This window comes from Candidatus Poriferisodalis sp. (genome assembly GCF_965237655.1).
Taxonomy (GTDB): Bacteria; Actinomycetota; Acidimicrobiia; order Acidimicrobiales; family Poriferisodalaceae; genus Poriferisodalis.
This window is the reverse complement of record NZ_CBDEGB010000002.1, coordinates 1,256,375-1,314,045: the sequence shown is the minus strand read 5'-3', so window position 1 is coordinate 1,314,045 and position 57,671 is coordinate 1,256,375. Positions and strand designations below refer to the sequence as shown.

53 protein-coding genes and 2 pseudogenes (2 of these 55 running past the window's edge) are annotated in these 57,671 nt (G+C 66.4%); 23 read left to right on the top strand and 32 right to left on the bottom strand.

All coding sequences use genetic code 11. From position 1 onward, the window contains the following. Positions 1–286: the start of a M20/M25/M40 family metallo-hydrolase gene (locus ACPXYO_RS14165; RefSeq protein WP_420624077.1), read on the bottom strand. The gene continues 1,079 nt to the left of window position 1, outside the view; the window shows 286 of its 1,365 coding nt (coding positions 1–286); its start codon is at positions 284–286; its stop codon lies beyond the left edge, outside the window. 49 nt (positions 287–335) lie between these two features. On the opposite strand from ACPXYO_RS14165, the gene ACPXYO_RS14160 reads away from it, so the two are divergent. From ACPXYO_RS14160 to ACPXYO_RS14150, 3 genes are read left to right on the top strand one after another with little or no spacing between them, the layout of a single operon-like run. Then, complete coding sequence (locus ACPXYO_RS14160) at positions 336–1,475, top strand: acyl-CoA dehydrogenase family protein (protein ID WP_423921727.1); 1,140 nt, start codon at positions 336–338, stop codon at positions 1,473–1,475. A 56-nt stretch (positions 1,476–1,531) separates the two neighbouring features. Next, on the top strand, positions 1,532–2,815 hold the full coding sequence (locus tag ACPXYO_RS14155) for an LLM class flavin-dependent oxidoreductase (protein ID WP_423921724.1): 1,284 nt from the start codon (positions 1,532–1,534) through the stop codon (positions 2,813–2,815). Further along, positions 2,812–3,687 (top strand): alpha/beta fold hydrolase, encoded by an 876-nt coding sequence (locus ACPXYO_RS14150; protein ID WP_423921721.1) that lies wholly within the window; start codon positions 2,812–2,814, stop codon positions 3,685–3,687. Before ACPXYO_RS14155 ends, ACPXYO_RS14150 begins: the two co-directional genes overlap by 4 nt. 25 nt (positions 3,688–3,712) lie before the next feature. Here the strand turns inward: ACPXYO_RS14150 and ACPXYO_RS14145 are convergent, their stop codons facing one another. The 5 genes from ACPXYO_RS14145 to ACPXYO_RS14125 all read right to left on the bottom strand — a co-directional run bounded on the left by ACPXYO_RS14145 (position 3,713) and on the right by ACPXYO_RS14125 (position 10,895). Continuing rightward, positions 3,713–4,846 (bottom strand): HNH endonuclease, encoded by a 1,134-nt coding sequence (locus tag ACPXYO_RS14145; protein ID WP_423921718.1) that lies wholly within the window; start codon positions 4,844–4,846, stop codon positions 3,713–3,715. A gap of 998 nt (positions 4,847–5,844) precedes the next feature. Next, positions 5,845–6,756 (bottom strand): alpha/beta hydrolase fold domain-containing protein, encoded by a 912-nt coding sequence (locus tag ACPXYO_RS14140; RefSeq protein ID WP_423921716.1) that lies wholly within the window; start codon positions 6,754–6,756, stop codon positions 5,845–5,847. A gap of 48 nt (positions 6,757–6,804) precedes the next feature. Continuing rightward, positions 6,805–9,078: a penicillin acylase family protein gene (locus ACPXYO_RS14135; RefSeq protein ID WP_423921713.1), complete on the bottom strand. Its 2,274-nt coding sequence runs from the start codon at positions 9,076–9,078 to the stop codon at positions 6,805–6,807. Positions 9,079–9,128: 50 nt separating this feature from the next. Then, complete coding sequence (locus ACPXYO_RS14130) at positions 9,129–10,043, bottom strand: TIGR01777 family oxidoreductase (protein WP_423921711.1); 915 nt, start codon at positions 10,041–10,043, stop codon at positions 9,129–9,131. Between the two features lie 69 nt (positions 10,044–10,112). Then, entirely contained in the window at positions 10,113–10,895 is a 783-nt protein-coding gene (locus ACPXYO_RS14125) for an enoyl-CoA hydratase/isomerase family protein (protein ID WP_423921708.1), read from the bottom strand. 182 nt (positions 10,896–11,077) lie between these two features. On the opposite strand from ACPXYO_RS14125, the gene ACPXYO_RS14120 reads away from it, so the two are divergent. The 5 genes from ACPXYO_RS14120 to ACPXYO_RS14100 all read left to right on the top strand — a co-directional run bounded on the left by ACPXYO_RS14120 (position 11,078) and on the right by ACPXYO_RS14100 (position 13,682). Next, positions 11,078–11,308, top strand: coding sequence for a ribbon-helix-helix protein, CopG family (locus ACPXYO_RS14120; protein WP_423921705.1), 231 nt, complete (start codon positions 11,078–11,080; stop codon positions 11,306–11,308). Between the two features lie 6 nt (positions 11,309–11,314). Further along, on the top strand, positions 11,315–11,746 hold the full coding sequence (locus ACPXYO_RS14115; RefSeq protein ID WP_423921702.1) for a TA system VapC family ribonuclease toxin: 432 nt from the start codon (positions 11,315–11,317) through the stop codon (positions 11,744–11,746). Positions 11,747–11,937: 191 nt separating this feature from the next. Next, positions 11,938–12,705, top strand: coding sequence for a DUF169 domain-containing protein (locus ACPXYO_RS14110; RefSeq protein WP_419554880.1), 768 nt, complete (start codon positions 11,938–11,940; stop codon positions 12,703–12,705). 74 nt (positions 12,706–12,779) lie between these two features. Beyond that, on the top strand, positions 12,780–13,187 hold the full coding sequence (locus ACPXYO_RS14105; RefSeq protein WP_423921699.1) for a VOC family protein: 408 nt from the start codon (positions 12,780–12,782) through the stop codon (positions 13,185–13,187). A gap of 51 nt (positions 13,188–13,238) precedes the next feature. Continuing rightward, the gene (locus ACPXYO_RS14100) at positions 13,239–13,682 is read left to right on the top strand and encodes a rhodanese-like domain-containing protein (RefSeq protein WP_423921696.1); all 444 of its coding nucleotides are present in this window, start codon (positions 13,239–13,241) and stop codon (positions 13,680–13,682) included. A 42-nt stretch (positions 13,683–13,724) separates the two neighbouring features. Here the strand turns inward: ACPXYO_RS14100 and ACPXYO_RS14095 are convergent, their stop codons facing one another. After that, positions 13,725–14,273: a DsbA family oxidoreductase gene (locus ACPXYO_RS14095; RefSeq protein WP_423923868.1), complete on the bottom strand. Its 549-nt coding sequence runs from the start codon at positions 14,271–14,273 to the stop codon at positions 13,725–13,727. A gap of 135 nt (positions 14,274–14,408) precedes the next feature. Between ACPXYO_RS14095 and ACPXYO_RS14090 the strand changes: the two genes are divergently transcribed. Then, the gene (locus ACPXYO_RS14090; protein ID WP_423921693.1) at positions 14,409–15,665 is read left to right on the top strand and encodes an acyl-CoA dehydrogenase family protein; all 1,257 of its coding nucleotides are present in this window, start codon (positions 14,409–14,411) and stop codon (positions 15,663–15,665) included. A gap of 21 nt (positions 15,666–15,686) precedes the next feature. Here ACPXYO_RS14090 and ACPXYO_RS14085 read toward each other — a convergent pair whose 3' ends face one another. The 8 genes from ACPXYO_RS14085 to ACPXYO_RS14050 form a co-directional block, all read right to left on the bottom strand. Continuing rightward, complete coding sequence (locus ACPXYO_RS14085; RefSeq protein WP_423921691.1) at positions 15,687–16,079, bottom strand: type II toxin-antitoxin system VapC family toxin; 393 nt, start codon at positions 16,077–16,079, stop codon at positions 15,687–15,689. A gap of 4 nt (positions 16,080–16,083) precedes the next feature. Beyond that, positions 16,084–16,347, bottom strand: coding sequence for a type II toxin-antitoxin system Phd/YefM family antitoxin (locus ACPXYO_RS14080; RefSeq protein WP_423921688.1), 264 nt, complete (start codon positions 16,345–16,347; stop codon positions 16,084–16,086). 55 nt (positions 16,348–16,402) lie between these two features. After that, a complete protein-coding gene (locus ACPXYO_RS14075) occupies positions 16,403–16,825 on the bottom strand; it encodes a MaoC/PaaZ C-terminal domain-containing protein (RefSeq protein ID WP_423921686.1) in 423 nt (140 codons plus the stop codon). A gap of 82 nt (positions 16,826–16,907) precedes the next feature. Continuing rightward, on the bottom strand, positions 16,908–17,447 hold the full coding sequence (locus ACPXYO_RS14070) for an FAS1-like dehydratase domain-containing protein (RefSeq protein WP_423921683.1): 540 nt from the start codon (positions 17,445–17,447) through the stop codon (positions 16,908–16,910). A 135-nt stretch (positions 17,448–17,582) separates the two neighbouring features. Continuing rightward, the gene (locus tag ACPXYO_RS14065) at positions 17,583–18,413 is read right to left on the bottom strand and encodes an alpha/beta fold hydrolase (RefSeq protein ID WP_423921680.1); all 831 of its coding nucleotides are present in this window, start codon (positions 18,411–18,413) and stop codon (positions 17,583–17,585) included. Between the two features lie 4 nt (positions 18,414–18,417). Continuing rightward, entirely contained in the window at positions 18,418–19,713 is a 1,296-nt protein-coding gene (locus tag ACPXYO_RS14060) for an O-acetylhomoserine aminocarboxypropyltransferase (protein WP_423921677.1), read from the bottom strand. Between the two features lie 125 nt (positions 19,714–19,838). Beyond that, entirely contained in the window at positions 19,839–22,211 is a 2,373-nt protein-coding gene (locus ACPXYO_RS14055; protein WP_423921674.1) for a xanthine dehydrogenase family protein molybdopterin-binding subunit, read from the bottom strand. Positions 22,212–22,261: 50 nt separating this feature from the next. Continuing rightward, positions 22,262–24,496 carry a CoA transferase gene (locus tag ACPXYO_RS14050; protein WP_423921671.1) on the bottom strand — a complete coding sequence of 745 codons (2,235 nt, stop codon included), beginning with the start codon at positions 24,494–24,496 and terminating at the stop codon, positions 22,262–22,264. 109 nt (positions 24,497–24,605) lie between these two features. Between ACPXYO_RS14050 and ACPXYO_RS14045 the strand changes: the two are divergent. After that, positions 24,606–24,752, top strand: a pseudogene (locus ACPXYO_RS14045) (class II aldolase/adducin family protein); the annotation flags it as partial. A 40-nt stretch (positions 24,753–24,792) separates the two neighbouring features. On the opposite strand, the gene ACPXYO_RS14040 reads toward ACPXYO_RS14045, so the two are convergent. The 3 genes from ACPXYO_RS14040 to ACPXYO_RS14030 form a co-directional block, all read right to left on the bottom strand. Next, positions 24,793–26,220, bottom strand: coding sequence for an NAD-dependent succinate-semialdehyde dehydrogenase (locus tag ACPXYO_RS14040; protein WP_423921669.1), 1,428 nt, complete (start codon positions 26,218–26,220; stop codon positions 24,793–24,795). A 108-nt stretch (positions 26,221–26,328) separates the two neighbouring features. Next, positions 26,329–27,318: a hypothetical protein gene (locus ACPXYO_RS14035; RefSeq protein ID WP_423921666.1), complete on the bottom strand. Its 990-nt coding sequence runs from the start codon at positions 27,316–27,318 to the stop codon at positions 26,329–26,331. 69 nt (positions 27,319–27,387) lie between these two features. Continuing rightward, positions 27,388–27,858 (bottom strand): HIT family protein, encoded by a 471-nt coding sequence (locus ACPXYO_RS14030; protein ID WP_423921664.1) that lies wholly within the window; start codon positions 27,856–27,858, stop codon positions 27,388–27,390. 78 nt (positions 27,859–27,936) lie between these two features. Here ACPXYO_RS14030 and ACPXYO_RS14025 point away from each other — a divergent pair, with 78 nt between their 5' ends. Both ACPXYO_RS14025 and ACPXYO_RS14020 read left to right on the top strand, forming a co-directional pair. Beyond that, complete coding sequence (locus ACPXYO_RS14025) at positions 27,937–28,203, top strand: hypothetical protein (RefSeq protein ID WP_423921661.1); 267 nt, start codon at positions 27,937–27,939, stop codon at positions 28,201–28,203. Further along, the gene (locus tag ACPXYO_RS14020; RefSeq protein WP_423921658.1) at positions 28,187–28,501 is read left to right on the top strand and encodes a hypothetical protein; all 315 of its coding nucleotides are present in this window, start codon (positions 28,187–28,189) and stop codon (positions 28,499–28,501) included. Before ACPXYO_RS14025 ends, ACPXYO_RS14020 begins: the two co-directional genes overlap by 17 nt. Before the next feature lie 178 nt (positions 28,502–28,679). On the opposite strand, the gene ACPXYO_RS14015 is transcribed toward ACPXYO_RS14020, so the two are convergent. The 5 genes from ACPXYO_RS14015 to ACPXYO_RS13995 all read right to left on the bottom strand — a co-directional run bounded on the left by ACPXYO_RS14015 (position 28,680) and on the right by ACPXYO_RS13995 (position 33,509). After that, complete coding sequence (locus ACPXYO_RS14015; RefSeq protein ID WP_423921655.1) at positions 28,680–29,924, bottom strand: hypothetical protein; 1,245 nt, start codon at positions 29,922–29,924, stop codon at positions 28,680–28,682. 232 nt (positions 29,925–30,156) lie between these two features. Continuing rightward, positions 30,157–31,260 carry a hypothetical protein gene (locus ACPXYO_RS14010; protein ID WP_423921652.1) on the bottom strand — a complete coding sequence of 368 codons (1,104 nt, stop codon included), beginning with the start codon at positions 31,258–31,260 and terminating at the stop codon, positions 30,157–30,159. Positions 31,261–31,325: 65 nt separating this feature from the next. After that, positions 31,326–31,547: a hypothetical protein gene (locus ACPXYO_RS14005; RefSeq protein ID WP_423921649.1), complete on the bottom strand. Its 222-nt coding sequence runs from the start codon at positions 31,545–31,547 to the stop codon at positions 31,326–31,328. A gap of 259 nt (positions 31,548–31,806) precedes the next feature. Then, positions 31,807–31,953 (bottom strand): hypothetical protein, encoded by a 147-nt coding sequence (locus tag ACPXYO_RS14000; RefSeq protein WP_423921647.1) that lies wholly within the window; start codon positions 31,951–31,953, stop codon positions 31,807–31,809. Positions 31,954–32,336: 383 nt separating this feature from the next. Then, entirely contained in the window at positions 32,337–33,509 is a 1,173-nt protein-coding gene (locus tag ACPXYO_RS13995; protein WP_423921644.1) for a macro domain-containing protein, read from the bottom strand. Positions 33,510–33,713: 204 nt separating this feature from the next. Between ACPXYO_RS13995 and ACPXYO_RS13990 the strand changes: the two genes are divergently transcribed. From ACPXYO_RS13990 to ACPXYO_RS13980, 3 genes are all read left to right on the top strand, one after another. Continuing rightward, positions 33,714–34,313 (top strand): HhH-GPD-type base excision DNA repair protein, encoded by a 600-nt coding sequence (locus ACPXYO_RS13990; protein WP_423921642.1) that lies wholly within the window; start codon positions 33,714–33,716, stop codon positions 34,311–34,313. A 349-nt stretch (positions 34,314–34,662) separates the two neighbouring features. Beyond that, positions 34,663–35,391, top strand: a complete 729-nt coding sequence (locus tag ACPXYO_RS13985; RefSeq protein WP_423921639.1) for a VWA domain-containing protein — start codon at positions 34,663–34,665, stop codon at positions 35,389–35,391. A gap of 99 nt (positions 35,392–35,490) precedes the next feature. Further along, positions 35,491–36,429, top strand: a complete 939-nt coding sequence (locus tag ACPXYO_RS13980) for a YfbK domain-containing protein (RefSeq protein WP_423921637.1) — start codon at positions 35,491–35,493, stop codon at positions 36,427–36,429. Positions 36,430–36,610: 181 nt separating this feature from the next. Here the strand turns inward: ACPXYO_RS13980 and ACPXYO_RS13975 are convergent, their stop codons facing one another. Then, positions 36,611–38,209, bottom strand: coding sequence for an AMP-binding protein (locus ACPXYO_RS13975; protein WP_423921635.1), 1,599 nt, complete (start codon positions 38,207–38,209; stop codon positions 36,611–36,613). A gap of 87 nt (positions 38,210–38,296) precedes the next feature. Between ACPXYO_RS13975 and ACPXYO_RS13970 the strand changes: the two genes are divergently transcribed. Next, entirely contained in the window at positions 38,297–39,208 is a 912-nt protein-coding gene (locus tag ACPXYO_RS13970) for a PfkB family carbohydrate kinase (protein WP_423921632.1), read from the top strand. A 31-nt stretch (positions 39,209–39,239) separates the two neighbouring features. Here the strand turns inward: ACPXYO_RS13970 and ACPXYO_RS13965 are convergent, their stop codons facing one another. Further along, on the bottom strand, positions 39,240–40,049 hold the full coding sequence (locus ACPXYO_RS13965) for a methyltransferase domain-containing protein (protein ID WP_423921629.1): 810 nt from the start codon (positions 40,047–40,049) through the stop codon (positions 39,240–39,242). A gap of 65 nt (positions 40,050–40,114) precedes the next feature. Between ACPXYO_RS13965 and ACPXYO_RS13960 the strand changes: the two genes are divergently transcribed. Further along, positions 40,115–42,553 (top strand): xanthine dehydrogenase family protein molybdopterin-binding subunit, encoded by a 2,439-nt coding sequence (locus ACPXYO_RS13960; RefSeq protein WP_423921626.1) that lies wholly within the window; start codon positions 40,115–40,117, stop codon positions 42,551–42,553. Between the two features lie 62 nt (positions 42,554–42,615). Next, positions 42,616–43,503 (top strand): 3-keto-5-aminohexanoate cleavage protein, encoded by an 888-nt coding sequence (locus tag ACPXYO_RS13955; RefSeq protein WP_423921623.1) that lies wholly within the window; start codon positions 42,616–42,618, stop codon positions 43,501–43,503. Positions 43,504–43,569: 66 nt separating this feature from the next. Here ACPXYO_RS13955 and ACPXYO_RS13950 read toward each other — a convergent pair whose 3' ends face one another. Continuing rightward, the gene (locus ACPXYO_RS13950) at positions 43,570–43,764 is read right to left on the bottom strand and encodes a ferredoxin (RefSeq protein WP_423921620.1); all 195 of its coding nucleotides are present in this window, start codon (positions 43,762–43,764) and stop codon (positions 43,570–43,572) included. 189 nt (positions 43,765–43,953) lie between these two features. Between ACPXYO_RS13950 and ACPXYO_RS13945 the strand changes: the two genes are divergently transcribed. Then, positions 43,954–46,317, top strand: coding sequence for a molybdopterin-dependent oxidoreductase (locus ACPXYO_RS13945; RefSeq protein WP_423921617.1), 2,364 nt, complete (start codon positions 43,954–43,956; stop codon positions 46,315–46,317). Positions 46,318–46,355: 38 nt separating this feature from the next. Here the strand turns inward: ACPXYO_RS13945 and ACPXYO_RS13940 are convergent, their stop codons facing one another. The 6 genes from ACPXYO_RS13940 to ilvD form a co-directional block, all read right to left on the bottom strand. Further along, positions 46,356–46,946 (bottom strand): hypothetical protein, encoded by a 591-nt coding sequence (locus tag ACPXYO_RS13940; RefSeq protein ID WP_423921615.1) that lies wholly within the window; start codon positions 46,944–46,946, stop codon positions 46,356–46,358. Between the two features lie 70 nt (positions 46,947–47,016). Continuing rightward, complete coding sequence (locus tag ACPXYO_RS13935) at positions 47,017–48,552, bottom strand: HNH endonuclease (protein ID WP_423921612.1); 1,536 nt, start codon at positions 48,550–48,552, stop codon at positions 47,017–47,019. A 135-nt stretch (positions 48,553–48,687) separates the two neighbouring features. Then, a complete protein-coding gene (locus ACPXYO_RS13930; RefSeq protein ID WP_423921610.1) occupies positions 48,688–49,440 on the bottom strand; it encodes a dihydropteroate synthase in 753 nt (250 codons plus the stop codon). 78 nt (positions 49,441–49,518) lie between these two features. Continuing rightward, positions 49,519–50,067 carry a thioesterase family protein gene (locus tag ACPXYO_RS13925; protein ID WP_423921607.1) on the bottom strand — a complete coding sequence of 183 codons (549 nt, stop codon included), beginning with the start codon at positions 50,065–50,067 and terminating at the stop codon, positions 49,519–49,521. A gap of 88 nt (positions 50,068–50,155) precedes the next feature. Then, positions 50,156–51,655 (bottom strand): MFS transporter, encoded by a 1,500-nt coding sequence (locus ACPXYO_RS13920; protein WP_423921604.1) that lies wholly within the window; start codon positions 51,653–51,655, stop codon positions 50,156–50,158. 88 nt (positions 51,656–51,743) lie between these two features. Further along, positions 51,744–53,579, bottom strand: a complete 1,836-nt coding sequence (gene ilvD / locus ACPXYO_RS13915; RefSeq protein ID WP_423921601.1) for a dihydroxy-acid dehydratase — start codon at positions 53,577–53,579, stop codon at positions 51,744–51,746. Positions 53,580–53,636: 57 nt separating this feature from the next. Between ilvD and ACPXYO_RS13910 the strand changes: the two genes are divergently transcribed. The 4 genes and pseudogenes from ACPXYO_RS13910 to gcvP form a co-directional block, all read left to right on the top strand. Further along, positions 53,637–54,017 carry a haloacid dehalogenase-like hydrolase gene (locus tag ACPXYO_RS13910; protein ID WP_423921598.1) on the top strand — a complete coding sequence of 127 codons (381 nt, stop codon included), beginning with the start codon at positions 53,637–53,639 and terminating at the stop codon, positions 54,015–54,017. 171 nt (positions 54,018–54,188) lie between these two features. Then, positions 54,189–54,497, top strand: a pseudogene (locus ACPXYO_RS13905) (arsenate reductase family protein); the annotation flags it as partial. Between the two features lie 12 nt (positions 54,498–54,509). Continuing rightward, complete coding sequence (gene gcvT / locus ACPXYO_RS13900; RefSeq protein ID WP_423921595.1) at positions 54,510–55,688, top strand: glycine cleavage system aminomethyltransferase GcvT; 1,179 nt, start codon at positions 54,510–54,512, stop codon at positions 55,686–55,688. 46 nt (positions 55,689–55,734) lie between these two features. After that, positions 55,735–57,671: the 5' portion of an aminomethyl-transferring glycine dehydrogenase gene (gene gcvP / locus ACPXYO_RS13895; protein WP_423921592.1), read on the top strand. The gene runs 973 nt beyond the window's last position; the window shows 1,937 of its 2,910 coding nt (coding positions 1–1,937); the start codon lies at positions 55,735–55,737; the stop codon falls past the right edge of the window.

The following is a 57,671-nucleotide window of genomic DNA, read 5'->3' as shown; positions in this document are numbered from 1 at the left end:
CGGGGTTGACGGGCACCACGTCGGTGTGTCCCATCAGGCAGAGCTTCGGTGCTGCCGGGTCGGTGCCCTCGATGCGAGCGACCATCGAGCGACGCCCCGGCTCCGACTCGAAGCGCTCGACCTGGACACCCGGGCCTTCGAGGTAGGTCTGCAAGAGGTCGCTGTTGCGCACTTCGGAACCGGAAGCGACGGTGCCGTCGTTGACGCAAGCGTTGCGGATCATCTGCTGGAGCAGATCAACCGTCTGGTTCGTCAATGCGGGGTCAGTGTGGCTCAGGTCACCCATGGGGGCGATGTTAGGACCGCGGTGGCACCTCACGGCTACCGTGACGTCAATGGAGACCGGATCTGAGGAAATGGGGACCGAGACGAGTCTCGACGCGTTCCGCGCTGAGGCCGTGCAGTTCCTGAGCGAGGCCGTTGACGCCGGTGAAGCCTGCCCTGCCTACGGAGCAATCCTCGTGCCAGCGCTGCACGAACGCGCACGCCGCTGGCAGAGGTATTGCTATGACAGCGGCTGGGCCGGGCTGCATTGGCCCACTGCCTGTGGCGGCCGCGGGCTGGGCCGAGACCACACCGGCGTATGGATGGAGGAATGCGAGCGTGCGGCCGTCGCGCCGTACCTGAATCTGCAAGGAATCGTGCTGGCCGGCGAGGCCATCATGCGCACCGGTACCGACCGCCAACGCGAGCAGTTCCTGCGTCCCACCTTGACCGGCGAGATGCTGTGGTGCCAGCTGTTCAGCGAGCCCGGCGCTGGGTCTGACCTGGGCGGGCTCGGGACCTCCGCTGTGCCCGACGGCAACCGGTTCGTGCTGAATGGGCAGAAGGTGTGGTCTTCGAACGCGCAATTCGCCGAGTACGGCATCCTGATGGCGCGCACTGAGCCAGATGCCCCCAAGCACCGCGGCATCAGCTTCTTCCTGCTCGACATGAAATTGCCCGGCGTCGAGGTGCGACCGATCCAGCAGATGACCGGTGACCGCGAGTTCTGCGAGGTCTTCTTCGACGAGGTCTCGATGCCAGCCGACGCATTGCTCGGCGAACGCGGCGGCGGCTGGGGCGTCGCGATGGCGGTGCTCGAAGACGAGCGGGGCGGTGCGGGCGCCTCGGGTGTCATCAGCCTCCGCAAGCGCCTCTCGAAGATGATCGAAGCTGCTGGCGACACCGGACCACTGGGGAGGCAGTCGCTTGCCGATCTGCTCGCCCGCGGGAGCGCCTTGGCCGCGCTCATGGAACTGCACGGCGCTGATCCGCGCATGGCTCCAGTGGCAAAGCTGGCGAACAGCGAACTCGGCTACGACGAAGTGGAGATAGGTGCTGGCCTGCGCGGTGCCGACGCCATGCTCGCTGGGACCGAGACCGAAGCATTCTTGTACGCGCCGGGGATGCGCATCGCGGGTGGCACCAGCGAGATCCAGCGGAACATCATCGGTGAGCGGGTGCTCGGCCTGCCGCGCGAACCTTCCCCGTAACGTTTGCGAATTGTGCCAGCGCGGTGAGCTATCGCCGCGAACGGAGGTAACCCCACATGACCGTGAAGTTCTGCTGGTTCAACCTGATGCCCTGGCCCGACCTGCCCGACGACTTCAAGACCGAGCACCGGTCTGTGTGGGTGGACATCGACGGGTCGCTGTTCGATCCTGAGCGGGCCAACGGCGTCTATCACGAGTACATGGACCAGCTCGAGTTCGCCGACGAGCTCGGCTTCGACGGCATCGGCGTCAACGAGCATCACCAGAACGCCTACGGCATCATGCCGAGCCCCAACATCATCGCTGCAGGCTTGGCCCGACGGACGTCGCAGGCCGCCATCTGCGTGATCGGCAACTCCATCGCGCTGTACAACCCGGCGCACCGTGTCGCCGAAGAGTTCGCAATGCTCGACTGCCTGAGCGGCGGCCGGCTCGTTGCCGGCTTCCCCGTCGGCACCCCGATGGACACCAACTTCACGTACGGGCAGATCCCTGCGCTGACCCGCGAGAAGTACTACGAAGCCCACGACCTGATCATGGAGGCGTGGACCAACCCTGACGTCTTCGCGTTCGACGGCAAGTACAACCAGCTGCGCTACGTGAACTGCTGGCCGAAACCGATCCAGAAGCCGCACCCGCCGATCTACATCCCAGGCGGCGGCTCGATCGAGACGTGGGACTTCTGCCTCGAGCACGAATACAACTACTCGTACCTGAGTTTCAACGGCTACCTGGCGGGCCAGACCCTGATGGACGGCTACTGGAACCGGGTCGCCGAGATGGACAAGAGTTCCTCGCCGGGCCGGGCGGGCTTCGCCCAGATCGTCTGCACCGCGGCCACCGACGCCGAGGCGGAGGAGCTCTACAGCGAGCACATGCTGTATTTCTTCAACCGCTGCCTGCACGTGTTCCCGGGCTTTGCCGACCCGCCCGGCTACCGGACGGTCAAGACCATCCAGGCCGGCAAGCTCGACCAATTCCGCAAGGAAAACCAGGCACTGTTCAAGCGGCTGACCTGGAAGGACCTGGTCGAGGGTGGCTACGTGATTGCAGGCTCGCCCGACACGGTTCGCGAGCGCATGGAGGACATGATCAAGCGGCTGCGTGTCGGCACGGTGTTCTGCCTGCTGCACATGGGGAACATGCCGGACTGGAAGACCCGCTACTCGAGCCAGCTGTTCGCCGAGAAGGTGATGGGTGGGCTGCGGGACATCTGGGGCGACGAGTTCGCCGATGCCGAGGACTGGTGGTGCAAGCCCATGGCCGAGCGGGTCCGTCCCGAGGACACCATGGCCGACGCCCGGCGCTACCCCGAGATGCCCAACGGCCCCGTGGCATGAGCACCACCGTGACAGCAACTGCGTCGACCTTTGACGAGGTCGTGGTGACGACACGGCGTTCGGTGACCGCACCAGTGCGCATCTACGAACCGGCCGGTGACGACGCTGCGAACGGAAGCACGTCTGCGGCGGCGACCGTGCTGGCGCTGCACGGCGCGGGGGGCTGGCTGCCGACCGAACCGGTGCTCGACGGTCTGGCCGCAGCTGGTCTGCGGGTGGTGGCGCCGGTGTGGCCCGCGTGGAGCGAGCACGGCGACGAGGACCGCCTGTCCGACATGCTGGACTTCGCCCTGCACGGCTGGGACGTGGCCACCGAGATGGGTCTGCTCTCGAGGGGCGGAGCCGGCGGCCTGCACCTGATGGGCCACTCGATGGGCGGCATGATCGCTGCAGAAATGGCAGCGCTGGCTCCGCAGTCGATGGGGCGCATGGCCTTGCTGTGCCCCGCGGGGATGTGGCTGGGCGATCACCCGATCCCCGACATCTTCGCGATGCTCCCCTACCAACTCGCCGAAGTGCTCTTCGCCGACCCCAATGTCGGCGAGGAAGTGCTGACCGGCGGCGCCGACTTCTCCGACAACGAGACGCTGACCCGGTTCATGGTGGCCCGGGCCCGCCAGCAGGGCATGGCCGGCAAGATCCTGTTCCCCATTCCCAACCGCAGGTTTTCAGAACGGGCCTACCGGGTGACGGTCCCGACCTTGCTGGTGTGGGGACGTCTGGACCGGCTGATCCCGTCGCCGTACGCCGACGCGTGGCAGTCGGCGCTGCCCGACGCAAGCGTCGAGCTCGTTGACGGTGCCGGACACATGCTCCCCTACGAGCAGCCGGCCGCAGTCGTGGCGGCTGTCACAAAGCACTTGGCCAGCTAAAGCGTTCGCTTCCCCACCGCTGTACTCAGGCAGCGGGTTGCGTCGGCTTCGGCGTGGCAGCGGACAGTGGCTGGTGCCGCGCGGTTGGAGGCGGTGGCATCTGCGGCGTGACCGGCAGTGGTAGCTGGTGCGGCGCGATTGAAGGCGGTGGCTCGTGTGACATGACCGCGGGCTGTGGCTTGTGCGGCGCGCGGCGCTTGGGTTTGCGTGAGGGAGCGGGGTTCGGTGGCCGTGACGGATCGGGAGGGATGAGCCGGAAACGACCGTCCCGGACGATGACCTGCCAGTTGTGGTCATGGATGCGGTCGTGGCAGGACCAGCACACCAGCACGAGATTGTCGACGCGGGTCTTGCCGCCGCATTTCCAGGGGATGACGTGGTGTGCTTCGCATTCGCCCGGCGCTGTGCCGCAGCCGATGCATGCGCCGTCGCGTGCGATCAGGGCGCGGCGCTGCGCTGAGGTGGGCGCCCGGTGCGCGACGGTCTCGTACAGCGGGGTGAGCTTGTCGCCGAAGATCTCCAGCCACACGTCGGAGTTGCACGCGAGTCGTGCGAGGGTGCTGGGCGGGATGGGGCCGGTGCCGCAGATGTCGGCGACACTGCCGGGTTCACCCGCTAGTGCCGGCAAGTCGGCGCGCACGATGATCTCCGCAGCGACCGTCTTGCGTCCGTTATGGGCCGGCGCAACTGTGTCCGTGCCAGCTGTGTTCATGCCGGCCGTGTCCGTGCCGGCTGTTGTGCTGTTGGCCAGGAGCGTGTCGAGCGCGTCGGCCATGCGCTGATCTCGGGTGCGAACAGCGGCATCGGAGGCGTCGGCGGTGCCTTCGCTGGGAGTTTGGGGCGAGTCTTGGCGGCGGCGGTCTGCTTGGCGGATCTGCTCGGCTTGGCGTCGCAGCCGCTCTTGGATGCGTGCGCCCATCTCGGCGTCGAAGCTGCCGCGCATCTGCACCGAGCCGTCGTCGCCGTTCCAGAAGCGCACGTTGCGATTGCGTCGATTGCGGCGATGCTGCGCCGCCAGATCCGCAGTGTCTTGGTTGCGGGCTGTCCAGCGCTGAGCAGCCGAAGCGAATTCGTCGGCAGGCAGCGTCTTGGCGAGCCCGATCAATTCGGGGTCGTCCTGGACCGCGTCGGGGCCTGGTCTTGCGCGCTGCCTGCGCAAGTTTGGCGGCGTTTGCGAGGCTGATGTGCCCGTCTGTGACCGCGGCCTGCGCATCAGGAATCGAAGCCAGCTCGGTGTCGGTGCGCACGTTGCGCGCAGCGTCCGAGCGGGACAGGCCGCTGTGCTCACGCAGCAGCCCAGCGCCGCCGTCGCCGTGGCGTTCCTGTTGCGCAACAAGCGCAGCGGTTCTGGTCTCGAGGAGCTCCACACGGCTGCGCAACTGCTTGGAGAGACGCAGGGTACGTCGCAGCAGGTCGCACGGCGCTGTGTCGATGCCGTCGAGCGCTGTGTTGAGGTGCTCCAGCGCTTGCTCCACATGAGAGAACATGTGTTCACTCTAGCGTGCCGCTGCCACAAACAAGCGTTTTCATATTAATCTGTTCTTTACAGATATATGACAATTATTATCACGGCTTTTCAGTATCGAACACTCTCGCCGGATCGCCAGCCGGGACGACGCCGCCCAGCGCTGCCGACACCGACACCCGCCACGTCGAGCCGACCGGAGCGACAGTCATCAGCCCTTTCGCCGAGTCGTAGGCATCTCGACAGCCAGCGAGGACGAACGACAAAACGGGACGACCATGAGAGACACAGCGTGGGAAGTTGGGGATGTGAGGAGCAAGGACTTGGCATCCGGACCACAAACATCCTCTACCCATCCCGAAGGCGCTGATCGAGCGCGAATCGCCGCGTGGGCTGAAGCTGCCTGAATCACCCCGGGTTCAGTAGAGACTCGGGTTGTTGAGTCACGGCCGGGGTGGCTGTGACGGTTTGACGGTAGTAGGCGGTTTCGTGTTCGGCGGGGGTGGTGTAGCTGCCGCGGCCGGGCAGGTCGGATCGAATGCTGGGCGACTTGGCGAATCGGGACGTCTAAACCTGAGCGCTGATCGTTCGCAGGATGCTCCGCATGCGACGCTCGTGTGCGCGAAGCGAGAGCAGACGGTGCTGCGACCTGCTGGAGAGCGAGCGAGAACCGTAAGAAAGTTGTGATGCCATTACGTCGTTCCCGGCTGGCCGACGGCTGTGTGAATGAACTCGGCGGCCTCGGCAAGCGCCTGGTCGGCCTCTGGCAGCGCGTGGTAGTGCCAGGTGTGCCACATGCCTTCCCAGAGGTCGAGGGTGGCGTCGACACCGGCCGACGTGGCCCGGCGCTGGAACTCGCGGGCTTGTGACGCGAGTGGCTCATCGGCCGCCGCTTGGATGAGCACACGTGGCAGCCCGCGGAGCTGGGCGCGCAGCGGCGAGAGGCGGGGGTCGGCAGGGTCGGCATCGCCGGTGTAGCAGTCGATGAGGCTGCGTTCGTCGTCGCCGGAGGACGGTCGACCGGGCCCGGCAACATGATCCAGCAGCGGGCTGAACAGGACGATCGCAATGGGCGGCACGCTCTCGGCCGCTGCGATAATCGCAGCGCTGAGGGCGAGTGTCCCACCCGCCGAGTCGCCCGCGAGCGCCAATAAGGTCCCGCTAGCCGCCAGCGCCCGGTACACCGCCAGCACGTCGTCGAGTGCAGCGGGGAACGCGTGCTCGGGTGGTTGGCGGTAGTCCACCGAGACAAGATGCGCAGTGCGGGCCAGGCGTGCCGTAATCGGGATGGCCACCGCAGCGCTGCCCAAGACGTAGCCGCCGCCATGTGCGTAGACCACGGTAGGAACGCTGGCATCGGGCGGCGGGCCGGCAACCAGGCACTCCACGCCGCCGATCACCTCATGGCCGTGCGTTACCTGCGGATCGTCTTCTTCGCCCCACAGCGCGTTGGTCTCGCCGCGCCAGCGGGCCACCTCGGCATGGTCAGACAGATCGGGCATCTGGATCGGCACTGAAGGCGCGCGTCGGGCCTGATACGCAGCCGCTTCAGGTGACAGCTGGTGCTGGCGGAGGAAGGGCGCGATGGCTGGGTCCACACTCACGGCGAACCCACGACGGTCCGGGCACCGCGTCGGTGCGGCAACGCCGGGCTAGATCTCGTGCTCATGCACGGTGGCTGAGGCCACTGCTGCAGGGCTGTAGGACATCGGGACGAGCTCGCAGTCCAACCACGCTTGGCGCTGGTCGAGGTCGTGGCCGCTGCCGCGCACGCCCGACACGCCATGGGGGACCACCCAACCAGAGTTGTCCCAGTCATCGAGATCGAATGCATACCGTGCGACCGAGCCATGAATGGCCCGCTCCCCTGTCTCGGGTGCCGTCCCGCCCTGACGCACGGTGTCGCCGTCACCCGCACAGCCGTCGATCGGCGGGTGCAGATCCCGCGCAGCAGCGAGTGCTGATGCGAGCGGGTGCGGCGAGGCCATGCGGTGAACCCGTTCCCATGTCCACGACTGCGGGTCGTCGCCGAGCCGCTGCTCCAACTCGGCGGCGGTCTCGTCCACACAAGCGCTGAACGCCATCCGCAACGAGATGGGGTTGTCGAGCCCGGGCACCACGTCGAGGTTCCGCTCGCAGAGCATGCGAATCGCGGCGCCCGCGGCCATGCGACTGGCCTCGGCGGCAGGAGGCCACCCGCCGGCACCCAGCTCGGCCCCGGCGATGCCGAGCCGCTCGGCGATGGCTTCGATCAGCCGGCGCTTGACGACCGCATAGATGGTTGCGGGAGCCGAGTCAGCAGTCACGCGCTGATCCCACTCGGCCAGCATGTCGAGCAGCGTGTGTGAGAGCTCGTGGCCGCACTCGACCGCGTACTCGGTGATCAGGCCGAGCACTTTAGGGGCCACAAGCGACGTCACATCGGCGTGGATGGCGCTCATGTCAGCGACGGTGGCGCCGGTCATGGGCGCCAGCAGTTCGCAGATGCGGTCGTGCCGGCTCGGGCCGGCGAAGTCCAGCGAGATGTACGGGCTGCCATCGGCCGTCCGGTTGTTGGCGGTCACCAGGTAGCCCCGCTCAGGATCGATCCACTGCGGCAGGTCCTCAAATGGCACCGGTGCCAGGCCGTCCCACGCGAACTCGTCGGTGCCGGGTACGGGCGTCCAGCGGCTCGCCGGCGGGCGCTCGATGACACGACCTCGGATCTTGAAAGCGACCGCGCCACAGCGGTCGGCCGCCAGCAGGTTGTTGACGGGCAGCACCCACAGCCGGACGGCCTCGATCAGCTCAGCCGTCGAGCCTGCAACGAGCATCGGCCACAGGGCATCCAGCGTCGTGTCAGGGCCGAACATGCCGGTCCACTGCAATGACAGCGCGATGCCATCGGCGGGGTCGCCGAGCACCACCGGCCCCCTGGGCGTGGAACCGCAGAGAACCTCGACGGTGCCCTCGCCACGGATGTGGAGCTCCTCGGTGCGCCACGGCTCCCCCAGCGAGGAGCCTGCGGCAAAGCGCTCCACGAACACATCGGTGTCGTCGCACATGCCATGCGTGATGCCCCAGGCCACCTCCGCGTTGTGCCCAAAGTGCGGGAAGCCGGGTACGCCTGGGAAGCCCATGCCAATCGCATCAAACTCGTCGCAGCGCAGGTGACACTGGTGGTACACGTTCGGGAATTCGATGCCGCGGTGCGGATCGCCGGCGAGCAGCGGCTTGCCGCTCGCAGTGCGCTCGCCGCTGAGCGCCCACGAATTGGACGCCCCGTCCGAATCCATGGCCGTCGCAAGCGCCGCCATCTCGGCTGCGCTCGCGTCGAGCACCCTCGCTGCATCCTCAAGCAGATCGGGACGAAGCCCGTCGCCGGGAACCATTGCCGAGTCAGCCTCGATGTCCCCCACCGTGGCGATCACGGCCTCAGGGCCCGCCTGAGCCATGATCCGCCCCCGCCATAGCTTGCGGGTCAGCGTTCCCATGAAGATGTGGCGCAGCTTGTACACCGCTACGCAATGCCACGGTTCCCACGGCTCTGGCGGCGCTGGGTGGTGCTCGAACTCGGCTGGAAGCGCATCTGCATGGTCGACGAGCCAGCGGTTCACGCCCTCGGTGTAGGCCTCGCACATCGCTCGGGTGCGGGATTCAAGCGCGGCGTAGTCGGATTGCGCGATCGCGGCGAGCCCGAGCCGGCGGAAGAAGGCGTCCTCGCGCGCTCCGGCCATGCCGACGACCTCGGACCAGCGCCCCATCGCCCGGCGCCGGTCCCATTCCATCTGCCAGATCCGGTCGTCGGCCGCCACCCAGCCCTGTGCCGCGAATGCCCCATCGGCTGTCGGGGCCTCGACGTGAGCGATGCCCCACCTGTCACGACGGACCGTCACGCCAAGCACGCCCGCTGAGACACCGCCGTCCGAGCCACTGCCTTGGGTCATGGCAGCCACGCTAGGACGCCAGAGTCGGCTCGACAGCTTGTTTGTCGCGGCTACAGCGCCTCCGCGAGTGCACCAGCCAGCTCGGGATGCTCGAAGCGAAATCCGTCCGCGGTGAGCGCGTCGGGAAGCACCCGGGTCGAGTCGAGCAGCAGTGCTTGACCCATCTCCCCCAGCGCAGCCCGGATGGCAAACGGCGGCGCGGGCATGAACGAAGGGCGGCGCAGGGCCGAGCTCAGCGCCCGCTGGAAGCCCTGCTGGCGGACCGGGTTGGGTGCTGTCAGGTTGAATGCACCGCTCACGTCGCTGTCGATGAGATGCCGGATGGCGCGGACCTCGTCGTCGAGGCTGATCCAGCTCCACCACTGGCGACCGGTGCCCAGCGGCCCTCCGGCACCGAGTCGGGTGATGCGCGCCATGCGTTCAATCGCCGGCGCTCCGCGCCCCACGACGAGACCTGTGCGAATGCGAACGAGTCGCACCCCGGCGTCACCGATCGGCACCGCGGCGCGTTCCCAGCGCTTGCAGACTTCGGCCAGGAAGCCCTTACCGGGCAGCGACCACTCGGTCAGCTCCTCGTCGTCCCGGTTGCCGTAGAACCCGACAGCAGAGCCGCAGACGAACACCGACGGCTTGGCATCGAGCTTGCCGACGGTGTCTGTCAGCAGCTTGGTGGACTCGACGCGGCTCGACATGATGGCGGCCTTGCGTTTGTCGGTCCACCGCCCGCCGATGCTCTCCCCCGCCAGGTGGACAATGGCGTCGAGCCCTTCGAGCGCGGCCGCGTCGATGGTTTCTTCGGCCACGTTCCAGACGACCGTTTGCCCGGCGGCTTCGTTCTCGCTGCCTTCGACGGGCGCTGGACCGGGACTTCGGGACACCCCGACGACCTCGTGGCCGTCAGCCCGCAGGCTCGCTGCAAGCGCTCCGCCGATCAGCCCACGAATGCCCGTGATCGCGACTCGCATGTCTCTCATTATGTCGCGCCCGGCAACCCCCGCTGGGTCGCAAGGCGCGATGAGGCGCCGTCGGGAGCTCTAGCGGCCCTGGAAGTTGCCGGGGCGGCGCTCGGAGACGGCCGCCATGCCTTCGCGGGCGTCTTCGCTGCCCGAGAGGCGCAGTTGCTCGGCGGCCTCGCGCTGCGTGATCTCGCGGACGCGGTCGCCGAGGCCGAGTCGCAGCGTGGCCTTGATGGCCCGTACGGCCAGCGGGGCGTTCGCAGCAATCTCACCAGCGATTTCGATGGCGCGGTCGCGTACCTGATCAGCAGGCACGCACTCGTCGGCGAGACCCAGCTCGACTGCCTCATCGCCCTTGTACCGCTTGGCGCCCAGCAGCACCTTGGCAGCGCGTTCAGGGCCCAGCAGGGCCGGCATCGTCACGCTCATGCCGAAGCCCTGGTGGATGCCGAGCGATGCAAAGTTGGCGCAAAACCGGGCCTCGGGGCAGGTGACGCGGATGTCGGGCACCATCGCCAGTCCCAGACCGCCTCCGATGGCGGGACCGTGGATCGCCCCCACGATAGGCAGCGTCACGTCGAACAGTCGCCCCGAGCCTTGGTACAGCTGCAGTGTGGCGTTGCCGCCGACTTTCTCCTTGGCACCGCCGCCGACGCCCTCGCCGCCCAGGTCGGCACCTGCGCAGAACGAGCGACCCTCGGCGGCCAGCACCGCGCAGCCGATGCTCATGTCTTCTTCCAGCTCGACCAGCGCGTCGGCGATGCCATGCACTTGGCGGTAGCTCAGGAAGTTGTGGGGCGGGCGATCCATGATCACCAGTCCGACGCGCCCGTCCCGTTCGACCCTCAATCCCTCTGCCATGTCGCGAATGCTCCTTCGCATCGACGGGTAGTCGCCCGCTCCGATCCGGCCCGCCAGCGGTGAGCCGGCGCGCCACGCTAGTACCGCTGCTCTCGCCGAATCCGGAGTCGGCCCCCAGAGTGGTGCCCCGGCCTGTACACGTACATGCTGATTTTCTCACACTTACGTGTTAGTTTTCTTGCATGCGCACGACCGTCGAATTCGATGAGGACGCGGCGCGAGCACTTGACCGATTGCGCCGAGAATCCGGCATGGGGGTGTCCGAGGCCGTCAACCATCTCGTTCGCCGAGGGTTAGCGGCTGAATCGGCGAGCGAGCCCTTCGTCCAGAAGACCCACCCGCTCGGCATCCGCATCGACGTGAGCAACGTGGCCGAGGCCATCGACCTGCTCGAAGGCCCCCAGTCCAGGTAGCTGCCGGTGCTCGTCGATGCCAACGTCCTGCTCTATGCAGTCGACGAGCACAGTCCCTTCCACCCCGCAGCGAGACCGTGGCTCGAAGAGGCGCTGAACGGACCGCGTCGTGTCGGGCTTCCGTGGCAATCTCTGACCGGGTTTCTGAGGATCGTCACCAACCCCCGAGCGGTGCCCAATCCGCTCTCGCCCGCAGCGGCATGGGCCTTTGTCGAAGCCTGGCTGGACGCACCGAGCGCATGGATTCCTGAGCCCGGCAAAGGGCATCGCGCCATCCTCGGGCGGCTCGTGCGCGAGCTGCACCTCAGCGCCAACCTCATTCCCGACGCTGCGCTCGCTGCACTGTGCATCGAACATGGCTTGGCAATCGTCTCAGCAGATTCCGACTTCGCGAGATTTGCCGAACTGAGCTGGATCAACCCGATCACCAACGCTTGACGCTGCGAGCCATGGCTGCGCCGGCCGCAGAGCCAGCGCAGCCGACGGCTCACGATCGTGGTCGCCGAACTAGCGTGACCTAGCGAATCCGGCTGACCTGAGAATCGGGGAACAACAGGCCAGCCATACCTGAGGGGGCAGCCGTGACCCAGACCGACGTAGCCGACACAACGACCGAAACCGCAGCGCATGTGCGTACCGAGTCGATCGACTGGGACGACTTGCTTGCACGCCTGCAGGCTGTGCTGCGGCTGCGCACCACTCCGATCGGCATGAAGCTCTTCGAGACCACGGCCGATATGGAGGCCGTGCCGCGGGTGCGCCGCCCGAACGCCATCCACACCACCGACCAGATCGTGGGCATGGCCTGCCGGCTCAACTGGACGGTCGGCGTGACTATGGACGACCTCGTGGGCGCCCAGTGCGGCGCCGTCATCGGGCTGCATCCCCAAGACGACAAATGGCTGTCGGGCGACCGCATGGCCGGCGTGTGGTTCGAGACGCTGGAGGATGCCTCCGAGCACCAGCACGCCATGGACTGCGTGCCCTATGGCACCTATGAGGCGATGGTGGTCGCACCGCTGTCGTCGAAGCGACTCAACCCGCCCGACGTCTGCATGATCTATGCCACGCCTGCCCAGATGATCATCCTCATCAACGGCCTGCAGTGGCGTGGCTACAAGAAGATGGAATGGGGCTGCGTCGGCGAGTCGGCGTGCGCTGACTCGTGGGGCAGGGCGCTGCACACGGGAGAGCCGAGCGTGTCGATTCCCTGCTTCGCCGAGCGGCGCTACGGCGGCGTGATGGAGGACGAGCTCTTGATTGCTCTCACACCGGAAGATCTCGTCGTTGCGGTCGAAGGCATGGAGGCGCTGTCCCGCAACGGGCTGCGTTACCCGATCCCGACGTACGGCATCCAGACCGACGCTCGTGCCGGCCTCGGCGTCAGCTACGACTGAGGACACGAGACCGGCCCGTACCCCAGAGAACCGCCAACTACACCCCCCAAACCAGCAGAAAGACAGGGGACAACGTGGCACTGCAACCGACCAAGGAAGGCTTCGACCTCGGCATCGTCACCAGCAACGGCGACGAGATGCTCGCGTTCTATCGCGACGTGATCGGGCTCGAGTTCGAGCAGACGCTGAACATGGAGAAGGTGGGCATCGCCCAGATGCACCGACTGTGGGCGAATAAGAGCATGCTGAAACTTGTGGTGCCCGTCGCTGACGTGCCTGCCGGTGCCACGGGCGGCATCACCGGCGCCACCGGCCTGCGCTACTTCACCTTCAACGTCGGCAACTTCGAAGAGGTGATGACCGCTTGCGAGGAGGCGGGAGCCAACATCATCTGGCGTCGGCTCGAAGCGCGGCCTGGCGTGGTGGTCGGGATGGTCGAGGATCCCGACGGCAACTGGGTGGAGTTCATCGACAACCCTTGAACCTAAGCTTGCGGGGCACGGCGACGTTGGGAGCGTTGGGAGCGTTGAACTGTGCCTGAACCACAGCGCAAGACAGTCCACGACCTGCTGGCGGAGGCGCGCGCCGGGCTGGACCGGGTCTCGCCCGCTGAGCTTGCCGTGCTGCTGGAGGCTGGGGCTTCCGCCGGCACCGGCCGGCTGCGCGTCATTGACATCCGATCGCGGGACCAGCGCGAGGCCAACGGCATCATCGAGGGCTCCGAGCCCATCGACCCCTTGGTGCTCGAGTGGCGCATCGACGGCGCATCAGGTTTCGCCGAGGGCACAGCAGCCGACTTCGACGACCGCTTGGTCATCGTGTGCAATGAGGGTTACAGCTCCAGCCTCGCCGCCGCTCGCCTGCATGACCTGGGGTTCGGCAACGCCACGGACCTCGATGGGGGCATGGCTGGCTGGAAATCCCACGGTTTGCCGGTAATCCCGCCGCCCACGGCGGGCGCCGGGTCCGACGGCTGACGAATCGGGGTCTCGGTCGCCGCGGCGACCTGCGAGGCGACCTCAGCTCGTGCCGGGGGCGGGCCGCTCGCGCAGGCGCCTGATGACGTCGGCCATGAAGTCGTCGTCCTGCGCTCCCGGAATGACGAGGCGCCCATCGAAGAGCCAGCTGGGCGTGGCGCTGATCCCCCACTCGTTCGCACGGGCCATCGACGCTCGCAGGGCAGGCAACAGCTCGTCGTTGGCCACGACGCGCCGCAGCACGTCAGGGTCGATGGCCACGTCTGCCGCCAAGGTGACCAGCACCACAGGGCCGGTGACGTCCAACTCGTCTTCCCAGTAGGCGGCGTAGAGCCGATCGTGGTAACGCTCGGCAGCGTCGGGGTCTGCGTGCTCGACTGCCAGCGCTGCCTGGTGCGCCTTGGAGCTGTTCCGCAGGCGCTTGGGAGACACGAAGCGGATGCCCTCGGCTTCGGCGAGTGCCGCCACCCGATCGAATCCTGAACGGAGCTCGATGCCCTCCGCCGGCACCTCGGGATGGATTTCGTAGGCGAGCCAGGTGATCTCGAGGTTGTGACGCTCAGCCAGTTGGACCGCCCGGGCCCGGGCCAGATGGCACCACGGTCACAGGTAGTCCGACCACACCAGCACAGACATCGAAGTTGGCATCGACATTGCGCTCACCCCCAGTCCTCATCCTCGCACACGGCCCGGCGGGGTTCGCGGGTGGCCGGTAGGTTGCCGCGCATGGACTTCACCATCCCCTCGGACATCGCGCAGCTGCTCGACAACCTGGACACGTTCATCGAGGACGTCATCAAGCCCATCGAGAACGAAGACGACAACATCCGGTACTTCGACCACCGCAGGGAGGACTCACGCACCGACTGGGAGCGCGACGGATTGCCCAACGCGGAATGGGAAGCCCTGCTGGGTCGTATGCGCAAGGAGGCCGACAAGGCAGGCTTCCTGCGCTGGCACCTGCCCAAGCGCTTCGGCGGCAGCGACGGAACAAACCTTGGCATGGCGATCATCCGGGAGCACCTGGCCCGGCGCGGCCTCGGGCTGCACAACGACCTGCAGAACGAGAGCTCGATCATCGGCAACTTCCCGACTGTGCTGATGATGGAGCGCTATGGATCACCCACCCAGCAGGAGTACTGGATTCCCAAGATGCTCGAAGGCCAGGCCCGCATCGGCTTCGGCCTGACTGAGCCATTGCACGGCTCGGATGCCACCTGGATGGAGACCACCGCCGTGCGCGACGGCGACGAGTGGGTCATCAACGGCGAGAAGTACTGGAACACCGGGCTGCACCACGCCACCCACGACTACATCTTCGCCCGCACCTCAGGAAACCCTGGCGAGGGCCATGGCATCACCTGCTTGATCGTCCCCACGGACTCCCCCGGCTTCAAGGTGGAGGAATTCATCTGGACCTTCAACATGCCGACCGACCACGCCCATGTGCGGCTCACTGACGTGCGGGTGCACAACGACGACATCCTGGGCGACGAGGGCCGCGGCCTGCAGACGGCGCAGTTGTTCGTGCACGAGAACCGCATCCGACAGGCGGCGTCGTCGGTAGGTGCCGGCCTGCACTGCATCGACGTGGCGGTCAACTACGTGAAGAACCGGACCACCTTCGGCAAGCCGCTTGCGCAGAACCAGGCTATCCAGTTCCCGTTGGCCGAGCTGTACACCGAGGCCGAGATGATCCGGGCGCTCATCTACAAGACCGCCTGGGAGATGGACCGAGGCGTCGACCACATGGAAATCACCGACCGTGTCGCCATGTGCAACTACCGGGGCAACCGGTTCTGCTGCGATGCCGCCGACCGGGCGATGCAGAGTTGCGGCGGCAACGGCTACAGCCGTCACATGCCCTTCGAGCACATCTACCGGCACCACCGCCGATACCGGATCACCGAAGGCTCAGAGGAGATCCAGATCCGCAAAGTCGCCGGCAAGTTGTTTGGCTTCGCAGGGCGGGCCAAGGGCTAGCACCGCGCGAAACGTCAGCAACTAGCGCGGCGCAACGGTCGAAATGCCTGCGTCTCGGGCTGCGCTCCCGAGCCGATCGTCATAGGTAACCAATCCATCAAGATCGTCGCCCAACTCAAGTGCCGTCGCGAGGTGAATCGCATCCAGGGTGCGCAGCGGCGGAGGCGCGAGCAATGCCGCTCGTTCGCAGATCTCCCGTGTGACTGCCGAGAAAGTGACAGGTTCCAAGACGCGACGCGCAATGCCAGCTCGCTCCGGAGCGCTGCGCCGAACGGCCCGAAGCACGTCAGTGAGCGTCAAGTCACTCGACACGGCGGGGCGATGCGCATCAGCAAGCCACTTTCTCAGGCCTGCTGACTCCGGCTCGACGACGATGAGCTTGACGAGAGCCGAAGCGTCGAAGTAGTGGGCCAAATGCTCAGTACCGTTCGTCTGCCCGCATGGCCTCAAGTTCGGCGGAGAGGCTGTGCCCCGGTTCCGGAGGGGGCAGGTCGGCGAGGTTTCCCTTGCCAGGGCGCGCTTGGCCAGTGGCGATCAGCTCTTCGAGTCGCGACTGGCGGATTGCGGTCAGCCTCGCCACCGGTCGTCCACGGCTTGTCACGGTGATTTCCTCACCTGCTGCTGCCCGCGCAACGATCGCTGACGCGTTCTGCTTGAGCGCCCTGATGCCGACCTCAGCCATGTTCTACATTGTAGCACATGAGGTCGCGAGCGCGATCTGCCCGCTCCGGACTTGATCAGTCGTCGAGGCAGGCGGTGGCCTGACCAGTCAGGACTGCTCGGTCGTCCTGGTTCGTCGTCGTGATGGTGAGATCGACCAGCTTCTGGCCGTCCTCATCACGGATCTCGGCGACCTCGGCTGTTGCGGTGAGCGTGTCGCCGGGCCACACCTGACTGGTGAACCGAACGCCGTAGTAGGTGAGGCGACCGTCGCCCACGAAGTTCGTGACCATGCGCCCGGTCATGCCCATGGTGAGCATCCCGTGTGCAAACACGGTTGGGTAGCCCGCCACCTCGGTGACGAACTTCTCATCGGTGTGGACAGGGTTGTAGTCGCCCGATGCCCCTGCGTACTGCACGATCTGAGTGCGAGTGAGGTCGTCGACGATCTGTTCGGAGTAGCTGTCTCCGACGCTGAGCTGCGATGCACTGAGTGCCATGTCTGCGTGCCTTTCTGCGATTCGTGTGTGACTGACGGCGGTGCGCTAGTCGTCAATCTGTGTCTTCTGGATCATCTCCGACCTAGTCGTCGATGACCTTTTCAGTCACGACGCCGACGCCCTTGGCCGTGATGACCAGCTCGTCGTCCTCGTCGCGATATTCGGTCACGGCTTCGGAGAACTTGAGAATGCCTGCCCGCCTGGACTGCTTCTCCCACTTCTCTCCCTCGTAGGTGACCGTGTGGAGCACGTCGCCGGGCTTCAGGTGCCGGTGATAGGTGAAGTGCTGCTCAGCGTGCAGGCCGCCAGCTGCGGCACCAGATTGCTTGTCGTCCTCGCGCTCGTCGGCGACGTCGGAGCCATCTGACTCAGCGAGGTCGCGCACCAACGTGCAGGACGCGGTGCGGCCGCTGCCGAACCACTTCTTGTCCGGCTTCGGACGCAGGAAGTAGTCCGGATCGAATTGGGCGCTGGACTGCGCGAACGTCGGCGGCGCGATGATCGAGCCGACTTCGGTGCCGGCCGCATACTCAGCGTCGCTGTAGATCGGGTTGGTGTCGCCGACGGCCCTCGCAAACATCAGGATGTGCGAGGCCTCAACGGGAAATCGCTCGACTGCCATGTCCGGCTCCTTTCGCGGCCGCTCGATTCGGATTGCCGCCGCAACATGATGGCAGCCGCGCGCGAAGCGCGCACGACCGACACAGCGCGAAGCGCGCACGACCGACACAGCCCAGAAGGCGCACGGCTGAGTTGGCTAGGCCAATGCTGCGGCGAGGGCCGTGCGGACGGCGGCCGGGTCCTCATTCATCATCATGTGGCCGGCACCGGCGAGGTGGACGACGTCGACGTTCTCGAAGTCGGCGATGAGCGGAGCTGCGGCGCGGGGAGGTGTCATCTTGTCCTCGCTGCCGACGATGACCGTGACCGGGCATTGAACCCGTGCCGCGACGTCGCCGGCCTCGTAGGAAGCGCATGCCGACAGGTCGGCATGGATCACGCCATTGTCGGCTCGTTCCAGCAGGGCTAGGCCGCCACCCAGCATCCACAAGCCCGGCGTGGGATTGGTGGCGACGTGTGCACGGCTGCCGTGACTCCAAGCCGTCATGAGTTCTGGCGCAAGCAACTCGTTGCGCTCGGCAGCGCCGAGCAGCGCCGGATGCACGGGCATGGCCGCCGCCGTGCCGAGCAGGACAAGGCGGGCGATCCTGTCATCGTCGGCCGCCGCCGCTTCGGTGCAGATCAGCGATCCCATCGAGTGGCCGACCAACCGCACCTGCTTGCAGCCGAGCCGCTGCGACACTGCGGTGATCGCCTCACCGAGCCAGGCGGCCATGTCCGCCACCGAACCGAGCGGATCGCCGTCGCTGAGACCGTGGCCTGGCAGGTCGATCGCCAGCGGCGTGTACCCGTGGTGTGCAAGCCACCGAGTCTGCAGCTGCCACACGGTGCGATTCATGCCTGCGCCGTGCACGAGCAGCACCACCGGAGCCTCGGCGGTCGACGCTGGGTCGGGCACCACTCCCCCGGTTGCGACGCCGACTGCCCGCCCGCCGACTTCCAATGAGAATACCTCGGTAGCTGCCACCGGCTCAGCCCTTCTGCGAGGCCCGCAGGGCGCGGGACAGGTCCGAGATGATGTCGCCGGGATGTTCGAGTCCCACCGACAGCCGCACCAAGTCTTCGCCGACCCCGGCAGCGGCAAGGTCTTCGGCGCTCATCTGCTGGTGGGTGGTGCTCGCGGGATGGATCACGAGCGTCTTGGCATCGCCCACGTTCGCCAGGTGCGATGCCAGCCGCACTGCCTCGATGAAGCGGCGACCAGCTTCGCGCCCGCCTTCGATGCCGAAGCTCAGGATCGCTCCCGCACCGCGGGGCAACAGGCGCTTCGCGAGCTCGTAATCGGGGTGCGTCGGCACCGACGGGTGGCTCACCCAGCTGACTGCGTCGTGAGAGACCAGGAATTCGACCACCGCTTCGGTGTTGGCAACGTGACGGTCCATCCGGATCGGCAGCGTCTCTACCCCCTGCAGGAGGTAGAACGCCGTGGCCGGGCTCATCGCGGCGCCGAAGTCGCGCAAGCCTTCGGCCCGGGCCCGCATCGAGAGCGCCTGAGGCCCGTATTCGTCGGTGAACGCGATGCCGTGGTAGCCCGCGTAAGGCTCGCTGAGGGTCGGGAACTTTCCCGAAGCAGCCCAGTCGAAGCGCCCGCCGTCGACCACGACGCCGCCGATGGCAACGCCGTGCCCGCCGAGGAACTTCGTGGCGCTGTGCATCACGATGTCGGCACCCAGCTCGATGGGCCGCATCAGGTGCGGCGTGGTGAACGTCGCGTCGAGCATCAGCGGCAGATCTTGCTCATGGGCTACTGCGGCCACGGCCGACACGTCGAGCACCTCGATGTTGGGATTCCCCAGCGTCTCAGCGAACAGCACCTTGGTGTTGGGCTGGATCGCTGCACGCCACGCGTCAAGGTCGCGCGGATCCACGAACGTCGTCGTGATGCCGAATCGCGGCAGCGTCAGGCTCAAGATGTTGTGCGTGCCGCCGTAAATGTTTCGGCTCGCCACGATGTGATCACCCGCGGAGGCGATGGTGGCGCAGGCAAGGTGGAACGCCGCCATGCCGCTGGCCGTGCACACCGCGCCGACGCCGCCTTCGAGGGCTGCGATCCGCTCTTCCAGCACCGCCACGGTGGGGTTGGAGATGCGGCTGTAGATATGGCCGGGGATCTCAAGGTTGAACAGGCTGGCCGCCTGCTCAGTGTCGGTGAAGCTGAACGAGGTCGTCTGGTAGATCGGCACGGCCCGAGCACCGGTGGTCGGGTCGGGCCGCTGGCCGGCGTGCAGCGCCAGCGTGTCAAAGTGCAGGAAGTCCGGCTCGACCATGGGTGCCTCCGGGGTCGGTCACCTGCATTCAAGCACTGGGCAGTGACATACCGGCCCACGAACGCAGCGGCAGGCCAGTGAATCGTCGGTTCCGCGGACGCGGAGCGCCTTCGGACGCAGCTGACTCAGGTGTTGGAGCCCGATGTGCCGGCATCGGCGGCACCGATCGCTTCCCAGACACGCTGGGGCGTGACCGGTATGTCGATGTGGGTCACTCCCAGGTGGGCGAGAGCGTCGACCACGGCGTTCTGCACGGCCGGTGGTGCAGCGATGGCACCGTTCTCGCCGATACCGCGGGTGCCGAGCTCGTTGCGGTCGGTCGGTATGGCGAGCCGGGCTGTGTCGATGGGTGGCACGTCTGCGGCGGCCGGGATGAGGTAGTCCATCAGCGTGGTGGTGCGCGGCGTGCCGTCGGCATCCCACTGGGCCGCTTCCATCAGGGCCTGGGAGATGCCCGCAACGGCTCCCCCGTGCTGCTGGCCCTCCACCGAAGCTTCGTGCAGCATGCGGCCGCAGTCGTCGACCGCTGCGAACGCCAGCAGCGTGACGCGTCCGGTCTCGGCGTCGACCTCCACTGCTGCGGCGTGTGTGCCGTAGGGATGTGTCGGGCCGCTTCGACGTTCATCGACGGTGGCACTGATGCCTTCCGGAGCGGCCGACACGATGTCGGTCCAGCTGACCAGACGGGACGGGACGCCGGCGACGTGCGCGCCTTCGGGTGTGACCTCGATGTCGTCGGGGCTGGCTTCGAGCAGCTCACCCGCCACTTCGCAGATGCGAGCCCGCAATTCGGTCGCCGCCTCGGCAATCTGGCCGCCGAGCACTGACGCCGTGCGCGAGCCGCCGGTGACACCTCCGAACGTGGACGTCACCGAGTCGGCGTCATTGACCCGCACTGCTCGTTCGGAGACGCCGATGCGTGCACTGACGATCTGTGCCCACAGGCTGTGGTGGCCCTGGCCGTGGCCGTGACTGCCGCAGGTCACCAGGACACTGCCGTCGGCACCCAGCTCCAGCGATGCGTAGTCGGGATCGTCCCCTTCGCCCGCGGTCTGGCTGTAGCAGCCGTAGCCGATGCCAATCAGACCAGTGCGTTCGCCCGCGGCCCGGCGCTCAGCGGCGAGCGCCTGCCAGCGCGGCGCGTCAATGAGTTCCTGTGCGGTGTCCAAGGCCCGGTGCGGGTCGCCGCTGTCGATCGTGATCCCGGTGCCGGTGTCGAACGGCAGCTCGTCGGCGCGCAGCAGGTTGCGACGACGCACCTCCGCGGGGTCGAGACCCAGTTCGCGTGCGCCGGCGTCGATGGCCCGCTCCAGTGCGGCGTTCGCCTCCGGCTGACCGGCGCCGCGATACGCCCCGACGGGAGGCGCGTTCGTCACCGCGGCGCCGTAGCGGTAGCGCAGCCGCGGAACCCGATACAGACCGGTGCTCTGGCGGTAGCTGGCGGCAGCGAGCATCGGCGCCATGTGGGGGTAGGCGCCGGCGTCTGACCACATCACCACCTCGATCCCGACGATGCGGCCTTCGGCGTCGAAGCCCATGCGGATGCGATGGCGCTGGCCGCGCCCGTAGGGCATCGAGATGAACTGCTCCTGGCGGCTCTGGACCCAGCGCACCGGGCGGCCCAGCAGCTGGGCGGCCCGGGACACCACGAAGAACTCCGGCATCGGATCGCCGCGACCCCCGAAGCCGCCGCCGACCTGCGGCTCGCGCACACGCACAGCCGAGACCGGTACGCCGAGCAAACGGCGGTACAGGTACGGGGCGCTGTGCACGCCTTGGCCGGTGCTCCAGATGTCGATCTCGCAGTCGGGCGACGCACCTTCGGCCAGCGGCGTGCCGCGGATCAGTTCGAACGGTGTCGCCACGATCGCGCACGGCTCGATCGGAAGCGACGTGATGCGGTCGTTCTCGCAGATGAGCTCCACCACGCAGTAAGCGCCTGCACACGGGTTGTCGCCGGGTTCGGCTGCCGGTGCCGCTGCATCCTCGAATGGGGTGGGTGGGGACTGGAAGCCGCCACCGTCGGGCGGATCCAGCGGGCGCACCACATTGGTGCCCGCATCGGGGAAGAGCAGCACTTCGTCGGTTGCGGCGTACTCGACGTCGATGACCGCCGGCAGCGCGTCGATGTCGACGGCGACCAGTTCAGCGGCATCGAGAGCATGGGCGGGCGAGTCAGCCACCACCACCGCAATGGGCTCGCCGACGAGCCGCACCCGTCCGTCTGCCAGCAGCGGCCGGGCCATGAGGCCGTCCATGGTGGTAGCGCGGTAGTACTCGAGCGGGGCGAGATCCAGTGCGGGGGCGTCGAACACTGCTGCCACGCCGGGTGCCCGTTCGGCCTCTCGCAAGTGCACGTTGCGCAGCTCGCCGTGGGCGACCGTCGAACGCACGAACGCGGCGTGCAGGCAGCCGTCGGGAGCCAGCAGGTCGGCGGTGAAGGTCGCTGTCCCGCGCAGCATCGGAATGTCCTCTGAGGCGAGTCGAGCGATGCTCATGCCGTCACCGTAGTGACGTTGGTTCCGGCATTCGAGCCGGACCTGAGCCGTCAGTCGGCCGCCGCAGGCTGGGTGCTGCCGCTGCGGTGTGCCCCGAGCTCGGCCCCATGCTCGTTGAGATAGGGGGCTCGGCGCATCGTCACGTTGATGCCGCCGATGAGCGAGCCGACCTGGGTCATCGGTCCCCATTCGGTTTCGCCGAATTCGACGACGTGACTGTTGTCGATTGCGACGTCAGACCCGACGAAGCCTCGGCGTTCGGCCGGCAGTTGGCTGATTCCTTCGGACGTTGCCTGGTGCCACACCCATTGGGGGCCATCAGCGCCATCGGTTTCGAGGTAGGTGCGGTCGGGGCCGCTGCCGCGATAGTCGAGCCCGCCCACTTCGACTTCCGGCCGACCCTTGTACATCACGAACTCGGCGGCCTGCGCAGCGGTGACGGTCTGAGTGAGCGACGTTCTCACTGTTCGTCCTTCGCCGTCGGCCAGCCGCCCGTACAGCGAGCACACAACGCCGAACGAAGCGATCAGCGGCGTGGCAGCGTCGTGCACCGGCACGGTCAGGAACACCGGCTCGGCCTCGCCGCCCTGGGCAACCATGATCCCGCCCAGCGCCTGCAGCAGCGGGTCGAACGCCGGTACCTCGGCCATCGACTCGTCCCGGCCATATCCCGGGCTCTTGACGAGGACAGCATCGGGGCGAATGCGGCGCAACTGGGAGTCGGAGCATCCGAGCCGTTCGGCGACGCCTGGGCGAAAGTTCTCCACGATCACGTCGGCTTCGGCGACCAGTCGGGCCATGACCGCGTTGTCGGCAGTGTCTTTGAGGTCGAGGCAGACCGAGCGCTTGGACTGGTTCCAGCCGTTGAAGTAGGGGCCGAGGACGCGGAACGGGTCGCCACCCGGCTGCTCGATCTTGGTGACGTCTGCGCCGAGCATTGCCAAGTGACGGGTGATGACCGGCCCCGCAATAAACGAGCTGAGGTCGACGGCCCGCAGGCCCGCCAGTGGCGCTTCGCTTGTGGCCGCAGATTCGGGCGCCCGTCGGGTGGGCCAATCGCCGGCTTCAAGCTCGGCTCGGACCTCGTCGGTGTGTTCGCCCAACTGCGGTGCGGCTCGGGGTTCGACTGCGTCGCAACCGTCGATCCACATCGGCTGCGGCGGGGTGCGCACTGTTCCGAATTCAGGATGCTCGACTGTGGTGTTCAGCCCGTTGGTGATCGCCAGCGGCGATGCCAAGAACTCCTGGCGAGTCTGTGTCGGCTGGCATGGCACGTCATGAGCGCTGAGGATCTCCAGCCACTCGTCGAGCGGACGCTCGGCGAACGCCTGCTCGAGGATGGGTGTGATCTCCGCCAGCGGCTCAAGGTCAAGCAGGCCCCATGGCGGGTCACCGAATCGCTCATCGCTCAGCAGGTCCTCCCGGCCGATGGCTCGCAGCATCGCGACGTAGAACGGCAGGGTGCCGCAGGCCACGAACATCCACCTGCCGTCGGCGGCTTGGAACAGCCGGTACACCGGCAGCCGGCCCGCCGAACCCAGCGGGCACGAGCCGTCCCGGTCCAGACCGGCCATCTCGGGCATCTCGAAGTCGCCGATCTGCATGCCGCCCGAACCGGACACCTCCGACACGGTGTAGGCGGGCGCGGCGCCCCGCGCTTGCCTCGCATACAGCCCCGCTGCTGCGGCGATCGCGCCCAGCATCCCAGCGCCGTAGGAGGCGAGCGGCACCACCAGTTCGACGGGGCCCTCGGAGTAGCTGATCTGGTTCCAGCCGATGCCGGTGACGGCTGCGACCTGCGATGGTGTTCCCGCACGGGTCGCATAGGGCCCCTCGTCACCCCACGTCGGGCACGAGATGACCACTGCGCCGGACGCAACCGCCCGCACCGCGGCCGCAGTCGGCCCGTCGGGGACGAAGACGGCGTCGGCGCCACTGAGCAGCTCGCTCAGCGTCGGCGTAGCGATCGATTCAGCCGTGGGCCGCAGGATGCCGGGCAGCGATGCCGCTGGCCCATCGACGCCATATGGCAGTGGGGCGCGCTCCCAGTCAGCACCGTCGGGTACCACCGAGCGCTTGTTGCGGCTCACCGCCTGGAAGCCCGGGTCGCTGCGGTACGGGTCGCCGTCAGGTGGCTCCACCTTCACCACGTCGGCGCCCTGGTCGGCCAGAAATCGCGCCGCGTAGGGACCGGCGATGCCCGTGGCCAGCTCGACGACCCGAACCCCGTCAAGGCATCGAACGGCCGCTTCGTTGCCGCCTTCGGGACCTTCGGCACTGCTCACCGGGATGACTGTAGGCGGCCCGGTCCTCAGGTCGCCGGGGATTCCGCGTCGTACGATTGCCTCTGTGACAACGACGGCTTCCGACACAGCAGCGAACCCCTTCACGGAGATACCGATCCCACAAGCCCCGACGTTCGACACGATCGAGGCCGAGCGGCAGCACCGCAAGGAGCGGCTGGCGTCGGTGTACCGGGCGTTCTCGCTGTTCGGATTCGAAGAAGGCGTGGCCGGTCATGTGACCGCACGAGATCCCGAACTGACCGCTCCCGCCGCGACTGCGGCGCGGTTCGTCGCGGCTACCACTCGGCGGCGATGTACTGGGTTTCGCAGAACTCGTAGATGCCCTCGCTGGCGCCTTCGCGGCCGAGGCCTGACTGTTTCATGCCGCCGAAGGGCGCTGCCGGGTCGGAAACGGCGCCGCGGTTCAGGCCGATCATGCCGGCCTCGATGCGCTCGCTGACCGCCAGACCCTTGGCCAGGTCCTGGGTGTAGACGTAGCCGATGAGGCCCATCTCGGTGTCGTTGGCGGCGGCGATCATGGCGTCTGTGTCGGTGAAGCTGGAGATCGGGGCAACCGGGCCGAATATCTCCTCCCGCGTGATGGGTGCCGCCGGGTCGACGCCGCCAAGCACGGTTGGCTCGTAGAAGAAGCCCGGGCCGTCAATGGCCCGGCCGCCGGTAACCGCTTGCGCTCCCCCGTCGATCGCCGCGCGCACGAGGCGATCGATGTTCTCCACTGACGCGGCATTGATCATCGGCCCGCAGCCGACACCGGGGTCACGGCCGTTGCCAACCTTCACATCGCCCATGACTGTCGCCAGTCGCTCGACGAACTCATCGTGCACCGATGCTTCAACGAAGAACCGGTTCGCGGCGGTGCAGGTCTCGGCCGAGTGGCGCATCTTGGCGACCATGGCGCCAGCGGTGGCGGCTTCGAGATCGGCATCAGCGAACACGACAAACGGCGCGTTGCCGCCGAGTTCCATCACCACCTTGAGCACCCGGTCGGCACAGCGCTTCAGCAATACCCGGCCGACCTCGGTTGAGCCGGTGAACGAGAGCATTCGCACGGCGCGGTGGTCGACGACGGCATCGAGCCAAGCACCGGAGTTCGACGTAGGCACCAAGTTGACGACACCAGGCGGCACGCCGGCCTCGGCCAGCAGCTCGGCAACTCGCAGCGAGGTCAGCGGGGCTTCGCGCGGCGGCTTGATGACCACGGTGTTGCCGGCCGCCAGCGCCGGGGCCAGCTTGCGGGTGATCATCGCCGCCGGGAAGTTCCACGGCGTGATCATCGCCACGACGCCGACCGGTGGGTGCCGGGTGATGATCCGGTTCGCACCCGAGGGGGCGACGCTGATCGAGCCGTGAATGCGGACCGCCTCTTCGGCGTTCCATCGGAAGAACTCCGCTGCGTAGGCCACCTCGCCCACTGCATCGGCGCGGGGCTTGCCGTTCTCGAGCGTGATCAGATCGGCCAGCTCGTCGGTGTGCTCGATAAGGATGCGGTGGGATTCCCGCAGAATCTCCGAGCGGACACGCGGCGGCTCGGCCGCCCACCCGGGCTGCGCCGCGGCTGCTGCGTCACACGCAGCTGCTGCGTCTGCTGGCGTTCCGGCCGCGACGCTTGCCGCGACGCCGCCCGTGGCGGGGTCGAGCACGTCAATCCGGCTTGCTGCGTCTCCAGCCAGCCAGCTGCCTCCGATGAGCATCTGTGTCTGCATCGGGCCAGCATCGCAAATCCACCGTTCATGCCGCGCCACCGTCGGGACACGGCCACAGCGGGACTACCCAAACGGCAACCCGGTTCACGCTTCCGAGTGGAAGGGTGGTCAGTCGCCGTAGTGGTGCAGGCCGCGCTCGCGGGCGCGCATCTCGTCCACCGCTCGCTGCGCGTCGCCGATCGCGTGCTCCAGCTCAGCAATGACGATGTCGGGGTCGGAGGTGAATTCCAGCCCCTCAACGAGGCGAGCCAAGCGCCCCTGCGTCCGCCACGCAGCGAACTTGGCCCACTCGGTCCAGAGCACTTCGTGGTCGTCGATGTCAATGAGGTTGGAGGTGCGGCTCTGCTCGTCGACAGTGGCGTCGAGCGACACGTAACCGTTCACCATCGAGACGCGCTCGCACATCTCGGAGAGCGGCCCAGCCCGGTGCACGACCATGTCACCGTGCAGCGCGACGGCGTATCCGGACCCCGGGAAGTCGGGAGCGACGGTGCGGTCTGCCGGGATTCGCTTGCCTGCGTCGGCAAGTTCGGCAGCCTCGTGCTTCGTTCCTCGAAACCACTCGAGGCGTCCGCCTGCGACGTGTGCGGGATCGGTCACTGCCAGCACGTAGTCGAGCGGCAGCGTGTCGTGATGCCATTTGTCGATGGCGGTGTCGATCTGCGATGGCTCGTAGTTGAGGTGGCCGAGATGCACCGGCATCGGGTGCGGGGCAATCTCGACGCCGTAGATCGCTTCGAGATGCGCCGTGACGTCGGGGCTCAGGCACACGTCGCGCAGCCAGCGGGAGCGGTAGCAGCCGCCGCGCACCGTCCGCTCGATCCGCTCCCCTGCCGGTCGGGCGAAGCACCGCAGGCGCCGGGCCGTGTCCAGCATGATCGCCGCACCCTCGTCGCTCAGCATCCGGAACGGCGACGACAACGCCACCGGTGTGGCCTTCGTGGCAATCTCGGCGTCGTCATAGCCGAGGTCAGCCAGCATGAGGACTTCGGCTGGCGCTTCAAGCTGCAGGTGCCGGTCGGTATCGAACGCCGGCTCATCATCGAGCCATTCGTAGCCCCGTGGCAGCGTCTCCGGAAACGGCACAGCAATACCCATGGACCACAAATCTATGGGTCGCTCAGTTCACGGGGTGCTGCTGCAATCGGTGCAGGATCCAATTCAGGGTCACTCTGCAGCGTTGATCTTCGCGGCCACCGCAGCCAGGTGGTCCTCGTCAGCCTGCCGATTCATGATCTTGGTGGTGATGTAGCCGGGGTACACCTCGAAGAATTGATCTCCCCGGGCGGTCATCTCGTCGCCGGGGTCAGGCCGACGGCCCGCTGTCTGGTGCATCGGAATGACCTTGGCATGGAGGTGGTCAATCATCATTCCCTCGATCACTACGGCGCAGCGGTCGACATCGTCGTAGGCACGAGCGATCTTGGCGGCCACGAGGCGCGCTGCCTTCATCAGCTCGGAGACCACCTCCTCGCCTGCTCTCGCGACGTCGCTCGGGTGATGCTCCTTCGTGATCAAGACGCCGAAACCCTCGGTGTTCGGAAAGATGTCCAAGAACCCGAGATGACTCTCGTCCTCAAAGACCACGTGGCTCGGCTCGGCACCGGCCGCGATCTTGCAGAAGATGCAATCGTCCACGAGCGGCATTCTGCTCGCCTTCACACCACAACGAAATCGGCTTGGAGCAGCGGTGGGACCTGCCTACGGTGCCTGCTCGTGGACGCCGAGCCTCGACGTTGGCGCATCTTGCGATCAGGACACCGACACGGCATCCCGGCAGAGGACATCTTGCATGCCTATCGAAACGTCACTTGGACAATTCCGCAGGACGACTGCCGGATCACGCTCGTCGGACCCCGTCGGGACGGCGATCTGCTTGAAGCGGGCTTGGAGTACGGTGCGGCCACGGACACCGACCTCATCATCCATGCGATGCCTGTCTGCGCGAAGTACATGAGGCAACACCGTGGATCAACCAGCTGATCAGGCGTCAATCGACGAATCTGACGAGTATTGGGATGAGGTCGCCGACGGCTTCGAGCAGTTCGACTGGTTGAACTCCGCCGACGAGCCTGCTCACGAGCTGTATCTCTCGCTTGCCGTTCAAGCCGAAGCCGCCATTGCAGAACCGACAGAGGTGAGCAGGCAGCAAATCGAGGATGCGGTCTGCTGGGCTCGACGCGAAGGCATGCAATGGGACCGCATCGCGGAGATCCTTGGCGTCACCGCCCTAGCAGCAAGGGCACGTTACGGCGAGGCCTCCAAGGCGGTTCGGGCTTAGGCGCAGGTCAAGCTGGCGCAGCGCGCCGCGGCCACGGGGAACCCCGATCACGACCGGATCCGCGCGCTGGTCGCCGACGCACGAAGCGCCGGATCATCCTGGGGCCGCATTGGCGAACTGCTTGACATGACGGCGGAAGCCGCCGAGGCAAGATTCGGCTGAATTCGGCCGGTTCTCCTCAACCGGCTGCGCCAGCACCAACTCTGAGGCGCCCAAGAGATCCGGTGGCTTGGAGCCGCATCATCCGCAGGGACGAACGGGCTGCAGCCAAGTTTGCTTCGAGCCACTCTTCGCTGCTGTGGTGGCGCTGCGCGACAAAGCGCAGCCAGCGCGGAAACGCCGACTCGACCGTGGAGAACCACTCTTCGTAGGGCGGGTGTTCATGCGTCTCTTGGCACTCGTCACACAGCCAGCCATGCGAAGGCAGCCACAGTGCCACGAACGTCTCGACTCTCAGCGGCGTCCAGTGGTACATATCGCGGTCCCTGCACACCTGCGAGAAAGTTGCCATGGACGTCATGAGGTCGCTGAGTTCTTGTTCGTGCTCACCCAGTGCAAGCGGTTGCGTTACGAATTCGACGATGCCCGAGACGTCGAGTTCAGCATCGGCGCTGCCAAAGTCGCCGCTGTCAGCGCCGGCCGGCAGCAGTTGCATCCGCTGGCCGACGAGCGAGCGCATTTCGGTATCGTCCCAGTCGGCATCGTCCCAGTCGCCATCCCATTCTTCGCTCGCCGCTCGATCGCGCAGCGCCTGGTCGAACTGCTCAAGGCCGGGCTCGAGAATCGCTCTCGCGTGCGCCAGGCTGAGTTCCTCCAGCGAATGACCTGGTTCAAGATTCCGGTCTTTGTCCGCGATCGCCGACTGCAAAGAGAAGCCGTAGAGCACGCCGAGGCAGAACGGGTGCACGCCGAACGACAGCTCGTGTCGCGATCCGTCGGGCCGGGCGTACTCGATGAACAACTGCCAGTGCTCGTCCCATTCATCTCGGATCTTCACGGCGCGCACCGGTTCAGCCATACCCAGCTTCGTTGCCCACTCAGGCACCGCGACCCCGTCGGCGACATGGCGATCGAGCACGCCACGAGCCTTGTCCCGAATGCCGTGCGGCCCGTAGGAGGCGAGCGTCGCCGCAATGACTGCGCCAGCTGGCCCTGGGTTGGATCTCGCATGCGCCAATGCGGCCCCGGCGCTGACGCCATCGCGATACCAGTCCGTGGCGATGCCACAGCCGATCAAGCGAGACACATGCACATCGGCGTCGTCGATGTCGCTCAACTCTTCAGAGAAACGCAGAGCGTCTGCGATGAGCATGCGCAGCCGTATTTGTGTTGCGGATTCGATCTCCCGACGCCGTGGCACATCCTCGGGGCGGGTGCCCTTGGGGGTGACTCGGCCGCCGGGGCTCCGCCGCCGCCGAGCCATCAGTCACACTCCCCGATGCGTGCGAACGACGCCGCCGCTGGCACCGAACGTGATTGGCAGTTGTTCATCCTTGTCTCCCTGTTCGAAGCCCGGCATGGGCTCGCGTTCATGGCGTCACAACGTTGTGACGCGAATGCCGGTGCGCCCGCGGACTCCCGCCGTGATCGTCGTTCGACGGGCTGCTCTCGTGTAGCACGCGCGGCGCTGCCGTAAGCGGCAATTCTCATATGGCTCACCTCGGATCGGTGGCGGTCGGCAGGTGCGGGCCGATGTATCCGATGTGGATCTTGCCGGTCTCACCTCGTGTGTCGTCGAGGAACTGCAGCCGTGGCGCCGTCGGCCCTTGATCGATCCTGACGTGGGCTGGCATCAGCCGTACACCAGTCGGATCAAGCACTCGGTCGACCGGGAACTGCCGAGACCTGCAGAATCTCTCCTCGTTGGTCACTGACTCTGATTCGCCCATCGCCACGCGGTTCGCGCTGCATGCGTACTCATGGCCACGGCGCTCGCACCAGTGCTTGAAATCGCCCTCACGATGGGCGTCAAGCGCATACGCGTGAAAGGCGAGCAACACGCGCATCACCACCTTGCCTCGGGCGGCGCGACGCCCTGACTGGTCGAGCGTGCTGCCAGCATTCTCGGCTACGGCTTGGGGGATGCTGAGCGTCGGCAGGTGTTGTTGAGCGGCCTCGATAGCCGCGGCGACACTGCGAACCCGGTTGCCATCGGGAGTGCTGTGCACAAGTTGCAGAGCCGCCACTGTGCGCCGTTCGGCGTTCGCGACACGCGTTCGCAGATCGGCAGCGTCACCGGTCTCGGCTGTGTGACTCGGCTTCAGGTCCTCGCTGCCCGCAGTGCCGATGTCGTGACCTTCCGAGACGGTCGCAATTGCCTCTGCGCGCAACCGGCGGTTCTCGGCGGCCAGTTCATCTCGTTCGCGTCGGACCGATGTGAGTGCGTAGACAGCGATCCCGCGGTTCTGTTCGGCTGAAGCGGCCGCAGTGTTCGAGGCCGCAAGCAAGGCGCCCATTCGGCGGCACTTGTGGTGCTGCTCGACAACTCGGCCGCGCAGCCGCCTGATGCGGTTGACAAGCTGATCGTTCGCCCGCGTGACATCGTCGAGGTCGCGCTCGCACGATGCCAGTTTGCTGCGGGTCTCGATCAGCGCTGCCCACGTCTGTGCTGCCTCCAGCTCGCTCTCGGCAAGTTCGTCACGGGACGCCACGCTCAGGTCCGCATGGACGTCGGTGGCTTGGCATCGGCGACCTACCCGCGGCGCGATCGCGAAGCAGATCGGCCCGGCTGCCTGCGGTCCGGTGCGTCGGCGGCTCATGTCGTCTCCTGGTTCCGAGATCGGGTGCTTGCGAGCGCGATCTCAGCAGGGGGGTGTGACAAACATCAGCCCGGAAGGCGAGCGCCAACGTACGGCGGCCGGCGCTCTGGTGGCCGCAGTCGAATCACATTGTCCGGAACGAATTGCGGTTCGCCCCCGTCAGGATTGTCCAGTACTTCGAAGTCGTCTTCGACGTACACGGTGTACGTCGGCTCGTGACTCCCGCCCAGCCACCGAGCGATGCTGATGACCAAGTACAGAAAGCAGCCGCCGATGAGGGCCAGCAAGAGGAAGGCAAACGCAGCGGCTACGGTCAGCCCCTCAATCCCTGAAATCCGCTACCAGCGGTGGTTCGCGGTCGGTTCATGGTGATCCCCCTCTGCGGTTGGAGACTTCGTCATGGGAATCTCACCAGAGGGGTGTCACGTGAACGCCCGAGGCGACAAGATGCTTGCCCACGACAGGCCACACGAAGCTGAGCGCGACGACGTCGACCGTTCGCGAGCCTGAACACTCACCTTGGCGCGGCGCCGGCTCTGGCAGCGATCAGAGCAACTGCTGCTGAGACGGCCCTGCGGAGCGGGCTGCGGCAGCGAGAGCGCCTTCGCGCAGGCTGGGCCATGCGGTGATGAGGCTGTTGTAGGCGATGGCCTCGGCTGCCCAGCCTTTGTCGTTGGCCTTCTGGCACAGCAAGTAGGCGAGCTGGCGAGCCCGGTCGTCTTCGGCTGGTGACCAATCCGGATCGAGCTCGGCACGCTTGAACAGGCGGAACTTGCCGGCCCGTGCCTCTCCGATGCCCGACTCGGCGAGGCCCTCAAGCGACGTGTTCTTGGCCTTGGCGACGCTCTCTACATCACCTGAGGATCCGGGGTCGTACTGGTGCTCGGCGAACCAAGCCAGCGAGGCGCATCCCGGCAGCCAAGTCGCTGAGTTCGATCACCACGTCGTTGCCAAACCGCCGTCTCGCCAATAGTGAACCGCGGCCCAACCGCCTTCGGGCTCCGCCGCAGGGTACGCCGCGATCCGAATTGCGGCCGAACCGGAGGCCGAGCGAGCGATCGAGAAGTCACTCGGCCTCAATCGGTTCCGTTCAGCTTCTCGACGAAGATGCCGCACTCGATGGTCCTGGGCCTCACCCTTTCGATTGAGCTGGTGGACAAGGCCGCACGATGGGCTTTGAGCGAAGGAGCGCTGAAGCAGACGATGCGGGTGGTTTCGACGTGTGTCGGCGTGAATCCGAGAACGCCCACCGCTGTTCCCGCTGCAGCCCGCAGGGGATAGCCAAATTGGCCTGTGGCAACAGCAGGTGTGGCGACGACTTGTGCGCCGACTTCGTCTGCACGAGCGAGCGACTCCCGGTAGCACGAGGCCAGCACGTGTGCTTCGTTGTGGGCACCTCCCCGCCAACGCGGCCCGACGGTATGGATGATCCACGGCGCCGCCATGTCGAAGCCCGGCGTGACAATGGCCTGCCCCGGTTCGCAATCGCCTACACCCTTGAGATGGTCTTTGAGTCGAGGACCAGCCGCGAGGTGGATGGCGCGTGAGGCTCCTCCGCTTCCGCTCAATGCGGGACTCGTCGGGCAAACGACGGCGTCGGCCCGCTCGGTCGCGATGTCGCCGAAGGTCACCTCAACCTTCGCCAACTGCCACACCTCGTCGTGCGCGGGCGTGCGCGTACGGGGTCGGCGGTCGTCATCGGAAGTGGCCGTCAGGAGATCTGGCCATTCGCCGGGCTGGTCGAGCAGCCAATTGTCGATGAGGAATCCGAGCATTTGGGATTCCGTCAGATCGTCGTAGCGCGAGTAGCGCTCCGGGTCTCCTTCTACGAAGGCGACTGCGATCATGGCGCCACCCTCGCATTCTTCAAATGTGGCCTCGTAGATGCAGTAGCCGGTCCAACTGCGGTGAAGGCGCAAGCAGTTGCCGTCGACGAGAGCGTGCCATTTCTCTTCCATCATCGATGCCATGTAGCCGCAGCCGATTCGCACTAGTTCGGAGCTCGTCCACACTCGATCAGGTACCGGTATCGACATGGGTTTGCTGAGGGGCCGCAAGTCCCAGCCGTGAAGTTCAAAGTCCTCTTTGGTCAGCACCCTTGTTGGCCCGTCGGATTCGCTCGCTCTACCGCCTACGGCCACTTTCCACATTTGAGCAATTGAGTGCTCCATCTGGAGACCTGAGAGCCCTTGGAGCTGATGGGATCCCATCGAGTCAGGGAGTTCAGCTTCAACGCTGTCGTCGGTCATTGCGGTGCCTCCTAGTGCGAATTGTCCGATTCAGGGGCCGAGTGGGGCCCTCATGCGACGGCCGTTCCGGTCGCGACACCAATAGTCGGTCTCCGACGGTGGCCTCCCTGTGTCGGCGTGTCCTAGTGCCCTTTCGAGTCCACCGTAGGTGGGGGGTGTAACGACCAACGAGTACCGCACGATGTCGCGGTAGCGTTCGCAGGCATGGGAAGCAGTGAGGGCGATAACAGGGGAACGCTGGCGGTCACGGGCGACGCCGAGGCCGATCAGCTGCTGCTGGAGGACCCGTTTGCGCTGCTGCTGGCGATGATGCTCGACCAGCAGATCCCCATGGAATGGGCGTTCAAGGGCCCCGCTCGGCTGGCGGAGCGGTTGGGCGATCAGTTCTCGGTTGCCGCCATCGCCGCGATGGACCCCGACGAGCTGGAAACCGCCTTCAAGTCCAAGCCAGCACTGCACCGCTTCCCCGGTTCGATGGCCCGCCGCTGTGGTGAGCTGACCCGCCACATCGTCGAGCACTACGACGGCGACGCCGGTGCCATCTGGGCCGACGTGCGCAGCGGCAAGGCGCTGTACGACCGGCTGCGTGCCCTGCCCGGCTACGGCGACGAGAAGGCCAAGATCTTCGTGGCCATCCTGGCGAAGCGTTTCGGGGTCGCTCCCCGTGGATGGAAGGCCGTCGCCGGCCCGTTCGCCGACCGCCAGCCTCGCTCGGTGGCCGACATCGACGGTCCCGACGCCCTCGCCGAAGTGCGGGCCTGGAAAAAGAACCAGAAGGTTGCGGGCAAGTCCAAGCAGGACTGAACGGGGCTACACAGGGCTGAGCGAGGCTGAGCCGTCGCCCGGCTTCGGCAGACTCCGGCGCTCCACGATCCGCTCACTCGGCGCGCCTTCGTGGCCTCAGGCGCTGCGTTCTGTTGCGCATGCGTGTCGGCCGGCCGTCGCAATTTGCGTTCCGGTGACAAAGCCGTTGCTCATCTGAAATCAGCGGAACGCAATCCCCCACATCGGCGTCGGGGCATCAAGTCGCACGTCCCGCAGCAGTGCTGCAGGCCGAATGCGACTGAAGCCAACCAACGCAAGGGGGACTGAAGTGTTGAAGAACCGCACACCACGACAACGCCGGCAGGGGGCCGGCAAGAGAGTGTGGCGAATGGTCGTCGCGCTGCTGGCGCTGTGCCTGTTGGCGGCGGCGTGCACATCGACCGACGACGCGGACGCCGATGGAACAGCGGACGTGGAGACCGAAAGCACCACGGCCGTGACGGCAAGCCCATCCAGCGATGCGGATGAACGGATGGACGAGGCGGACGACGAGGAAGAGCGGTCGACGCGCGGTGGGGCTGCTTCGGAAGAGGCAACCGAGCAAGCCGTCGCTGGAGAGTCCGACGATATGGCCGTGGAAGAAATGTACGAGGACTCCTCCTCGAGTCGGTCCTCAAGCCGCGGCCGCACCGACACTGAGTCGGCCCAATCGGCGGAACCGGAGCACGAGCCGTATCAGCCGACGTCGCGGCGACGCACAGAACCTGACAACTTTGTCGACTACGGCATCAACCCGTTCGTCGACACCGCCGACGACCCGTTCTCGACGTTCGCGCTCGACGTGGACACTGCTTCGTACACAATCGCCCGCAACTTCCTCGACGGCGGCCAGATGCCGCCCTTCGAGGCAGTCCGGGTCGAGGAGTTCGTCAACTACTTCGATGGCGGCTACGACGACGAGATCGACGAGTTCACCATCAGCGTGGAAGCTGCGTCCTCGCCGTTCGTGGACAGCGGTGACCTGCTGTGCGGGTGGGCGTTCAGGCACCGCACGTGGTGTCCGACGCCCTGCGACCCGACAGCATCAGCCTGGTTCTGGACAGCTCGGGCTCGATGAACCAAGAGATCGGCACCAGCAACGACAGGACCCGGCGCATCGAGCTGGTCTACGACGCCGTCGACCTGCTGCTGGGAGGGCCTGGAGCCCGAGACCCGGGTGGGTGTTGTGGCCTATGCGAACCACGCCCGCACCGTCGCCCGACCCGCCGCAGTCGGCAGGAGCTACGACGACCTGATCCGCCGCATCCAGCGAGACGTGCGCCCCAACGGCAGCACCAACGTCGCGGGCGGACTCGTCAGCGGGTACCGCATGGCCGAGAGCGAAGCCGCCACGGGGCGAAACGTGCTGGTGCTGTTGTTCTCCGACGGTGTCGCAAACGTCGGCGCGACCGAGACCGACAGGATCCTTCACCAGCTCGGCGAGCGCGCCGACATCGGCCTGTCGACAATCGGCGTCGGCCTCGGCCCGTTCAACGACGAGCTGATGGAGCAACTGGACAACCAGGCCGACGGTTCGTATCACTACATCGATGACCACGACGAGGCATGGCGCCTGCTCGGCGGGGACGTGACGTCGTTTGTCTCGGTCGCCGCACGCCACGCCAAGGTCCAGGTGATCTTCAACCCCGACACCGTGGCCTCCTACCGGCTGCTGGGTTTCGAGAACCGCGACGTGGCCGACCGGGACTTCCGCAACGACGCTGTCGATGCCGGCGAGGTCGCCATCTCCCAGAGCGCCACAGCGCTGTATGAGCTGACGCTGGTCGATCCCGAGAGCGGGAGCCGGCGCAGCAACGAGACGCTCGCCAAGGTGACGCTGCGCTACGAGCGCCCAGCCAGCGAGGCGATCACCGAGGTGTCTGCGACGATCAGGACCCGCGACGCACACCGCAGCTTCGACGGCGCCGTTCGGCACTTCCGGCTGGCCGCAGTGGCCGCCGAGTTCGCCGAGGTCCTGCGCGAGAGCTGGTTCACCGACGACCCGTCGATGCGCACCCTGCGCAGGGAGGCCGAGGTCCTGACGCGGGACTTCCGTGGCGACCCCGACGTGGCAAAGCTGGCCCGCCTCATCACCGCAGCCCAGCGCCTGCAATAGCAAGCGGCCGAACCGTCGCTACGGTGACGAACCGTCCCGCACGACGGCACGAGTTGCGGGCGGCGGGGAAGAACTCTGCGAGGTTGGGACCAGCTGGATCCCCGGAGCAGAGGGCTTCTCCGCCGTGCGCAACGGGCGCGAGATACTGCTGCGCCAGGCACGGGCCCCGGCTGCTGTTGAGCTATGTGCCGAGACGGTTGGCAGCTTCTTCCCGCAGCTCGTTCTTGAGCACCTTGTTGGATGGATTCAGCGGCAGCGCATCCACGATCCAATAGTGCCGCGGGACCCTGTAGTTGGCCATCTGCTCGCGACACCAAGCGCGCAGAGCATCTGCTTCTGGCACACCGGCGGGTGACGGCACCACGAACGCCGCTCCGACCTCGCCAAGGCGTTCGTCGGGCACGCCGACAACCGCCACCTGGCCGATCTGCGGGTGCTCGGCCATCACCTTCTCGATCTCGGCGGGATACACGTTGAATCCGCCATTGATGAACATGTCCTTCTTGCGGTCAGTGACGTCGATATAGCCCTGCTCGTCCATCACGCAGATGTCGCCGGTGTGCAGCCAGCCGTCTTCGTCGATTGCTTCAGCCGTGGCGACCGGATCTTCGAGGTATCCCTGCATGACGTTGTACCCGCGCACCAGGATCTCTCCCGGCTGCCCGATGGGCAGATCCTGACCCTCTTCATCGACGATGCGCAGCTCGACGCCGCCGAGTGCCCGCCCGCTCGTGGTCGCCACCAGCTCCGGCGGATCGTCCGAAGCGCAGATCGACGCCAGTCCGTGGGTCTCGGTCATGCCGTATCCCGTGAGCACCGTCTCGAATCCGAGCCGTTCACGCATCGCCACCACCGTCTCCACGGGGACGGCTGCGGCGCCGGTCAGCGACGAGCGCAGGCTCGAGGTGTCGTAGTCGTCAAGGCCTGCAAAGTTGATGAGCGACTGAAAGATGGCGGGCGGCCCCGGCAGGATCGTGATCTTCTCGTCCTGGATGCGCTGCAGCACCGATTCGACATCGAAGACGGGATGAGGGTGGATCGTTGCGCCGTGCATGATGCACGGCGTGATGCCAGCGGAGAAGCCGAACGCGTGGAAGAAGGGGTTCACGACCAGCATCCGGTCGCCCTGGCGCATGCCGAGCTCGGCGGCGTACTGGGCGAAATTCCGCAGCACCGGCGCATGGTGCACGAGCACACCTTTGGGCAGGCCGGTGGTTCCGGAGGTGAACATCACCAATCCGAGGTCCTCGCCCGAGGCCGCTGCGCATCGACGTGCCGCCTCGTCTGCGGCGTCTGGTGTGGCCCGTGACGCGAATTCCGCGTAGGAGATCGTGCCCGACGGTGCATCGCCGCGCAGCACGACGACATCTGCCAACGAGGGGACCGTGTGACCTCCGTCGGCCGCCTCGTTGAGATCCTTCACGTAGTCGTAGCCGAGAAATCCCGCCATGGTGAAGAGCACCTTGATCTTGGACTTGCTCAGCACGAACGCGGCTTCGCGTCCCTTGAAGCGGGTGTTCACGGGCACGAGCACCCCGCCGGCACGCAGTGTCCCCATGGACGCGATCACCCATTCCCAGGCGTTCGGCGCCCAGATGCCCACCGTGTCGCCCGGCTCCAGTCCTGAGGCCACCAGCGCCGCTGCACATTCGTCGGACAGCCGCTTGATGTCCGCGAAGCTCAGCGACATGTCGCCGTCCCGTACTGCTTCGGACTCGCCGAACAGTTCCGCTGCCCGGTCGACGAGATCGGGATAGTTGTCGGGAATGGCGCCAGGCATGGCGGACAGTCTCGCGGCTAGCCCGCGCCTCTTCACTGCTTGCGCAAACGAGACTGCTGCGATGAAGGCTGCGATGGAGGCTGCTCAGTGATCGTGTGCTGTGGCGAGGCGCTGGTTGATGTCCTCGACGGAGATGACACCCGTTCCGTGCCGGGCGGGGGGCCTATGAACGCAGCGATCGCGGCCGCTCGCCTCGGGGCGCCGAGTGCATTCGTGGGCCGGGTGTCCACCGATGCATCAGGCGAGCGCATCTGGAGTCACTTGCAGCACAACGGCGTCGATCTGCGTGGCTGCGAGCGCGGCCCCGAACCGACGGCGAGGGCGATCATCAACCTTGCGCCAACCCCGTCATTCCAATTCGAAGGCGACAGCACAGCCGACACGGCGCTCGAAGCAGCGAACTTGGCCGCGCTAGGCGCCGGCCTGCACATCCTGCACGGAGGCACGCTGGGCATGTTCCGCGGCCGCACGGCTGACGTGCTTGCCTCGCTCGCCGAGCGTCACGACGGCCTCGTCTCGCTCGATCCCAATGTCCGGCCCGCCATCATCGATGACCGGGGCCGCTGGGATCACTTTCACCAACGGTGGCTGGATGTGACTGACCTCTACCGGGCCTCCGACGAGGACTTGGCGTGGATCTGGCCCGGTCGTGCGACTGATGACTGCGCTGCAGAGCTGCTTGCCGGTCGAAGCGCAACGGTGATCGTCACCCGCGGCCGCCAGGGCGTCACCGTGTACACGGCTGAAGGCGAGCTCGACCTGTCGGCGCTGCCCGTCGAAGTGGTCGACACTGTCGGCGCCGGCGATTCATTCGTGGGCTCGGTGCTTGCATCTCTCTGGAACCTGCTCAGGGTTGACCGGACCGCGTTCGCCTCTGTCGAATTGCGGCAATGGCGAACTATGGCGGAACGTGCCGCCGTAGCTGCCGCCATCACGTGCACCCGCACGGGTGCCGACCCGCCCTACGCGCAGGAACTGGACCCCGCCCACGACGCCTGATTCCGTGAGCAGGTGGCGGAGAAAGACTCGGTCAGCTGACCTGAGCCAGCGCCTCGCAGTGAATGAAGTGGAAGTAGCCGTCGGGATCGTCCACCCACTTTCGCCAGCCGGCGGCGATCTGTTCCATCTCGTCTGACGTCGCATAGCCGTATTCGACGGCCTGGCGGGCGAAGCTGGTGTGCAGGCAGCGATCAGCCCACGAGTAGCCCCAGTTCTGGCGGGTCTCAGGGGTCCAGAACTGCCACACCGATGCCGACATCTGCACGTTCGCCAAGCCTGCGGCACGGAACCACGAAAACAGATGACGGCCGGCGTCGGGCTCGGCCCCATTGTGGCGGCAGACTTGCCGGTACACCTCCCGCCAGCGTGTGATCTCGGTGCTGGACGGGTAGCCCCGCATCGTGGAGTAGTCGGAGTCGCGCACTGCCACCCAGCCGCCGGGGTGCACCATCCGCGCCATCTCCGACAGCGCGGCGACGGGGTCCGACAGGTGCTGCATCACCTGATGCGCATAGGCCACATCGAACGTGCCATCGGCATACGGCAGCTCGTACACCGACGCTTCGGTCAGCGTCACATTGCCGATGCCGGCGTCGGCGACCGATTCGGCAGCAGTAGCCAGAATCTCCTCGCCTACCTCGACGCCGGTGACGTGACCGTGCGCTGCCCAGCGGGCAAGACCGACGGTGATCGAGGCCGGACCGCAGCCCACGTCCAGAACCTGCGAGTCTGCATGGATGACGTGGCGTGCGAACGCCGCGCAGTCCTCCGCGGTCCGCCGTGCATGCTGGGCCACGACAGCGGGCTGGTGGCCGTGGGTGTACACGTCGCCGCTGGTCACCGCGGCAGCGTAACGAGCTAGAGATCCCGGCCAGGCTTGCGAGGTGGTGGCTAGCCTCGCCGCCCATGGCTGGATCGATCCTGGGCAACGAAGTTCGACGAACCGAAGACCCTGAGCTGCTCACGATCGGCGGGCGCTACGTCTATGACCACACCGCCAACGGCATGTGCCATGCGGTATTGGTCCGCTCCCCCGTCGCACACGCGCACATCGGCGACATCGATGCCAGCGAGGCTGAAACCGCACCAGGGGTCGTTGCAGTGTTTACCGAGGCGGAGCTGGGCGTTGCCCCCCACCACGGCTTCGTGAAGGTTGCCGACGAGTTCGCCCGCCCCCCGTTGGCGACCGGCAAGGTGCGTTTCGTGGGCGAAGCGGTGGCCGTCGTCGTGGCCGAGTCCCTCGCCGAAGCCACCGATGCAGCCGAGCTCGTTGCGGTCGACTACGAGCCGCTGCCCGCAGCCGCAGACGCCGAGGCAGCGCTTGCTCCCGGCGCTCCGGCACTCTTCGACGAGCGGCCGAACAACGTCGCCACCGAGATCATCGACCCGCCTGGCATCGATCCGCTCGACGGGGCATCCCACGTTGTCCGGGGCCGCTACGTGAACCAGAAACTGGCGGCGGTTCCGTTGGAGCCGAACTCGTGCGCCGCCGTGCCGGGCGATGACGGTCGCATGACTGTGTACTGCGCGACGCAGATGCCTCACCTCACCAAGATGCAGCTTGCCGGCGCGCTCGGATGGGAGCCGCCGCGGCTGCGCGTCATCGCCCCCCATGTCGGCGGCGGCTTCGGCGCCAAGGCCGGCCTCTACCACGAGCACACGGTGGTGGCAGCGCTGGCGGATCGGCTGGGCCGCCCGGTCACCTGGACGCCGGGACGCAGCGAGGACATGACCACGCTGGCGCACAGCCGTGCTCAGGTGCAGTACGCCGAGCTGGGCGTGCGCGACGACGGCACTTTCACCGGGCTCCGGGTCCGGCTGGTGGGCGACACCGGCGCTTACCCCAACATCGGCACGATGCTGCCAGCGGGCACCAAGCGGATGTCGAATGGCACCTACGCATTTCCGGCCATCCGCTTCGACGTCGTGACGGCAGTAACGAATACGACGCCGACCGGCGCGTACCGGGGCGCCGGACGGCCCGAAGCGGCCGCCCTGCTCGAGCGACTCGTCGATCAGGCCGCCATCGAGACCGGCATCGATCCCATCGAGATCCGACTGCGGAACTTCATCTCGCCCGACGCCTTCCCGTTCGACACGCTCACCGGGGTCACCTACGACAGCGGCGACTACGCCTTGCCCTTGCGGCGTGCCGTCGAGCTGGCCGGCTACGACGAGTTGCGGGCCGAACAGGCACGGCGTCGTGAGCGCGGCGACGTGCGCCAGCTTGGCATCGGCATCGCCAGCTTCGTGGAGATCACAGCCGGCGGGCTGACCAGCGAGTTCGCCGCAGTGCGCATCGAGCCCGACGGTGGTGCCACGATCCGCGTCGGCACCAGCTCCCACGGCCAGGGTCACCAGACGACGTTCGCCCAGATCGTCTCCGCTCGTACCGGCATCGACCTTGAGCGCATCGGGTTCGTCCAGTCCGATACCGACTTGGTGCCCCGCGGCGGCGGCACCGGCGGATCGCGTTCGGTTCAGGTCGGCGGTTCGGCCGTGTCCAATGCCACCGATGTGCTCGTCGAACGGGCGCAGCGACTGGCAGCACACCTGCTCGAGGCCAGCGTCGACGACATCGTGCTCGACACCGAGGAGGGCACCTTCAGCGTGGCGGGCGTCCCGGCACGCTCGGTGGGCTGGGCAGCGCTCGCCGTTGCGGTGGACAGCGCACCCGACGACCTGCTGGGCGAACCCACCGCGGCCGAGACCACGGCGGCCGAGCGGGGCGAGCCCATCGACCCGGGGCTCGCCGCACAGCTCGATTTCGACCAGGGAGAAGCCAGCTTCCCCTTCGGGGCTCACATTGCCGTCGTGGAGGTCGACACCGACACCGGCGAGGTCCACTACCTGCGCCACATCGCCGTCGACGACGCGGGCACCGTCATCAATCCGCTTCTGTTCGCGGGCCAGCAGCACGGTGGCATCGCCCAAGGCGCTGGGCAGACGCTGTACGAGGAAGTCATCTACGACACCGATGGGAACCCCCAGACAGGCACCCTCATGACCTACCTGTTCCCGTCCGCTGCGGAGTTTCCGAGCTTCGAAGTCCACAACACGGTGACGCCCTCGCCGCTCAACCCGCTGGGCGCCAAGGGCATCGGCGAGGCCAGCACGATCGGATCTACACCGGCGCTGCAGAACGCCGTCATCGACGCAGTGGCGCACTTCGGGGTGCGACACATCGACATGCCGATGAGCCCCCAGCGCGTGTGGGACGCGATTGCCGCGGCCAGGGCGGGCAACCCGGCAGATCCGTGGCGGGAGCCTCCAGCGATCTTCGCCGCGATGGAAGCCGGCCAAGAGATCGATCCCGAAGGGCTCGCAGCGGCCGAAGGAATCTGAACACTGTGCGACAATCTGCGAAATAACGAAGCTGCGATGCGCTCGCAGAAAGGCTGCTGCTCATGCCTGACGTCTTCATTACGTGCGCCGTCACTGGCGCCGCCGACACCGTCGACAAGTCCGACAAGGTGCCGTACAAGCCGGCCGATATAGCCCAGAACGTCATCGAAGCCGCCCAGGCGGGTGCTGCGATCTGTCACATCCACGTGCGTGATCCCATAACGGGTGACGCCGGGCGCGACGTGGACTGCTACCGCGAAGTGGTGGAGCGAGTCCGTGCATCGAGCACCGACGTCGTGTTGAACCTCACGGCGGGCATGGGTGGCGACTTCGTGATTGGCTCAGTGGAGCAGCCGCTGCCTCCCGATCCGCTGCGATCTGACATGGCGGGCGCCACCGAGCGGCTGGCTCACGTGCGCGAGCTGCTGCCGGAGATCTGCACGCTTGACTGCGGAACGATGAACTTCGGCGAGGGCAACTACGTGGCCACCAACACCCACGACACGCTCATGGAGATGGCCCGCCAGATCCAAGCCTTGGGCGTGCGCCCCGAGATCGAGGCCTTTGACACGGGTCAGCTCTGGGAGGCCAGGTCGCTTGTGGAGGCTGGTGTCATCGAGGCCCCGGTCATGGTGCAGCTGTGCATGGGCATTCGGTGGGGCGCCCCGCCGGACCTGAACACGTTCATGGCGATGGTCAACAACGTGCCGGATGACTGGACGTTCTCGGCGTTTGCGTTGGGACGCGACCAGCTGCCCTACGTTGCGCTTGCGGCCGTTGCCGGCGGCAACGCGCGGGTAGGCCTCGAAGACAACCTGTACCTCGACCGCGGCCAGCTTGCCACGAACGCCGACCTGACCGCGCGGGCAAAGCAAATCCTCGAAGCGATGAACTACCGGGTGATCGGTCCCGAAGAGGCCCGCGACAATCTCGAGCTGAAGCGCCACTGACTGACGCTGGCCTGGCCCCGCTCCGCCAGCGGTCGGCGTCAAGCCGCCAGCGGCAATTCGGGGGCGCTATTCCTCAATGATGACGGCGTACTCGGGGCAGTTCGCAGCGGCCAGTCGGGCCTTGTCTTCCAGGCCTGCAGGTACTTCGCCATCACCAGCTGCGGTGGCATAGCCGTAGTCGTCCACGTCGAACAGTTCCGGCGCCAGCGAGTAGCAGCGGTTGTGGCCCTGACACTTGTCGTCATCCACGCTGATCCGCACGAGCAATCCTCCCTGCGAGCCTCTGAGGCCAGCTGTCAATGAGGCCGGTTGCGTCAACCCAGCAGGTCCGAAGTTAGCGGGCCGCCAGCCACGTCCCGCTTGCGGTGGGCGCGCGAGTCGGTTCCGGCAACGGCAATAACGGTCCCGTAGCCTTGCGATGTCCACGCCTCCGCACCTTGAGGGGATGCCATGTCCGATGCCCAAGCCCGTCTTGCAGCGCTTCGCGCCAGCCGCGCCGGCAAGGATGCTCCAGCCTCGACAGCGACCGCCCCCGAACCAAAGTCCAACGGCGCAGAGGACCCCACCAAGGTCTGGCACAAGACCGCTTGCATCCTGTGCTCGAACAATTGCGGCATCGAGGTTCGTCTCGACGGCCGCAAGATCACACGCGTGCGAGGCGACAAGGAACACCCCGCTTCGAAGGGCTATACGTGCGAGAAGGCCCTGCGCATCGACTACTACCAGAACGGCCGCGATCGTCTCACCACTCCGCTGCGCCGGCGGGACGACGGGACGTTCGAGGAGGTCTCGTGGGACGTCGCCATCGCCGAGGTGGCCGAGCGGCTCACCGGCATCCGCGACTCGGTCGGCGGCGACAAGATCCTCTACTACGGCGGCGGCGGGCAGGGCAACCACTTTCCCGGTGCCTATGCCCGCGGCGTGCTGGGGACCCTGGGCGTGAAGTACCGCTCGAATGCGCTCGCTCAAGAAAAAACCGGCATGTTCTGGGCACAGGGCAAGATGTTCGGCAAGCAGAACCTCGGCGCCATGGGCGACTTCGAGCACACCGACTGCGCTGTGTTCATCGGCAAGAACCCCTGGCAGAGCCACGGTTTCCCCGAGTCGCGTAACGAGCTGAACAAGATCCGCAACGACGACGTCCGCAAGCTCATCGTGATGGATCCGCGGGTCTCAGAGACGGCTGCGATGGCCGATCACCACCTGCGGGCACGCCCCGGCACCGATGCGTGGGCATTGGCGGCACTGCTGGCGATCATGGTCAGCGAGGGCCTTACCGACGAGAAGTTCCTGGCAGAGCACTGCACCGGCTGGGACGAGCTGCGAGACCTGATCTTGAGCACCGACATTGCCGACTGCGCTCGCAAGTGCGGCATCGACGAGTCGGAACTGCGTGCCGCAGCCCGCACGATGGGCAATGCCCATTCGCTGTCCACCGAGGAAGACCTCGGCATCGAGATGGCACCCCATTCGACGCTGAACAGCTGGCTGCAACGCCTGCTCTACCTGGTGACCGGCAACTTCGCGAAGCCCGGCGGTATGAACCTTCCGCTGCGCCTCGCACCGTTGTGCGGCCACTCGGGCGAGGGCGAAGTCGATCCTGTCACCGGCAGCCCGATGCTGTCGGGCCTCATGGCCTGCGCCGCCATTCCCGACGCCATCGACACCGACCACCCGAACCGGTTCCGGGCAATCATCGTCGAGTCGGCCAACCCGCTCCACACGCTGCCGGACTCGAAGCGATTCCGGGAGGCCTTCGCCAAGCTGGAGTGCCTCGTGGTCATCGACGTGGCTATGACCGAAACGGCCCGCGCCGCCGACTACGTGCTGCCGGCCGCCTCGCAGTACGAGAAGCCAGAGGCCACATTCTTTGCCGGCGAGATGCCTGCGAACTATTTCCAGGTGCGCCACCCCATCTTGGAACCGTTGGGCGACTCGCTGCCCGAGGCCGAGATTCACAGCCGGCTTGTGGCGGCCATGGGCGGCAAGCCGAACGCCACCACCGATCTCGCTGATGCTGCGCAGCAAGGCCGCGAATTATTCATCGCCGCGCTCGGCGAGGCGTCAGCAGCCGATCCCGATGTCGGCGCGAAGCTGCCAGTGGTGCTGTACGACGCCCTGGGGCCGACACTGGGCAACATGGCACCAGCCGCGATCATGTTCGGTGCAGCCATGCAAGCCTCGATGCGCTATCCCGACGAAGTGAGGGCTGCGGGAATCTCCGGCGATGGTCTCGAACTGGCAAACAATCTGTTCGACAAGCTGGTCAACTCGCCCTCCGGGATGATCTACAGCGTCAGCGAGTACTCCCAGACGTGGGACCGCATCGCGCATCCTGACGGCAAGATCCATCTCTTCATCGAGGAGCTCGCCGACGAGTACCGGTCACTGGCCGACGAGGAGCCTGCCCGCGGCGGCGACCGGTTCCCGTTCGTGCTCTCAGCCGGCGAGCGCCGTTCGTCGAACGCCAACGACGTGATCCGCGATCCAGAGTGGCGCAAGAAGGACAAGGCCGGCTCGCTGCGGATCAACCCCGACGACGCCACCGCACTCGGCGTCGTGGACGGGGACCGCATCCGGATCGTCTCCAAGCGTGGCGAGGCCGAAGCTCCCGCCGAGGTCACCGACACCGTGATGTCCGGGCATGTCACGCTCCCCCATGGCTTCGGCACCGAATACCCCGATGAGACCGGCGAGCACAAGATTCACGGCGTGGCGGTGAACGAGCTCACCGACATCGAAGACCGCGACTGGCTGTCGCTGACCCCGCACCACAAGCACGTCCACGTCAACCTCGAACCCGTCGCCGGCTGAACGACCGCAATAGTCGACGTCACGCCACCCGAGTGGCTCTACGCGTCGGAGCTGTCCAAGATCGCTTCGACGTCGTTCCCCCATCCGAGTCCAGCTATCTCGGTCATTTGCCGCATCCATCCGAGCTTGGCTGCCGTTGACCCATGAACCAAGAGCAACCACTCAGTGTGTCCGTCGACCGGGCGGTAGTTCGGTTTGCCAGACTCCGCTTGCAGCCGAGGATCATCGTGCCGCGCGGCACGAGGCCATTTCCGTTTCGGCGATCCATGCGCTGCTAGTTCGCTAAGGAATCCCGGCTTGAGTTGCTCCAGCACCGATGCAAGCGAGGTCAGTGTCTCCCATCCGTTCTGAGCCGGCCGAATAGTGCCGCGAATGCGAAAGCCGCGCAGGTTGCCCGACCCCGAGTTCGGCTTGGGAAGCTTCGGTTCTGAAGGCCTGGGCCCGGTAGGTTCAGCCGCGTACTTGCGCAGGAAGTCCTCTGCCTTGACGCTGAGATTGCCCTGCTTCTTGGCCTCGATGAAAACCAAAGGCTTGCCGAGGGAGCCCAGAAGAGCTTCATCAACTCGGCCGTTGTCGACCTGATACTCGACTTGCCACTGCTGAGGATCGGCGTCATCCCATCTCAGCATGCAGATGACTTCACGACAATGAGAGGAATCGTCGATCACGACCCATGTGGTCTAACCATGAAGGTCTCGATTATTCCCTCTGGCGACCGAAGGCGACCGTGAAGCTGGTGGGCGATGTTCGCTGTAGCTGGCCGCCGCTGTCGTGCAGTTGGTGGTGACAGCGGGAACACAGAAGTGCGAGATTGTCGATGTCTGTGCGGCCTCGAGCTGGGGCCTGCCAGGGAATGATGTGATGGGCTTCGCACCATGTGGGTGCGGCTGCGCAGATCACACAGTGGCGATCTCGGGCGAGCAGCGCACGCCACTGGGGGTCGGTGACGGTGCGGACTCTGCGTCCGTGCCAGAGCGGCTGCCCACGTCCGTCGAAGACGAGACCGAAGATGTCGGCGCCGCAGGCCAGACGCTCAAGAACGTGGGTGGGAATGGGACCGGTGCCGGGGATCTCGCAGTCGGCCCACTTGTCGCCGAGCACGGCGCGTGTGTCCGCGACGATCACCAGTTGATTGCGACGTCGCAGTGAAGCATCGCAAGACAGCTGCGACGTGGCCTTGGGAACCGCCCCATTCGCAATGGGCAGCGGCTCGGATTCGACCAAAGCGACCGTTCCAGAGCCAGCCGTCAACCCAGTGAGGTGATCGGGTGCCAGGGGTGGCAGCGGTGCCGGCGGCGTCCAGCCATTCCGTTCGGCGATCGAGGCGGCATCGCGGAGGTCGACCTCGGCGTACCAACGCCGGGCGGCACGGCGATTGTCGGTGCCGACCAACGCTGAGAGCGCGTCGGCGCGGCATTGGGTGTAGGTACGCGGCTCGGGAGCATCAGGGCGGGCATCGTGACGGTCGGCCTCGGCAAAGCGCTGAGCGACATCTTCGATGATCGCCTTGAACGCTGCACCGGTCGCAGGATCCATCAGGGCAGTGGCCTTGATGAGACCTTCCGCGGTCTGGGTGATGCTCAGCCCCCGAAGAGCACGCTGGCGGCGATATTCCTCGTCGGGCGTGAGCCCCTTGCGAAGCTCGCGTACCCAGTCATTGGCGGCCCGGCGGGTGCGCTCCACGTTCGTCGAGGATGCAACCTCCAGCAGCCGTGAAGCGTCGTTGACCGCATCGGTGCCAGCGAGACCGGCTGCATTCGTGAGCACATCCGCATGCTCCCCAGTGATGTGCCCCTCACTCAACGCCGCCTCGACATTTGGCATCTCCGCCAACGCCGCAGCGCGCCCTGCCGCACGCTTCGCCGTCGCTGCCGAACAGCCAGACAGCCGCCGAAGCACCGCCTCGGAGCGGTCGCCGAAGTCGTCCAGCCGGTTGATCTCGGCAGCAAACCGCGCCTCGCAGGCGTCTACCGCTGAACGCACACGGGTGAGTGCTCGAATGCCCTGTTCGAGATCGTCACGGGACAACCCGGAGGCCTCGGCTGAGCAAATCGTCTCCGCTGCCTCGACCAACAAGCCGGCAGGCCCACCAACCCCGCCCGAATTATCGAGATCGGCTGGTGACTCGAACGGAATCACGCCCGGCCGCCCGGCCGCATCCGCGTGGGGGAAACCTTGCCCCGGGCATGATGACCGCTCCGCATCGAACTGTCCACTGTCTCGATAATCATCCATTGTTTTCACTCCTTTCAATGCTCTTCTACAGTATATCAACACACACAAACGAACGTATGCATTTACGCATATTCGTTCGCTGCACATCCAAGCATCACCGTGTGACACTCACGATTGGAGGGTCAGCGGCAGCGTCTATTTCGCCCCGGTGATCGCTGCGAAGTGCTCGCGTACCTGAGCCGGACGGTGGGCGCGCACGTACTCGGGATTCTGGGACAGTGCGAGGTCGAGCAGCTCGAGCCGGTCCCGAGACTGCAACCACGGCACCGGCACGTACAGCGGCAGGTCGAATCGGCGTAACTCCCCGAGACCGCTGTAGATCGCTCGCTGGTACACGGCCCGCTCGGGCCAGTCCATGTCATGCGGCCCGAAGCCGACGCCGCAGTCGAGCAGCAGTCGCTGTCCGATGCCAGCGCGCCTCAGGCGCTCAATGTGGTGCTCGAACCACTCCGCCATCACGGCGACCGGGTCGCCGCTCACGTCGCGAACGCTGCGAAAATCCCGCCCCAGCATGAACGGGAGCACCACAGCCACCTCTCGGTCGGCCGCAAGCTCAACCATCTCGGATTGCTGCAGCGCGTCGCCGGCATTCAGCACGGCGGCACCCGCATCAAGCGCCCGACGAGCGACTGCGGGCTTGCGGGTGTCGATCGCCACGTCGGCGCCGAGGGCGAGCAGCCCTAGCAGCGGTCCCTCAATCCGCTGCCACTCGACCCCAGCACTGATCTCGTCGCTGCCAGGTGTAGAACCCTCACCGCCGAGATCGAAAAAGTCGGCGCCCTCAGCCAGCAGCTCAGCACCGCGTGTCGCAGCCTCATCGAAGCTGCGCACGACCGAGAACTCGGCCTTCGAGTCGGGAGAGGCGTTGACCACGCCGAAGATCTCCACGGCCGCAACATAGTCAGGGCATGCCGACTGCGGCCGGGGACCGGTTCGGCACCCGGTCGAGCTGACCGTGTCGAAGCGTCAGACGAGGTCTGGATGCCGGAAGCCCTCAGCCGAGGGCGGGATGGCAATCGAGCGGCCGACCTGCGGCGGTACTGGCAGCTCCTGGTGCACCGACCAGATCTCGCTGAGCCGCTCGAACGGCTCGTCGGCCATCGGTGCCACACGGCGCGTCGGCCCGTCGATGTTCAGCGACATGACCTCGCAGATGGCCGCCACGTAGTCATCTCGCGTCTGGGTCATCACCTGGAACGCATGCACGCGCTTGCGGTCAAAGCCCAACAGCTGGACGGAGATCACGTATGGCTCGTCGAGGCCAATCTCACGCACGTATGCGATGTGGTTCTGCGCCGAGAACGTGGTGATGTCCCGCACTGCCCGATGCGCCGTTCCGAGGCCGATGAAGTCCATCCAGGGCGCAATGGCGTCATCGAAGGCCACCAGGTAGTAGCCGGCATTGAGGTGACCGTTGTAGTCGATCCACTCGCGCACCACGGTTCCGCTCATCACGTCAACCGGCGCTGCGGGAATCGGGTCGGTCGGCTGGGGGTTCTTCGCACCGTTGCTCACGCTTGACTCCTTCTCGCCGTCGGCTGGCGCGCGGTTCGGTTCAGCCTCATTGGTCTCATGGCGCCCCGAAGTCGACCGACTGGCGCGCTCAGTGCCGCTCTGCCGCCGGTGACGCTGCTGCGATGGCCGGCACACCGGCAATGGTCTCCAAACCGTTGCCGCCGGCGTCGTCAGCGTCAACCCGAACAGGCCAGAACACCTTTGGCGGTGCCCCGAGCAGCGCATCTGACTGCGGTCGCCTCATCGCAGCCACAGGCCGTTCGGCACGCAACCTGGCGGACGCCGCGCCAACAATCTGTGCGGGCACCTCGACTGCATGCGAGGGCGCGAGCGGGCCAGGCCGCGGCAGTGGAGGTGGCGAGCCGGGCGGCCCCATATACGTCGGGAGAGGAAGCGGATGACGTGTCATCGGCAGAAGGACGACAACTCCCACCGCCGCGATTACGCCCGAAATGGCGATTGGCAAACCGATACCTCCAGTTGCGTCGGCGGTGAAGCCCATCAAGGGCGGTCCGATGAGCGCTCCGGTACCGGAGCTGAAGAACAGCATGCCCATGACCGTGCCGAGGCCCGCCAATCCGAACAGGTGAGCTGTGACGTCACCGAGCAGCGCCACGAAGCCGCCATAGGACACTCCGAGGACCGAAGCGAAGACGATCAGCAGGACGAACTTTGCCTCCAGCCCGCTCACTCGGGTCGTTGCGAACCAGATCGCGTAGGCGACGGGCAGCCCGAAGAACGCGATCTTGATCAGCCGGACCGAGCCCAGCGGTCGGGCCAGGCTCGTGAGCGCCATGCGCCCCACGATGCTCGAGAAGCCGATGATCGTGAACAGCGCCACCGCTGCTCGCGGCGGGAGGCCATCGTCCTGGGCGAAAGTAACAACCGAACCCAATGACCCGATGACGGCCACGGTAAAGAACACACCCGCGGCCCCCATCTGCCAGAAAGCAGCGGAACGCACCACCAGAGAGACGTGACGCTTCGCGTCGCCCATGTCCATCTTCGGCGGCCGCTTGATCATGAAGAGCGCTACGGCAAAGATTCCAGCTGCCACCACTGCGAGCGCCTTCATGCCGCCACGCCATCCATAGACCTCAAGCAGCCATTGCGCCAGTGGCGCGAACAGCATCATTCCCACCCCCGAGCCGGTCGCCACGATGCCTTGAGCCACGGCGCGATGACGAGCGAACCACATTGCCGTGAGTGCGAACAACGGTGCGTTGAACAGGCCTCCACCGAAACCCAGGCCGACACCGAACAGCACATATCCGTGCCACAACACCGATACCTGCGACATGGCGAAGAGACCGCCGCAGAACATCGCTCCTCCGACGATGAGCAGCGGAGCGATGCCGAACCGGTCGTACAGGCGGCCCGAGACCAGAGCACTGCCGAAGAACAGAAACACTGTGATCCCGAACACGAGGCTGATCGGTCCGTGCCCGGTCCCGAACTCGTCCGCCATGCTCTTCGCGAACGCGTTGAAGCTGTAGATCGTCCCGAACGCCGCCATGACGCTGAGGGCCGCGCCGCAGGCCGTGACCCAGCCGCGTGCCGAGTCGAGGTGCGTCGGGCCGCTGGCCATCACCGTTGCGAGGCTACGGCGGCAGCGCCGGCTCTGCGGAAGGATGCCTCAAGCCTGCCGCGGACGACCGCAGGGCTCTGCGGGGTCGTCAGCCCAGACCCGAGACGTCGCGGACCGCACCCTTGTCGGCGCTCACGGCCATGGCGGCATAGGCCCGCAGTGCTGTGCTCACCTGGCGTGGACGAGGCTTCGCTGGCTGCCAGCCAGCTGCATCCTGCTCTCCACGCCGCCGCTCCAGCTCGGCATCGTCGACGGCGAGGTTGATCGTGCGGTTCGGGATGTCGATCTCGATGGTGTCGCCGTCGTTCACGAGACCGATGAGCCCACCTGAGGCCGCCTCGGGCGAGACATGGCCGATCGACAAGCCCGAGGTTCCACCGGAGAAACGCCCGTCGGTCACCAGCGCGCACGCCTTGCCGAGCCCCTTGGACTTCAGGTACGAGGTCGGGTACAGCATTTCCTGCATGCCGGGGCCGCCCCGGGGGCCCTCGTAGCGCACCAGCACGACATCGCCGGCAACGACCTTGCCGTCCAGGATGTGCTCAACCGCCTCGTCCTGGCTCTCGACGACGTGAGCGGGGCCAGAGAACACCCAGATCGACTCGTCTACCCCGGCGGTCTTCACCACGCAGCCGTCGGGCGCGAGGTTTCCGTACAGAATGGCCAACCCGCCGTCGGCCGAATAGGCAAAGTCGACCGAGCGGATGCAGCCCCGCTCGCGGTCGACGTCGAGCGTCCGGTAACGCTCGGATTGGCTGAACGCGACCTGCGTCGGGATGCCCGCCGGACCCGCCCGGAAGAACTCAGCCAGCGATGGATCGTCGTTGGTGGCGACATCCCAGCGGGAGATGGCCTCGAACATCGTCGGCGAGTGCACTGTGGGCACCTGGTTGGCAATGAGACCGGCCCGGTTCAGTTCGGCCAATATGCCCATCACGCCCCCGGCGCGATGCACGTCCTCGACGTGGAAGAACTCCGAGGCCGGCGCCACCTTGCAGATGTTCGGCACCTTGTGCGACAGCCGGTCGATATCGGCCATCGTGAAGTCCAGACCGGCTTCCTGCGCTGCTGCCAGCAAGTGCAGGATCGTGTTGGTGGAACCGCCCATCGCGATGTCGAGCGTCATCGCATTCTCGAAGGCCTCGAAGCTGCCGATCGCCCGAGGCAGTGCCGATTCATCGTCTTGCTGGTAGTAGCGCCGGCACAGCTCGACCACCAAGCGTCCCGCCTCCAGGAATAGTTCGCGCCGATCCGAGTGGGTCGCCACCACCGTTCCGTTGCCAGGCAACGACAGTCCCAGCGCCTCGGTCAGACAGTTCATCGAGTTGGCGGTGAACATGCCCGAGCATGAGCCGCACGTGGGGCAGCCCGACCGTTCCATCTCGGCCACATCCTCGTCACTCACCGACTCGTCGGCCGCCACGACCATGACGTTGATGAGGTCCACCTTCTGGGTGGCCAGCTTGGTCTTGCCGGCCTCCATGGGCCCGCCCGACACGAACACCGTCGGGACGTTCAGGCGCATCGCCGCCATGAGCATGCCGGGGGTGATCTTGTCGCAGTTGCTGATGCACACCAGAGCGTCGGCGCAGTGCGCATTCACCATGTACTCCACCGAGTCAGCGATGAGATCTCGTGACGGCAGGCTGTAGAGCATCCCGTCGTGACCCATAGCGATGCCGTCGTCGACGGCGATGGTGTTGAACTCCTTGGCAACGCCGCCAGCGGCCTCGATTTCACGGGCAACAAGCTGGCCCATGTCCTTCAGATGCACGTGGCCGGGCACGAACTGGGTGAACGAATTCGAGATGGCGATGATCGGCTTGCCGAAGTCCTCGTCGGTCATGCCGGTCGCCCGCCACAACGCGCGAGCCCCGGCCTGATTCCGGCCAGCGGTGGAGGTGACGGATCGGTAGCGCGGCATGGGATCAGCCTACGCCTGGGCTGCCTCATCTGACGGCCCAGTAGCCTGCCCGACCTGATGGCCCTCGACGCCGCGGCCCCGCTGACTGACACGCTTCTCATCCGCGTGACCGGTCCCGACGGCCCGGGCATCACGACCGACCTGCTCGCCTACCGGGTTGGGATCATCTCGGGCGGCTTCACGCACTTCACCGACCATCTGGCCGAACGCTTCAAGTTCGATCACGCCTATGCGAACGAACTCGACGTCCGCAACGGCAGACTCACCGGCGAGTTGGTCGGCGACATCGTGGACGCCGAAGCCAAGGCGCGGCTGCTACGCCAGATCGCCTACATCGAAGGTGTGCCTCTCGAGCAGATCGTGGCCGTCAGCGAGGTGCAGCGCTCTCCAGATCGGCAATCGTCCGCGTGCCCTGACAACTTCATCGCGCACAGGTAACTTCGGGGTCGGTGCAGGGCCGAGCCGAGCCTCATGTCAGCGGACGCGATCGAGCCGATTCGCGGCAGCAGGCCCGAGCGGTCGCACCCTGCCCCCATTCACGACGACAGGAGCGCGCTCATGGCTGAAGTGACGATCTATCACAACCCCCACTGAAACTCTTCGCGGAATGCCTTGGCGGTCGCCGAGGAAGCTGGAGTCGAAGCCGACATCGTCCTGTACATGAAGACACCGCCCGACCGCGAGACGCTTGAGCACCTCGTGTCGATCCTTGAGGATCCCGTCGAAGATCTGGTGCGCAAGGACTCGCAGTTCAAGAAACTGGGCCTGAACGCCGACGATTACGTCGGCAATCCCACGGCGGTCGTCGAGCTGCTGAGCCAGCGCAAAGCGCTCATGCAGCGCCCCGTCGTGGTACGCGGCGACCGGGCCATCGTCGGACGTCCGAAAGATCGCATCGCCGCACTGCTGGCTGGCTGAGACCCTCCGCTGATGACTGACGCCAGGGGCAGCCGCGCCGGTGAGACCGGTGTCGACCCCGCGACCGGTGGCCTCTGCACGCCGCTGTTCGAGTTGCACTCCGAGCTTGGCGGCCGGATGGCCAACTTTGGGGGTCATGCACTGCCGATGCGATTCGAGGGCACCATCGCCGAGCACCGTGCAACCCGCACTGCAGCGGGATTGTTCGACGTGAGCCACATGGGCATCATCGAACTGCACCCCAACCGCAGCGACGAGGTTGCCGACGTCGCGGCGTGGCTGGAACGTTGTATTCCCGGCTCTGTCGTCAACCTGGCCCCGGGGCGCATGCGTTACACGCTGTTCACCACGTCCGCTGGCGGCGTGCTCGATGATCTCATCGTGTCCAACTACGGAAACCGGCTGCGCGCTGTGGTCAACGCCGTGCGCGCCGATGCCGATCTCGCGATGCTGCGCGGCGTCAACGGTGGAGGCGACGACGGCGACGTACGCATCGCGGTGCGCCATGACCTGGCACTGCTGGCACTTCAGGGGCCCGCCGCGGTTGAAGTGCTCGCACGCTGGGCGCCGCCGGCAGCCGAGCTCGCGTTCATGTCGACGGCCGCCATGTCGATCGACGGAGTCGAGTGCGAGGTGTCGCGCTGCGGGTATACCGGCGAAGACGGCTTTGAGATAGCCGTGCCCTCGACCGAAGCGGCGCATCTCGCGCAGCTGCTGCTCGGCAGCGACGAAGTCTCCCCGGCAGGACTCGGCGCCCGCGACACGCTGCGGCTCGAAGCGGGCCTTCCCTTGGTAGGCCACGAGCTCACCGAGGCGACGACACCTGCCGAGGCCGGTCTCGGTTGGTCTATTCCGAAGCGGAGGCGTGCCGAAGGCGGCTTTCCCGGTTCCGAGACCATCACAGCCCAGCTGTGCGAGGGGCCGCCGAGGCACCGGGTCGGCGTCGCGGCGCAGGGCCGCCGGCCCATCCGCGACGGTGCTGTGCTGGCGGACGCCGACGGCGCGCATGTCGGCATCGTCACCAGCGGCGGATTCGGACCCACCGTCGACACGCCGATCGCCATGGCTTATGTGGCCGCCGAACACGCTTGCGACGGCACCGAGTTATTCGCCGAGGGCCGCAAGGGTCCCGAGCCATGCCGGGTCGCCCCGCTGCCCTTCGTGGAACATCGCTTCTGGCGACCGTCGTGAACAGCTCGCCGAACGCAAACAGGGTCCCAAGATATGAGTGACACGTATGAGTGATTCCCAAGAGCACCTCGCAGCATCTGGGGAGTTCGCAACGCGGCACATCGGTCTGCGGCCCGACGACATCACCGCCATGCTCAAGCGTCTCGGGTTCAGCTCGCTCGAAGAACTCGTCGATGCCGCGGTCCCTGCCGAGATCCGGCTGGACGAGCCGCTCGAGCTCGCCGGCCTGCGACGGCCGATGAGCGAGACCGAGGCACTTGCGGCAATCAAGCAGCTGGCCGAAGCCAACACTCCGGCGCGCTCGCTCATCGGGCTCGGCTACTACGGCACGCTCACCCCAGCGGTCATCCGGCGGGGCGTACTCGAGGATCCGTCGTGGTACACCGCGTACACGCCGTACCAGCCTGAGATCTCCCAAGGCCGGCTCGAGGCATTGCTGAACTACCAGACGATGATCTGCGACCTGATGGGCATGGAGATCGCGAACTCGTCGCTGCTGTGTGAAGGCACCGCCGCCGCTGAGGCGATGGCTATGGCGCGTCGGATAACGCGCAGCGGACCCGATCGCTTCTTCGTCGACGCCGATTGCCACCCGCAGGTGATTGATGTGGTTGTCACGCGTGCCATGCCCCTCGGGATCGACATCTGCATCGGCGATCCCGCCACCGACCTGCAGCCAACGGAGGTTTACGGAGCACTGCTGTCCTATCCCGGCAGCAGCGGTGCCGTCCGCAACCTTGAACCTGTGATTGAGGCACTGCACAGCACAGGGGCCATTGCGACGGTTACCGCCGACCTGCTGGCGTGCTGCCTGCTGCGGCCACCCGGCGAGCAGGGCGCCGACATCGTCGTGGGCAGCTCGCAGCGATTCGGCGTTCCGCTGGGATTCGGCGGACCGCACGCGGCATTCCTTGCAACCAGCGAGAAGCATCGGCGCTCGATACCCGGGAGGCTCGTCGGCGTCTCGCGCGATGCCGCCGGCCGGCCCGCGTACCGGCTGGCGTTGCAGACCCGTGAGCAGCACATCCGGCGTGAGAAGGCCACCAGCAACATCTGCACCGCACAGGTGCTGCTTGCCGTCATGGCGTCGATGTATGCCGTCTGGCATGGCCCCGAAGGTCTTGTCGCTATCGCAGAACGGATACACGGGTTGACTGCCGGGCTCGCTGCGGGCCTTCGCAGCAGCGGCCTGCACGTGCGCAACACATCGTTCTTCGACACGCTGACCGTGGAAGTCCCCGGCGGACCCGACCGGGTGCTGGCCGCCGCCGCGGACGCGGGCATCAACCTTCGGCGCGTCGACGACGACACGCTGGGGGCGTCGCTTGACGAGACATGCGGCGACGCGACGGTGGCTGACGTGCTCACAGCGTTCGGCGTTGCTGGGGCGACCGAAGCCCACAGCGGTGCGTTCGTCGCTGCACCGGCAGCGACGGCTCTGTCGGGCATCGCATCGGAGCTCAAGCGCACGACCGAGTTCCTCACACACCCCACATTCGGCGCGTACCGCTCCGAAACCGAGATGATGCGCTACCTGCGGCGTCTGGCCTCATACGACGTTGCCCTCGATCGTTCGATGATCCCACTGGGCAGCTGCACGATGAAGCTCAACGCCGTGGCCGAAATGACCCCGGTGACCTGGCCGGAGTTCGCGGATATCCACCCGTTTGCACCGGCAGACCAGTCCGCGGGTTACCGACGGCTTATCGCCGATCTCGAAGCGTGGCTGGCAGAGGTCACCGGCTATGACGCGGTGTCGCTGCAACCCAACGCCGGCTCGCAGGGCGAGTTGGCAGGTCTGCTGGCAATCCGCCGCTACCACGACGACCGGGGCCATCCGCACCGGACCGTGTGCCTCATTCCCTCATCGGCGCACGGCACGAACGCTGCTTCCGCAGTGATGGCGGGCATGCGCGTTGTCGTGGTGGGCTGCTCCGACGACGGCGACGTGGATCTCGGAGACCTCGACGCCAAGATCGCCGA

Bases quoted from the DNA above. Each gene is read 5' to 3' on its own strand.
- ACPXYO_RS14160 (WP_423921727.1), top strand. From the start codon at position 336: ATGGAGACCGGATCTGAGGAAATGGGGACCGAGACGAGTCTCGACGCG.
- ACPXYO_RS14155 (WP_423921724.1), top strand. From the start codon at position 1,532: ATGACCGTGAAGTTCTGCTGGTTCAACCTGATGCCCTGGCCCGACCTG.
- ACPXYO_RS14150 (WP_423921721.1), top strand. From the start codon at position 2,812: ATGAGCACCACCGTGACAGCAACTGCGTCGACCTTTGACGAGGTCGTG.
- ACPXYO_RS14135 (WP_423921713.1), bottom strand. From the start codon at position 9,078: ATGACCCAAGGCAGTGGCTCGGACGGCGGTGTCTCAGCGGGCGTGCTT.
- ACPXYO_RS14130 (WP_423921711.1), bottom strand. From the start codon at position 10,043: ATGCGAGTCGCGATCACGGGCATTCGTGGGCTGATCGGCGGAGCGCTT.
- ACPXYO_RS14125 (WP_423921708.1), bottom strand. From the start codon at position 10,895: ATGGCAGAGGGATTGAGGGTCGAACGGGACGGGCGCGTCGGACTGGTG.
- ACPXYO_RS14120 (WP_423921705.1), top strand. From the start codon at position 11,078: ATGCGCACGACCGTCGAATTCGATGAGGACGCGGCGCGAGCACTTGAC.
- ACPXYO_RS14090 (WP_423921693.1), top strand. From the start codon at position 14,409: ATGGACTTCACCATCCCCTCGGACATCGCGCAGCTGCTCGACAACCTG.
- ACPXYO_RS14080 (WP_423921688.1), bottom strand. From the start codon at position 16,347: ATGGCTGAGGTCGGCATCAGGGCGCTCAAGCAGAACGCGTCAGCGATC.
- ACPXYO_RS14075 (WP_423921686.1), bottom strand. From the start codon at position 16,825: ATGGCACTCAGTGCATCGCAGCTCAGCGTCGGAGACAGCTACTCCGAA.
- ACPXYO_RS14070 (WP_423921683.1), bottom strand. From the start codon at position 17,447: ATGGCAGTCGAGCGATTTCCCGTTGAGGCCTCGCACATCCTGATGTTT.
- ACPXYO_RS14060 (WP_423921677.1), bottom strand. From the start codon at position 19,713: ATGGTCGAGCCGGACTTCCTGCACTTTGACACGCTGGCGCTGCACGCC.
- ACPXYO_RS14055 (WP_423921674.1), bottom strand. From the start codon at position 22,211: ATGAGCATCGCTCGACTCGCCTCAGAGGACATTCCGATGCTGCGCGGG.
- ACPXYO_RS14040 (WP_423921669.1), bottom strand. From the start codon at position 26,220: ATGCAGACACAGATGCTCATCGGAGGCAGCTGGCTGGCTGGAGACGCA.
- ACPXYO_RS14035 (WP_423921666.1), bottom strand. From the start codon at position 27,318: ATGGGTATTGCTGTGCCGTTTCCGGAGACGCTGCCACGGGGCTACGAA.
- ACPXYO_RS14015 (WP_423921655.1), bottom strand. From the start codon at position 29,924: ATGGCTCGGCGGCGGCGGAGCCCCGGCGGCCGAGTCACCCCCAAGGGC.
- ACPXYO_RS14010 (WP_423921652.1), bottom strand. From the start codon at position 31,260: ATGAGCCGCCGACGCACCGGACCGCAGGCAGCCGGGCCGATCTGCTTC.
- ACPXYO_RS13995 (WP_423921644.1), bottom strand. From the start codon at position 33,509: ATGACCGACGACAGCGTTGAAGCTGAACTCCCTGACTCGATGGGATCC.
- ACPXYO_RS13990 (WP_423921642.1), top strand. From the start codon at position 33,714: ATGGGAAGCAGTGAGGGCGATAACAGGGGAACGCTGGCGGTCACGGGC.
- ACPXYO_RS13985 (WP_423921639.1), top strand. From the start codon at position 34,663: ATGGTCGTCGCGCTGCTGGCGCTGTGCCTGTTGGCGGCGGCGTGCACA.
- ACPXYO_RS13975 (WP_423921635.1), bottom strand. From the start codon at position 38,209: ATGCCTGGCGCCATTCCCGACAACTATCCCGATCTCGTCGACCGGGCA.
- ACPXYO_RS13960 (WP_423921626.1), top strand. From the start codon at position 40,115: ATGGCTGGATCGATCCTGGGCAACGAAGTTCGACGAACCGAAGACCCT.
- ACPXYO_RS13955 (WP_423921623.1), top strand. From the start codon at position 42,616: ATGCCTGACGTCTTCATTACGTGCGCCGTCACTGGCGCCGCCGACACC.
- ACPXYO_RS13945 (WP_423921617.1), top strand. From the start codon at position 43,954: ATGTCCGATGCCCAAGCCCGTCTTGCAGCGCTTCGCGCCAGCCGCGCC.
- ACPXYO_RS13940 (WP_423921615.1), bottom strand. From the start codon at position 46,946: ATGCTGAGATGGGATGACGCCGATCCTCAGCAGTGGCAAGTCGAGTAT.
- ACPXYO_RS13935 (WP_423921612.1), bottom strand. From the start codon at position 48,552: ATGGATGATTATCGAGACAGTGGACAGTTCGATGCGGAGCGGTCATCA.
- ACPXYO_RS13920 (WP_423921604.1), bottom strand. From the start codon at position 51,655: ATGGCCAGCGGCCCGACGCACCTCGACTCGGCACGCGGCTGGGTCACG.
- ilvD (WP_423921601.1), bottom strand. From the start codon at position 53,579: ATGCCGCGCTACCGATCCGTCACCTCCACCGCTGGCCGGAATCAGGCC.
- ACPXYO_RS13910 (WP_423921598.1), top strand. From the start codon at position 53,637: ATGGCCCTCGACGCCGCGGCCCCGCTGACTGACACGCTTCTCATCCGC.
- gcvT (WP_423921595.1), top strand. From the start codon at position 54,510: ATGACTGACGCCAGGGGCAGCCGCGCCGGTGAGACCGGTGTCGACCCC.